The following is a 57,302-nucleotide window of genomic DNA, read 5'->3' as shown; positions in this document are numbered from 1 at the left end:
CAGGTCGACGTTGTCGCCCTCGACCTCCTTCAGCACCTCGCGGGCGCGGGTCTCCTTGCCTGCGGAGATGAGGTAGCGGGGCGACTCGGGGATCGCGAAGGAGAGCAGGCCGTACAGGACGGCCGGGATGACCATCACGCCGAGCATGATCTGCCAGGCCTCCAGGCCCAGCAGTGTGCCGCGTTGGTCGCCGCCCGCGGCGTTCAGGATGGCCCAGTTGACGAGCTGCGAGACGGCGATGCCGATGACGATCGCGGCCTGCTGGAAGGAGCCGAGGCGTCCGCGGTACGCGGCGGGGGCGACCTCCGCGATGTAGGCGGGGCCGATCACAGAGGCCATGCCGATGGCGAAGCCGCCGACGATGCGCCAGAAGGCCAGGTCCCACAGCGCGAAGGGCAGCGCGGAACCGACGGCGCTGACCGTGAAGAGCACGGCCGAGATCTGCATGCAGCGGATGCGGCCGATGCGGTCGGCTATCCGGCCCGCAGTGGCGGCACCGATCGCGCAGCCGATCAGGGCGACGGCGATGACCTGCGCCAGGGCCGCGGAGCCGATGTCGTAACGGCCCCGGATGGCTTCGACGGCACCGTTGATCACGGCGCTGTCGTAGCCGAAGAGGAAGCCGCCCATCGCGGCCGCCGCCGCGATGAAGATGACGTGCCCGAGGTGTTCGGGATGAGCCTCTCGGGCTCCTGACTTTGGTGCCTGCGCTGTGCTGGTCACGGGTACTCCTCGGGCCTCCGGCCTCGCTGCCGGGGTGAGGGCACGCCCCCACCTGAAGGTAAAAGCAACGTTTCCGAGAGTATGCCTTCAAGTTTCGAAGTCAACAGAGGGGTAGGTGTGAACAAAGTTAGAGGCAGGTAAGGAAATTGTGTTCAGTACTTGAATGGCATGGCCACGTTGTGGCCATGTGCCTCGCGTCGACGTCCGGGTCCCGTCGTCCCAGGGCTAACGAAGCCGCTGGCTGATGACCTTCGACACCCCGTCGCCCTGCATGGACACGCCGTACAGCGCGTCGGCGACCTCCATCGTGCGCTTCTGATGGGTGATCACGATCAGCTGCGAGGCCTCCTGCAGCTCCTGCATGATCCGGATGAGCCGCTGCAGGTTGGTGTCGTCGAGCGCCGCCTCGACCTCGTCCATCACGTAGAACGGGCTGGGCCGCGCCTTGAAGATCGACACGAGCATCGCCACGGCGGTGAGTGAGCGCTCGCCGCCGGACAGCAGGCTGAGGCGCTTGACCTTCTTACCCGGAGGCCTGGCCTCCACATCCACGCCCGTGGTGAGCATGTTGTCGGGATCGGTCAGGATCAGCCGACCGTCCCCGCCGGGGAACAGCCGGCTGAAGACTCCCTCGAACTCCCGGGCCGTGTCCCAGAACGCCTCGGTGAAGACCTGTTCGACGCGCTCGTCGACCTCTTTCACCACCTGTAGAAGATCCGCGCGCGTCTTCTTGAGGTCTTCCAGCTGCTCGCTGAGGAACTTGTGGCGTTCCTCCAACGCGGCGAACTCCTCCAGGGCCAGCGGGTTGACCTTGCCGAGCTGCTGGTAGGCCCGCTCGGCGGACTTGAGCCGCTTCTCCTGCTCGGCGCGGACGAACGGCCGGGGCTGGTTGCGCGGGTGCTCGGGGTCATCCGGCAGTTCCTCGCCCTCGGCGGCGAGCGAGGGCGGCACAAGCTGGTCAGGGCCGTAGTCGGCCACGAGACCCGCAGGTTCCACACCGAGCTCTTCCAGCGCCTTCGACTCCAACTGCTCGATCCGCAGCCGTTTCTCGGCGCCGAGCACCTCGCCGCGGTGTACCGAATCCGTGAGTTTGTCGAGTTCGGCCTTGAGGTCCCGCCCCGCGGTGCGGGCGGCGACGAGATCCTGTTCCCTCAGCGCCTTGGCGCTCTCGGCGGCGGTGCGCTCTTCATCGGCCCGGCCCACCGAGACCTCGACGTGCGCGAGAAGCTGCCGGGCGCCGGAGGCGACAGCCTCGGCGACGGCGGCCTCGTGCCTGAGTCTCGCCCTGCGCTGCTCGGCACGCGCGCGTGCCTCACGTTCGGCGCGCGCGGCCCGATCCAGGGAATCGGCCCGCCCGGCCAGCCCTTTGACGCGCTCCTCGTGCGTACGCGCCTGGAGCCGGGCCTCCATCTCGGTCTGCCGCGCGTTGGCGCCGTCCGCGGCGAGCCGGTCCCGTACGGAGGTGTCGGGCTCCTCCTCGCCGGGCATCTCCTCGGCCACGGCGAGCCGTTCGGCCAGCTCTTCGGCTTCCTGTACGGCCCTGTCGAGGGCCTCTTGCGCCCGCGCGGCCGCGGCGGTGCTGCGCTCGGCCTCCCCTGCCGCCCCGCGGGCCTGCCCGGCCAGCCGCCCCAACTGCTGGGCGACGGCCGATCTCTCCCGCTCTCCGGCCCGCCGCCGCTCCCCCAACTCCTCGACGAGCGCGGCCCGTTCCTTTCGCCGCTCGGCGGCGAGGTGCTGCGCCTCGGTCAACTCCTCGCATCGCACGGCGAGTTCTTCGAGCTCGTCGGCGGCCTCGTCGACGGACGCCTGCACTTCGAGCAGACTCGGCGCCCCTGCCGACCCACCGTGCGCGAAGTGCGCCCCGAGCAGGTCGCCTTCGGCGGTGACGGCGGTGAGATCGGGCCGCGCGTACACGAGGTCCTCGGCGTCCTCGAGGGTTCCCACGACGACGATGCCCCTCAGCAGGCGCCGTACGGCGGGCATGAGTTCAGCGGGCCCTCGGACGAACTCGGCGGCGTACGGAGGACCGCTGCGCTCCGGGGACACGTCTGTGGAGGCAATGTCGCCCGCGGCCCGCACCTCCTCCGGTGCCCCCGCCAGCAAGAGGGCCGCTCGTCCCGCGTCCTGCTTGCGGAGCAGGCGGATGGCGTCGGCGGCCGAGGACGGGGTCGTCACCGCGATGGCGTCCGCGGCCGCGCCGAAGGCGGCGGCCAGTGCGACCTCATGGCCCGGGGTGACCGACAGGAGCTCGGCGGCCGGGCCGAGCAGGCCGGTGAGACGTTCCTTCGCTCCCAGCAGGGCGCCCGTGCCGTCCTTGCGGCGCAGGCCGAGTGCCAGGGCCTCGTGGCGGGCCTGGGTCGCCGCGCGCTTGCGCTCCACGGAGGTGGCCGCCTCGCGGGCCGCCGCCAGGGCTGCTTCCGCCTCGGCCAGCGCCGACTTGGCCGCCTCGTGCCGCTCGGCCAGCTCCGCGTCGCCCTCGTCCAGGCCGTCGACCTCGGCCTTGAGCGCTTCGTACTCCTCCTGCGCCGCGACGGCCCGCTCCTGGGCCTCGTCCCGCGCGGAGGCGAGGCGGTCGATCTCGGCCTGGGCGGAGGCGGCACGCGAACGGGCCGCGTTGACCTGACCGTTCAGCCGGGCGAGGCCCTCGCGGCGGTCGGCGATGGCGCGGGCCACGTCCTTCAGGCGCCGTTCCTCCACCGCCAGTTCGCGCTCGAGGTCGGCCCGGTGAGCGACGGTGTCCTCCAGCGCCCGCTCGGCCGCCTCCAGGGCCGCTTCGAGCTCGGCCTCCTGCTCACGGATCCGCGCGGCCTCGCGCTCCATGTCCTCGGGATCACGTCCGCGCCGCTCCTCGGGCGGTGCGGAGGTCGCGCTCTTGACCCGGGCGTCGGCCAGCGAGATCGTGCCGCGCACCCGCTCGGCCAGCTGGGACAGCTCGTACCAGGTCTGCTGCGCCCGCTGGAGCCGCGGCGTGAGGCGCCGCACCTCGTCCTCGAGCAGCGCCTCCCGCTGGAGCGCCTTCTTCAGCTCGGCCTCGGCCGTTTCCTTGCGTTCCTTGAGCGCGGCCTCGTCGGCGACTTCGGCCTGGAGCGCCTGGCGGAGTCGTACGAGATCGTCGGCGAGCAGGCGCAGCCGGGCGTCCCGGAGGTCGGCCTGGATCACCGCTGCCCGGCGCGCGACCGCCGCCTGCCGACCGAGCGGCTTCAGCTGACGTCTCAGCTCGTCCGTCAGGTCCTGCACGCGTGCGAGGTTCGCCTGCATCGCGTCCAGCTTCCGCAGCGCCTTCTCCTTGCGCTTGCGGTGTTTGAGGACGCCCGCGGCCTCCTCGATGAAGGCGCGGCGGCCCATCGGGTCGGCGTGCAGGACGGAGTCGAGCTGGCCCTGGCCGACGATGACGTGCATCTCGCGGCCGATGCCGGAGTCGGAGAGCAGTTCCTGGATGTCCAGCAGGCGGCAGGTGTCGCCGTTGAGCTGGTACTCGCTGCCGCCGTTGCGGAACATGATCCGCGTGATGGTGACCTCGGCGTACTCGATGGGCAGGGCGCCGTCGGAGTTGTCGATGGTCAGGGACACCTCGGCGCGGCCGAGCGGCGGGCGCCCGGTGGTGCCGGCGAAGATGACGTCCTCCATCTTGCCGCCGCGCAGCGACTTGGCGCCCTGTTCGCCCATGACCCAGCTCAGCGCGTCCACGACATTGGACTTGCCCGAACCATTGGGGCCCACGACACAGGTGATCCCCGGCTCGAACCGCAGAGTGGTCGCCGAGGCGAACGATTTGAACCCACGGAGGGTCAGGGCCTTGAGGTGCACGCCGCTGGACTCTACCGTCCGGGTCTGTCTCACTCCATGAACGAACGGTTTCACCCATGAACGTGCAGGGCACACCAGACGTTAAAGAGAGTGAAAGAGTGCGCGGGACAGAGTACGCCGGGGGCCAGGGAAGACGCGGGGGCAAAAAAGAAGGGACGCCGAAGCGTCCCTTGCAACACTGAATGAAGCGGCTGACACGGACAGCCTGATCACTGGCGGCGTCGTTGCCGTGCGGTGGTCAGGTGAGCGCAGGCTCCGCCTGGGGTACGTCGATGCTCTCCAGAAGGTGATCGTGAGAAGCGGCAGCCGTCAGCTCGTCGTTCTCGGCCTGGATCCGTACGAGCTCGGATTCCAGGTCCTGGACGCGCTGCTGGAGCCGTCGCATCTCGGCGAGGAGTCGCGGGTCGGAGCCGCCGACGTAACCGAGAAGCGCCTTTGCCATGATGGATGGTCCTCCACACTGAGTGACCGACCGAAGCGGTGTGGGTCGTGAGGGAATCGCACCCGTAGTGCTTGGCACTGTTCAGTTGTTGCTGCCGTTCTTACATGCCAAACAGCTAAGGTGCGCGGGGCTTTCAGCGTCTCACCAAAAAGTTTGACGGTCAACACGATCACGCCCCGTATTGGCGGGCAACCCTGGGCGCGCGGCCTGAAAACGGGCGGCGCTGCCTCTCCTTCGGGGCCCTGAGGGCGTAGAGATCATCCTTACCTCGCGAGCCTGCCACGGCAAGCGGTTCTTGGCAACAACCAGGCGGTTTCTGCCCGGGGCAGGTGCCCGGAGCCTGCCCCGCGCCCCCGGCCTGCGGTGTTGTGGGCGCCGACCGGCAGTGGATCTCAGCGGATGGCGAAGCCGTCGTAACCGCCCCGGGGCGTGTCCCAAATCTCAGTGACTCCGTCGACGCGGCCGGGTGTGTCGTCCCCGCGCAGCCAGTCGAGCAGTCCCTCGCATCCGGCCCGCGGGCCCTCCGCGACCACCTGGACCCGTCCGTCCGGCAAATTGAGAGCAAAGCCACTCAGGCCGCCGATCTCCAGCGCCTTGGCACGCGTGAACCAGCGGAAACCCACACCTTGGACGCTTCCGCGTACCCACGCCACGAGCCGCACATCCTCGTTCATGGCTGCACGCTAACCGGCCATTTGCTCTGTGAGCACTTCCTCCTCTTGCGTCATGCGGTACCGTCCCGACGCAATGCACCTCACTCATTCGAGTGAGGACGTTGACTGCAAGGATGAGGAAGGCCAGGAGATGGGACGCCACCGACGCTCCGCCGCCGGCCGCGCCGCCACAGGCCGCGCCACCGGCGTCACGCAAACGTACGGAACATACACCGGCCGCTACTCAACGGCCGACGCGGGTGATTACGCGACCGAGGCCATCTCGGGCGCCGGCCAGGACCGCTACGAGGCGAACGGCCGCTACGCGCAGAGCAATGGTCTCTACGCGCCGAGCCACGACTACGCGCACAGCGACGCCTACCTCTTCTCGACGGGCGACACCGCCCCGGGAAGTGCCGCCTACCTCTACTCGACGGGCGACGTCGACGCGTACGCCACGACCTCCTTCGCGCCCACCGGTGACCCCCGGGGCGGTCGCTCGCACCGCCGCCGCAAGAAGGCCGCGGTGCCCGTGCGCGGCGGTCTGCTCGGTGTCTCCGCGGCGGTCGCGATGGGCGCCGTCGCGGTCGCGTCCGGGCTGCTGCCCGGCGGCGGTGACAAGGACGTGGTCGGCGGCAACAACGCGGGCAAGGTACAGACCTCGGACTTCCCGACCGGTCTTGAGACCCAGGGCGGCACGGACGGCTCCGCGGACGACCGCGACGACTCGGGCGCGAGCCGTGACACTGACCGCTCGCCCTCGCCGACGCCGACGCCGACGAAGCCGGCCGAAGAGCCCACGAAGAAGCCCACCACGAAGCCGACGACGAAGGCTCCGGAGCAGTCGAAGCCCAAGCCGACTCCGCCGCCTCCGGTCACGAAGGTGCCCAAGCCCACTCCGCCCAAGGCGGTGTCCCCACAGTCCGCGGCCGAGGCCGAGGTGCTCTCGCTGGTGAACCAGGAGCGGGAGAAGGCGGGCTGCAGCCCGGTGACGGCGTCCAGTTCGCTGGCCGCGCTGGCTCAGGACTTCAGCAAGGCCATGGCCGTCGGGGACTTCTTCGATCACACCGACCCGAACGGGGCCACCCCCTGGGACCGGGCGAAGGGGCTCGGCATCGGGAACCTCGGCGGGGAGAACATCGCCCGCGGACAGGCCGACGCCGCGGCGGTCATGGAGGCCTGGATGAACAGCCCCGGCCACCGCGCGAACATCCTGAACTGCGACTTCAAGACCCTGGGAGTCGGCGCCCACTTCGACACGGGCGGCCCCTGGTGGACGCAGGACTTCGGGTACTAGGTAGGCGGTTACTTTTCGTTAGCGCCATCTGCGGGTCGGCGCTGCACCGGAGTACGCTGAAGGTATGGACCTCACGGAGACACCCGACCTTCCGTATGACGTGTTCTCCAAGGCGTGTCCCTCTCGGGGCACCCTGGAGCACGTCACGGGGCGCTGGGGCGGACTCACGCTCGCCGCGCTGTTCGAGGGCTCGCTCCGCTTCAACGAGCTGCGCCGGCGCGTCGACGGCGTGAGCGAGAAGATGCTGTCGCAGACGCTGCACGCGCTGGAGCGCGACGGACTGGTGCACCGCGAGGCGCAGCCCACGAACCCGCCGCGCGTGGACTACGAACTGACACCGCTGGGCCACGAGGTCGCCGAGCGGCTGCTGGCCCTCGTCCACTTCGTTGAAGGCCGTATGGACGACGTCATGGCGGCACGCGAGCGCTACGACGCGACGCGCGGCGGTCGCTGACAGCGCGGGCAGAAATAGCTGGACCGGTTCATCCAGGGCCGCCGTCGGATCACCGTGCCGCAGCGCCGGCACGGCTCGCCCTCCCGCCCGTACGCGTCGAGGGACCGGTCGAAGTAGCCGGACTCGCCGTTCACGTTGACGTACAGGCTGTCGAAGCTGGTGCCTCCGGCGGTCAGGGCCTCGTACAGCACGTCCCGTACATGGCCGAGGAGTTCGGCGGTGCGCGGGCGCGTGAAACCGGTGGTCGGGCGCTCGTAGTGCAGCCGCGCGCGCCACAGCGCCTCGTCCGCGTAGATGTTGCCCACGCCGCTGATCAGCGACTGGTCGAGCAGGGCCCGCTTGATGGTCGTACGCCGTCGCCTCAGCGCTTCGTGGAACGCGGCGTCGTCGAACTGCGGGTCCAGCGGGTCGCGGGCGATGTGCGCGATGACGTCGGGCAGTCCGTCGGGTGTGGTCGTGTGCAACGAGAGCCCGCCGAAGGTCCGTTGGTCGACGAAGCGGAGTTCGGTGTTCAGGGTGTCGGCGAAGCGGACGCGGATGCGCAGATGCTTCTCGTCGGGCGCGCTCTCCGGCTGGACGAGGAGCTGGCCGCTCATGCCGAGGTGTGCGAGGACGGCGGTCGGCTGGTCGGCGAGCGGCAGCCACAGGTACTTGCCGCGGCGCTGGGGAAGCCCGATGCGGTGCCCCTTGAGCCGGGCCCCGAAGTCCTCGCCGCCCGCGATGTGCCGGCGCACCGCGCGCGGATGCAGCACCTGTACGTCGATGACGATCCGCCCGCTGACCCAGCGCTCAAGGCCGCGCCGCACGACCTCGACCTCAGGAAGTTCGGGCACGGGTTCTCCTCCGGAAGGGAAAGGTGGTTGCGCTGGAAAGGTGGTTCGAAAGCCGCGGGCCGTTCGTGGCTGATCGCGCAGTTCCCCGCGCCCCTGCGGGGCCGCGGTACTGCACCGGACCCGGGCGGGCCGGACGGGGATGGCGAACATGATCGCCCGCCCCTTTGCCGGGACGGGCGATCGGTGACGGCTGTGGGCCGTGGGTCAGGCGGGAGCGGTGTCGGAGTTCGCGGTCGAGGGGATGTCGACGTCCCTCTCGGCGTCCGCGGCGGCCTTCGTCGCGTTCAGCCGCTCGTCCGCGGCGGAGCGGATCTCCCGCCACGCGGATTCCGCCGCCTGCTGCTCCGCTTCCTTCTTGCTGCGGCCGGTGCCGGTGCCGTACGAGACGCCTCCGACGCGGGCGGCAGCAGTAAAGGTCTTCTCGTGGTCCGGGCCGGTCTCCGAGACCAGGTACTCGGGCACGCCGAGCCCCTCGGTCGCCGTGAGCTCCTGGAGACTGGTCTTCCAGTCCAGGCCGGCACCCAGGTTCGAGGACTTCTCGATCAGCGGATCGAACAGGCGGTGCACCAGCTCCGCCGCCGAGTCGAGCCCCTGGTCGAGATAGACCGCGCCGATCACCGCTTCGAGGGTGTCGGCAAGGATGGACGCCTTGTCCCGGCCGCCCGTGCCCTCTTCGCCCCGGCCGAGCCGGATGAAGGAACCCAGGTCGAGCCCGCGGCTCACCTCCGCCAGCGCACGCGAGTTGACCACCGCGGCCCGAAGCTTGGCCAGCTGGCCTTCGGGCAGGTCGGGGTGGGTGCGGTACAGCGTGTCCGTGACCACGAGGCCGAGGACGGAGTCCCCGAGGAACTCCAGGCGCTCGTTGGTCGGCAGACCGCCGTTCTCGTACGCGTACGAACGGTGGGTCAGCGCACGCACCAGAAGGGCGGACTCGAGCTTGTACCCGAGCCGCCCTTCCAGAAGCGTGTGGGACGAGGCTGTTGTGTCCGCCTTTTTCTTGGCGTTCGAATCCGCCTTGGCGTCAGACATAGAGCCTCTCACCAGCCGCTCAGACCTCGAGGACCTGGCGCTTGTTATAGGTGCCGCAAGCGGGGCACGCGATGTGCTGCAGCTTGGGCTCGTGGCAGCGCTCGCACGCAACCAGGGTGGGGACCGCAGCCTTCCACTGCGACCGGCGGTGGCGCGTGTTGCTGCGCGACATCTTCCGCTTCGGAACAGCCACGGCTACTTCTCCTGCTTCTCGTCGGCGCGTGCTTCGGCGCCGCTGGTCTCGTCCTTCTCGCCGTCTTCGAGTGAACCGGCGAGTCCCTGCAGTGCCGCCCAACGGATGTCGACGGCGTCATGGTGGTGGCCCGGTTCGTCCGAGAGACGCACTCCGCACTCGGAGCACAGTCCCTCGCAGTCTTCCTGGCACACCGGCTGCATCGGCAGTGCGAGCACCACCGCGTCACGCAGCACAGGCTCGAGGTCGAACAAGCCGTCCTCGATGAAGAGCCTGTCCTCGTCTTCCTCGGCGTCGTCGGCCGGTTCCCCCTTGGGGCGGCCCCGGTCGTCGGCGTCAGGGTACGAGAACATCTCCTGGAAGTCCGCTTCGAGCTCCAGCTGAAGCGGCTCCAGACACCTTACGCACTCCCCCTCGGCCCGTGCACGGGCGGTGCCTGTGACAAGCACACCTTCCATGACCGACTCGAGTCGGAGTTCGAGCTCCACCGGCGCGCCTTCCGGCACTCCGATCACTCCCTGGATACCGAGGTCCTTGGGAGCGTCGACCGTACGGGTCAGGCGCTGCAGCGCACCAGGACGTCGCCCCAGCTCGTGTGTGTCGAACACGAGAGGGTTGCGGTGGTCGAGGCGGGCGTTCAGGGCCATTCCTGCTTTCGATCTTGTAGCTCAGAGGTACGCCGCCGCGGTTCGAGAAAGGTCACCCATCTCTTGCGCTGAGGGCAGCGTGGATCGCGGACGAACGCGCGACCGAAGAGCCAGGATACTGGACCTTCCGCTCTCGGCCCAATCCGGTGCGCACCCGGCGGTCCCGGACGCCGGCGTACGCCCCTCGGCGCCCCCGGTCAGCGTCCGCCGCGCTCCTGTTCGTACTGGCGCAGCTGCTCGGCGCTGATCATGCTCGTGTCGAAGAGGCTGGTCTCGTCGAGGGTGTGCGCCTGCGGCTGGGGCTGTTGCTGCTGTTGCTGGTAGGCCTGCTGCCCCTGGTTGGGGTCGTATCCCGTCTGCTCGCCGTTCGGGTCGTAGCCCTGCTGCGGGTAGGCGGCGTACGGATCGGCCTGCTGCTGGTACGCGTACTGCTGCTGGTCCTGGCCGTATGGCTGCTGATAGCCGTACGCGTCGGTCTGTTGCTGATACGCGTACTGCTGGTCTTGGTGGCCGTACGGCTGCTGGGCGGGAACGGCGGGGGTCGGCCCGGCGGGCCCCCCGTGGGTGTCCGCAGGGGCCGCGAGGCCGTCGAGGTACTCGGCGTCGCTGGTGTGCTGTACGGGCGTCCCGTCGTCCGTGAGCGCGCCCAGATCGTCGGAGGCGATGCGGCCGTGGAGCTTCTGGCGGCCGCGGCCGACCGCGTCCAGGGTCTTGGCGAGGACGGCCTCGAAGGCTCCGAGCTTGACGTCGACGTATTCGTCCGCGTTGCGGCGCAGGGTCTCGGGGTCGTGGCTGCGCTCGGGGGCGTCCTCGTCCTCGTACCCCTGCTCGTCGAGGCCTGGCCCGGTGCCCAGGAGCTTCTCGCGGCCGCGGCCGACGGAGCCGAGGGTCTTGGTGAGGACGACCTCGAAGTTGGCGAGCTTGGAGTCGACGTAGTCGTCGGCCTCCGCGCGGATCTCCTCGGCCTCCTTGCGGGCCTCGGCGAGGATGCGGTCGGCCTCGTTCTGGGAGCGGCGGGCGACCTCGGTGTCGGAGATCAGCGAGCCACGCTCGGCGTGCGCGGACTCGATGATCCGCTGGGCCTCCTCGCGGGCCTGCTCGACCAGCTGCTCACGGCCGCCGATGAGTTCCTGGGCCTGGGCGAGGGAGCCGGGCAGGGCTTGGCGCACCTCTTCGAGCAGGGAGAGCAGCTCGGCGCGGTTGACCACGCACGAGGCCGACATGGGCATCGAACGGGCGCTGCCGACCGCTGCGACGATCTCATCGAGCTTCTTCTGCACGTCCACCGTGTGCTCGCCACTCTCTACAGCTGTGATGGAGACGGACGGGTCGACTGTACGGCCACTCCCGCACCATCCGACACCGGATGACGCACTGTCAGCCACCCGTGGGCGTCTCAGTCCTTCTTGAGGCGTTCGCCGAGGGCTTCGAGGACCACCGGAGGCACCAGGTGGGAGACGTCGCCGCCCCAGGCCGCGACCTCCTTGACGAGCGAGGAGGACAGGAAGCTGTAGGTGGGGTTGGTGGGGACGAAGAGGGTTTCGACTCCGGAGAGGCCGTTGTTCATCTGGGCCATCTGCAGCTCGTAGTCGAAGTCGCTGACCGCGCGGAGTCCCTTGACGATGGCGGGGATGTCGCGCTGCTTGCAGAAGTCGACGAGGAGGCCGTGGAAGGACTCCACCTCGACGTTCCCGAACTCCGCGGTGACCTGGCGGATCAGGTCGATCCGCTCGTCGATCTCGAAGAGGCCCTTTTTGGACTGGTTGATCATCACCGCGACGTGCACGACGTCGTATAGCTTGGAGGCTCGGGCGATGATGTCGAGGTGTCCGTTGGTGATCGGGTCGAATGACCCGGGACAGACGGCGCGGCGCAACTGAGGTCCCTCGCTCTCCGGTCCGGTCATCGTGCGTCTTCGCACGTAGAGGCGGCGCGACCGTACCAAAACGTTCCCTCGCCGTAGCGACGGGAGCGCAGTGCCTCAAAACCGCCGGGCCACCGGAATTCGCCGCCTCTAGTACTGCGCTCCACGGTGACGAGAGCTTCGCCCATGAGCCAGCCCCCCGCACGGAGTGTGAGCAGGATCTCGCGAAGATCGTCGTCCGGGACGTCGTACGGCGGATCGAGGAAGACCAGGTCGTACGGGGCTGTCGGCGCCCCTGCGCGGATGATCTGCCCGGCTTTGCCTGATCTGACCTCGGCGCCGGGCAGCCCGAGCGACTTCACGTTCTCCCGGATGATGCGCGCCGCGCGGGCGTCGGCCTCCACGAGCAGGGTGTGCCCGGCGCCGCGTGACAGGGCCTCCAGGCCCACGGCGCCCGAGCCGGCGTAAAGATCGAGAACGCGCTCGCCGTCCAGGGGGCCGCCCAGCAGGGACTGCCAGGTGGAGAAGAGGCCCTCGCGCGCGCGGTCGGAGGTAGGGCGGGTACCGGTGCCCGGCGGGACGGCCAGGCGGCGTCCGCCGGCCCGGCCGGCGATCACGCGGGTCATCTCTGTCCTTGTCGTGGAACGAGCGGCTGTGACCGTTCCAGTCTCTCAGTCCCCGTCCCGCGGGCGCTCGTCGTGGGGCCTTTTCCGGCAGGACGTCCGGGGAACGGCTCACCCCTTGTCCAGATACTGCTCGCGCTCCTCGTCGAGCAGGGCGTCCAGGGCCGTACGCAGGGCGGGCAGGCGCGTGAGTTCGGGGTCGGCGGCGACGACCGCGGCCGCCTCCTCGCGGGCCTCGGCGATGATGTCCTCGTCGTCTATGACGGTGAGCATGCGCAGCGAGGAACGCACGCCGGACTGGGCCTGGCCGAGGACGTCGCCCTCGCGACGCTGTTCGAGGTCGATACGGGACAGCTCGAAGCCGTCGAGCGTGGCGGCCACGGCACCCAGCCGGGCGCGGGCCGCGCTCGCCTCCGGCATCTCGGTGACCAGGAGGCAGAGTCCGGCGGCCGAGCCCCGGCCGACCCGGCCGCGCAGCTGGTGCAGCTGCGAGACGCCGAACCGGTCCGCGTCCATGATCACCATCGCCGTGGCGTTCGGCACGTTGACCCCCACCTCGATCACCGTCGTGGCGACCAGGACGTCCGTCTCGCCCGCGGCGAAGCGGCGCATCACGGCATCTTTGTCGTCCGGCTGCATACGGCCGTGCAGCGCCTCCACCTTGAGGCCCTGGAGCGGGCCCTTGGCGAGCTGGTCGGCGACGTCCAGGACGGCGAGGGGCGGACGCTTCTCGGCCTCGTCCTCGGGGGACTTCTTCTTGGCGGAGTTGTCCTCCTCGTCCCCGATGCGGGGGCAGACCACATACGCCTGATGGCCGCCCGCGACCTCCTCGCGCACGCGCTCCCACGCGCGCGACAGGAAGTGCGGCTTGTCGGCGGCCGGGACGACATGGCTGGCGATGGGTGAACGCCCGGCGGGGAGCTGGTCCAGGACGGAGGTCTCCAGGTCGCCGAAGACGGTCATCGCGACCGTACGCGGGATGGGTGTGGCCGTCATGACGAGCAGATGCGGCGGCTGCTTGCCCTTGCTGCGGAGCGCGTCGCGCTGCTCCACTCCGAAGCGGTGCTGCTCGTCGACCACGACCAGGCCGAGGTCGTGGAACTGCACCTTGTCCTCGATCAGCGCGTGCGTCCCGATCACGATCCCCGCCTCGCCCGTGACGAGATCGAGAAGCGCCTGTCTGCGGGCGGCCGCGCCCATGGACCCGGTCAGCAGCACCACCTTGGTGGCCTGCTCGGCCCCGCCCAGCATGCCTCCCTCGGCCAGCTCCCCCATCATCTCCGTGATCGACCTGTGGTGCTGCTGGGCGAGCACTTCGGTGGGCGCCAGCATGGCCGCCTGCCCTCCCGCGTCGACGACGGCGAGCATGGCGCGCAGCGCGACCATCGTCTTCCCGCTGCCCACCTCTCCCTGGAGCAGCCGGTGCATCGGGTGCTCGGTGGCGAGGTCGTCGAAGATCTCCTTGGAGACCTTTTGCTGGCCTTCAGTGAGGGTGAAGGGGAGCTTGGCGTCGAAGGCGGTGAGAAGGCCGTCAGGCGTGGGTTTGCGGGGGACGGCCGGGAGTTGGCCGTCCGCGTGGCGACGGCGGGCCAGGGCTACCTGGAGGACGAAGGCCTCGTCCCACTTGAGGCGGGCGCGGGCGTCGGCGATGTCCGCCTTCGTGTGCGGGCGGTGGATCTTCAGGAGCGCTTCCGGAAGGGAGACCAGGCCCCGGTCCTCCCGCAGCGCCGGCGGCAGCGGATCGACGGCCTCCTGGGCGCTGGGGAGCACCGTCTGGAGCGATTTGCCGATCTTCCAGGACTCCAGCTTGGCGGTGGCCGGGTAGATCGGGATGAGGGATCCGGCCCACTTGTCGACGGCCTCGTCACCGTCGCCGCGCAGCAACTCGTAGGCCGGATGGGCGAGTTGAAGCCGATGGTTGAAGACAGAGACCTTGCCCGCGAACATGGCGCGCGTGCCCGGCAGGAGCTCCTTGTGCGGTTTGTGGGCGCCGTTGCCGAAGAAGACCAGCTTGAGGCGGCCGCTGCCGTCCGTGATGGTCACTTCGAGGCGCTGGCCCTTTCCGCGGGGCGCCTTGGGCGACGAGAAGGTGAGCAGGCGGGCGTCGGCGACCTGGGCGACCACCGTCACGTGCTCGTCCATGGGCAGGTCGGCGAGGTGGGTGAGCTGCCCGCGCTCCTCGTACCTGCGCGGATAGTGGTGCAGCAGGTCGCCGACGGTGTGCAGGCCTAGGTGCTCGGCCATCACCTTCGCGGTGGCGGGGCCGAGCACTTTCTTCAGTGGTTCATCTAGCGCGGGCACGAGATCCATTGCACACCACGCCACTGACAATGCCGTATACGTCCCGGAATTTCGCTGGTCAGGCGGGTCTGTTCGGGCCTAGGATGGCGCGCTCCGGCCTTGTTCGCGGTCACCCGCTCGCGGGACCGCCCGACCCCGCGCCGTCGCCCGTCCCCCCACCGGCGCAGCGACGATGGACTCTCAGATCTCCCAGTCATCTCAGGCATCTCAGTCACCCCATACGTTTCAGGTCGACCTGCGCGGCTTGGTGGACCTGCTCTCCCACCATCTCTACTCCAGTCCCAAGGTCTACCTGCGCGAGTTGCTGCAGAACGCCGTGGACGCGATCACGGCCCGGCGCGCCGAGCAGCCGGACGCGCCCGCTCGGGTGCGGCTGTCCTTCGAGAACGACACGGCCGGCGCCCTGCGGGTGGAGGACTCCGGGATCGGGCTTACCGAGGCGGACGTGCACAACCTCCTCGCGACGATCGGCCGCAGCTCCAAGCGGGACGAGGGCCTGGAGTCGGCGCGCTCCGACTTCCTCGGCCAGTTCGGGATCGGGCTGCTGGCCTGTTTCGTGGTCGCCGAGCGCATCCGCGTCGTCAGTCGCAGCGCCCGTACGCCCGACGCACCGCCCGTCGAGTGGACGGCGACGGACGACGGCTCGTACACGGTGCGTACGCTGCCTCAGGAGGCCCGCGTAGAACCCGGCACCACCGTGCACCTGGTGGCCCGCCCGGGCGCCGCCGACTGGCTGTCCCCGGAGCGCGTGCTGTCGCTGGCCCGGGACTTCGGTTCGCTGCTGCCGTACGACGTACGCGTGGGCGACGAGACGGTCACGGATCTTCCGGCGCCCTGGGACCGCCCGTACCCGTCTCCCGCCACCCGAAGGGTGGCCCTGGCGCGGCACTGCCACGAGCTGTTCGGCTTCACACCGCTGGACTCGATCGAGCTGGACGTCCCGCTCGCCGGGATCCGCGGTGTGGCGTACGTGCTGCCGTCCGCGGTCAGTCCGGCCCAGCGCGCCGGGCATCGCGTGCACCTGAAGGGCATGCTGCTCACCGAGCGGGCCGAACAGCTGCTGCCCGACTGGGCGTTCTTCGTGCGCTGCGTCCTCGACACGGACAGCCTGCGGCCCACCGCGTCGCGCGAGTCGCTGTACGAGGACGAGACCCTGGCGGCCGTACGGGAGGCGCTGGGCGAGCGGATCCGGTCCTGGCTGACCGGACTCGCCGCGGGCGACCCGGAGCGGCTGGCGGCCTTCCTGGCGGTGCACCACTTGGGCGTGAAGTCCCTTGCCCGGCACGACAGCGAGATGCTGCGCACGATGCTGCCGTGGCTGCCCTTCGAGACGACCGACGGGCGGCTGTCCCTGGAGGAGTTCGCGCAGCGGCACCCGGTGGTGCACTTCACGCGGACCGTGGAGGAGTACCGCCAGGTCGCCCCGATCGCGTCCGCGCAGGGCGTCGGGGTGATCAACGGCGGTTACACGTACGACAGTGAGCTCGTCGAGGCGCTGCCTTCCGTGCGGCCCGGCACCGTTGTCGCGGAGCTGGACGCCGACACCGTCACCGCTCATCTGGATTCCGTCGACCCGGCCGAGGAACTGGCGCTCTCGGGTTTCCTGGCGGCCGCCCGCGCCAGGCTCGACCCCCTGGGCTGCGACGTGGTGCTGCGCGCCTTCCACCCGCTGTCCGTGCCCGCGCTGCACCTGGACGACCGGTCGACGCGTCATGAGCAGGCGCGCGCGGACGCCGAGGGGCAGGCCGACGATCTGTGGGCGGGCATTCTCGGCTCGCTGCGCGGCAGTGCCCCACGCGCGCGGCTGGTGCTCAACCACCTCAACCCGCTGATCCGGAGGATCAGTTCACTCGACGACCGGGAGTTGATCGGGACGGCCACGGAGTCCCTCTACGGGCAGGCCCTGCTGATGGCTCAGCGGCCGCTGCGACCCGCCGATTCGGCACTCCTCAACCGGGCGTTCATCGGCCTCCTGGAGTGGGCGACCCACAGCAACTCGCCGGAGGAGGGCGGCCGATGAACCCGACCATGGGCTTCGAGGCGCTGCGCCGGGCGATGTCGGAGAACTATGAGCAGCCGGAGGGCCCCGCCCGCAACGCGCGCGCGGAGCAGCTGCTCGTCGAGGCCGAGAAGCTGAACATCCCGCTCGCCGTGATCGAAGCGCTCGGACACCAGCTGAAGGTCTACAACTACAGCTCCGAGAAGGACAAGATGTTCGTCCCCTTCGCGCGTCTGCTGCGCATGTGGGACGAACGGCCCGAGGACTTCGACGAGTACGAGGTCCACTCGCTGCACTGGGTCTTCAAGTGGATGTCGTCCGGCATGCTCGACCAGCCGCACGTTCCGCTCGCCTCCATCGAGAAGTGGCTCGGCGAGATGGAGCACCGCTACCGCCTCGCCGGTCACTCCGAACGGGCCGTGCGCAGCGCGGAGTTCAGCGTGGCCGCGCATGTCGGGGACCTGGCGCGTGCCGAGCGGGCGTACGCCGCGTGGCTGGCCGCCGACCGGGACAGCATGGCCGACTGCCACGCCTGTGAGCTGCACGGCCAGGGCTGGTGGCGGGCGCTGCAGGAGGAGGACACGCAGGCGCTGGAGCTGTGGCGGCCGGTCCTGGAGGGCGAGTACACGTGCGCCCACGAGCCGCACACCGCGCTGGCGTCGTCCCTGCTCCCGCTGCTGCGTCTCGGCCGCCTCAACGAGGCGCGCGCCCACCACCTGCGGGGCTTCCGTCTGGTGCGGCCCATGGAGAGCATGCGGGGCGCGTACGCCGACCATGTGGAGTTCTGCGCGCTGACCGGCAACGAAGCGCGCGGCCTGGAGCTGCTCGCGGAGCGCCCGGCGTACTTCACGGACTCCGGGGAGCCGCGCAGCAAGCTCGACTTCATGGCCGTGGTGGCCCTCCTGATGGACCGCATGACCGAGCTCGGCCGCGGCGACCAGCCGGTCCCCGGCCCGGCCGGCCGTACGTGGACCGCACGCGAACTCGCCGCCCACGCGCGCGGGGAGGCGCTATCACTGGCCGCCCGTTTCGACGAGCGCAACGGCACGGCATACGTCAGCACCCGCGCCCGGGAGCGCATGGACCGACGGCCGCTGGTGGACCGGCTGCCCCTGGGCGTACGGGCACGGACCATGACGGCGCCCGTGACATCCGCGCCTGCCCCGACCGCCGCCGCTGATACTGCTGCCGCGGGCGCACCCGCCGAGTCGGAACTGTCCGCGCTGCTCGCCGAGGCCCGTCGGCTCTCGGAGGCGCTGCACCCGGAGTCCGTCGCGGCGTGGGCCGCGGTCGCCGAGGCGGTCGGGGACGAGGAGCTGCCTCACCGCGACCGCGCGGAGATGACCGACCACGAGGCGATGGGCCTCGGTCCCGAGGGCGTGGAACTGTTCGCCCGCGCCGCCGAGCTGTACACCGAGGCGGGCGACCCGGGCGAGGCCATGGCGGCACGCGCGCGTGGAGCGTACGTACTGGCCCTCACCGGCCGGACCAACGAGGCACTGGCCGCGGTCTCGGAGCCGTACGAACGGGTGCTCGCCCTCCACGCGGAAGGCGGGACCGGGGTCCAGCAGGTGGCTTCCGTGCTGGTGGGGCGGGCGCGGATCCTGTTGCAGCGGGTGCACGAGGCGGCGGAGACGAACGAGGTCGGCCCCTCCGGAGGCGCCGACCCCTCAGGAGGCGCGGGCCTCTCAGGAAGCGAGGCGTTCACCGCCGCAGAGAGCGCTGTGCGGGAGCTGCTGGCGCTCGCCGAGCCGCACACCGGAGACGACCTCCTGGTCGCCTCACGCGCCGCGGAGGCACAGGCCATGCTCGGGGAGCTCGCGGCGCACGCCGGGGACGTGGAGACGGCGGCGGAGCAGCTCACGCGGGCCTCGGAGGCGTTCGTGGCGGCGGGGCTGCCGTGGTTCGCGGTGGAGTACGAGGCCCGGCTCACCGGCATGGCACGCCACCTGGGTGACGCCGAGGCGGCGGAGCGGGCGGCCCGGGCGGCGCTGGAGCACGGCGGGCCGTACCTGGAGGCGATGGGCCACGCCCAGCTGCACCTCCAGCTGGCCGAAGTCCTCGGAGCCACCGGCCGGTTCGGGCCCGCCGCGGAGCACGCCCTGGAAGCGGCGCACTGGGCCGACGAGGGCGGCGAGGGCGCCACGCTCGGCGCCTGGGCGCGGCATCAGCTCGGCGGCTTCCTGGTACGCCAGGGGCGGTGGGCGGAGGCCGCCGAGGTACTGGAGTCGGCGCTGCCCGAACTGGCCGCGGAGACCCACGGCGAGGGTGCGGTCGTGCAGACCCGGTGGTGGCTCGGCGACTGTCTCACCGAGCTCGGCGAGCACCGCGGGGCCGCCGAACACTGGCTCAAGGCCGCCGAGATCGCCCGGCACTGGCCCGAGCAGCGCGACCACGCGATGCTCGCGCACCTCGCCGCCGAAGCCCTCGAGAACGCCGGCCTGCCCGCCCAGGCGAAGGCGGCCTACGAGCGGGCCGGTGACCTGTGGCGGTCCCTCGGCAACGTCCACGGGCTGGTCCGCTCCCTGCGGGCGCGTGCGTGGCTCGCGGGGCGCGAGGAGGGTGCCGGGCCGGATGCGGCGCGCGAGTTGATGCGGGCGGCGGTCCGGGAGTGCGAGGCAGCCGTGGCGGAGGACGACGGCGCGCGGGAGCAGCTCGTCGCCGAACTCGCCCACACGCACCGGCAGTTCGGCGACCTGATCGCACGGTCCGTGGCCGACGACGCCGACGACGAGTCGATTCGCGCCGTGCTCGAGGAGTCCCTCACCCACATCACGCGGGCCGCCACGGGCTTCGCCTCCCTCGGCGACACCGGCCTCCACAGCCGCACCGGCGCCGAACTCGCGGCCGGCTGGCTGGAGGCCGACCTGGAACGCCCCGAAGCGGCGGCGGCACGCGCACGCGTGGTTCTCACGGCGTACCCGGAAGCCGACCACGCCGACGCTCCCGACGAGACGGCGGAGTCCCGGCGGGCGGAGGCGGAGCGGCTGCTGCGGGTCACGGGAGCGTGAGCGCTCCGCTGGGGGCGCGGTTCGAAGCTGCGGGTTCGTCGTGGCTGGTCGCGCAGTTCCCCGCGCCCCTTACGGGGCGCTGGTCGCTCCCCCAATCACAGCGGAGCCGCATATCGACACAGCCCCGCGCCCCTTACGGGGCCTCGGCTCAGGGTCTACTCCACGCCGATCAGCAGCAGCGCGCCCTGTCGCCCACCCCGGTACACCACCGTGTCGACCGCCAGGTAGGACTCGCGTACCCGGGCTTCGAGGTGGGCGGCGATCGTGTCGGGAGCGTCGTCGCCCAGGACCAGGGTCACCATTTCGCCGCCCGCCGCGAGCATGCGGTCGAGGACGGTTTCTGCGGTGGCCGTGATGTCGGAGCCGATCACCGCGACGTCGCCCTCGATGAGGCCGAGGACGTCGCCGGCCTGGCAGATGCCGGCCATGGTCCACGACTCGCGTTCCGCGACGGCGAGTTCGGCGTAGCGGGTCGCGCCGGCCGCCGAGGTCATCGAGACGACATCCTCGTCGAAGCGCCGTTCCGGCTCGTGGACGGCGAGCGCCGCGATGCCCTGCACCGCGGATCGCGTGGGGATCAGCGCGACCCGGACGCCGTCCGCGCGGACCTGCTCGGCCGCCGCGGCCGCGGTGTGGCGCAGCTCGGCGTCGTTCGGCAACAGCACCACCTCGCGCGCGTGTGCCCGCCGTATCGCCTCGACGAGTTCCCCGCTCGCGGGCGGCTCCTCCGGGCGGGCGAGAACGGTGGTCGCCCCGGCGTCGGCGTACAGCCCGGCCAGCCCCTCTCCCGGGACCACGGCGACGACCGCACGCTGTGCCCGCTCACGGACCGGCCGCCCGGCGGCACCCGCCGTGTGCGCGTCACCGGCCCCGAAGTGCGTGATCCGGATTCGGTACGGCCGCCCGGCCTCGACGCCCGCCTCCACGGCTGCGCCCGCGTCGTCGACGTGCACATGGACGTTCCACAGCCCGTCCCCGCCGACCACGACGAGCGAGTCGCCCAGCCCGTCGAGCCGGTCACGCAGCCGGTCCACGGCCGCGTCCTCCGCCTCCAGGAGGTAGATCACCTCGAACGCGGGCCCGACCCCCTCCAGGGCCACGGATCCGTCCGCGCACTCCCCCACGTCTCCGAGCGGCTCCACGGAGCCAGAAGGGGCCTCCCCGGAAGGCCCCTCCCCGGAAGTGGCCTCCACGCGCGCGTGCCCCATGAGAACCGGCACCGCCCCCGTGGCGGCAGGTGCCTCCCCCGTGAACGTCTCCACCAGCGCCGCCAGCACGGCCACGAGCCCCCGTCCGCCCGCGTCCACCACCCCGGCCCGCTTCAGGGCCGTCAGCTGCCCCGGAGTCGCCGCGAGGGCCGCCCGTGCCCCCTCGTACGCCGCCCGCGCGACCGTGCCGCAGTCGCCCTCGGCCCCGGAAGCCGCGTCGGCAGCCGCCGAGGCGACTGTGAGGACCGTGCCCTCCACGGGGTGCGCGACGGCGTGCCGTGCCGAGTCGGCCGCCTGCCGGAGGGCGAGCCGCAGGCCCTGACCGTCGGTGTGGGCGGTCGCACCGCCGGCGGCGAGCACCTGGGCCATGCCCCTCAGGAGCTGCGCGAGGATCGTCCCGGAGTTGCCCCGGGCCCCGATGAGCGCGCCGTGCGCCATCGCGCGCATCGCGTCGGCGAGCGCCGGCCGCTCGGCCGCCCCTTCACTGGAGACACCGGAGGAGCCCGAGCCCCCGGAGGCACCGCCGGAGACGGCGCCATGCGCCGCGAAGACCGCCTCGACCGCCCCTGCCGCCGACTCCACGGTCAGATACAGATTGGTACCGGTGTCCCCGTCCGCGACCGGATAGACGTTGATCGCGTCGATCTCCTCGCGCGCGCGGCCGAGGGCTTCGAGCGCGAGTCCGCACCAGGCGCGCACCGCGAGAGCGTCCAGTGCCCGCCCGTCTCCCACCGCCGCCCTCAACCGAGGCCCTTCGGGCCGCCCCTCCCTCTCTGGCACCTGCGGCACCTGCGCCTCCTTGAGCAGCCGAACGTGGGACGCAGCGTAGACCCGGGTCAGGTCTCCGTCGGAAGAGGACCGGGACAGGCCCCTGGGCCGACCATGGTAGTTTCGTTCTACGGACGCAGTCGTTGTATGCTGCTCCGGTTGCCCGATCCCGATCGGGCCTTCCCCCTGGCACCGCCACTCAGATCCTGGATTCCTAGATCTTGATCTCGGCATGCCGGGATCAACCGTAAGAGCATCTGAAGTCTTTGGAGTGACCCGTGGCTGCCAACTGCGACGTCTGCGGCAAGGGGCCGGGCTTCGGCAACAACATCTCGCACTCGCACCGCCGTACGTCCCGTCGCTGGAACCCGAACATCCAGCGCGTCCGTACCGTGGTGGGCGGGACGCCGAAGCGCGTGAACGCTTGCACCTCGTGCATCAAGGCCGGCAAGGTCTCGCGCTGACGCTCTGCTAGCGCGCGGCCACTGCTGGTTCGCTGTACAGAGCCGGTCCACCGAAGGGTGGGCCGGCTTTTTGCCGTTCCCGTGGATCAGGGACGTACCCGGATGGATCAGGAACGTACCCGGAACCGCCACCCATGATCCACCGGCCCGATCCCGCCCCCCAGCGCGAACCCCCCGGCGATCGCCCCGGTGACGTACTCCTTGGCCGCCGCGACCGCTTCCGGGACGCCCTCCCCCTTCGCCAGCCCCGAGGCGATCGCGGACGCGAGGGTGCAGCCCGTGCCATGCGTGTGCCGGGTGTCGAGGCGGGGCGCGCGCAGCCAGTGCTCGTCGGAGCCGTCCGTCAGCAGGTCGATGGCATCGCCGCTCAGGTGGCCGCCCTTGATCAGCGCCCACTTCGGGCCGTACGACAGCACAGCCGCAGCCGCTCGCCGCATCTCGCCCTCCGACTCGACCCGTACGCCCGTGAGCTGGGCGACCTCGTCGAGGTTCGGGGTGGCCACGGTGGCGACGGGCAGCAGCTTCGTGCGTACGGAATCCAGGGCGGACGCGGCCAGCAGTGAGTCCCCGTGCTTGGAGACGCCGACCGGGTCGACGACGGCGGGCGCGTCCGTGCCCGCGATCAACTCGGCGACGGCCTCGACGAGTTCGGCCGAGGCCAGCATGCCGGTCTTGACCGCCTGAACCCCGATGTCGTCGACGACGCTGCGGTACTGGGCGCGTACGGCCTCCACCGGCAGTTCCCAAGCGCCTTGTACGCCAAGGGAGTTCTGGGCCGTGACGGCGGTGAGCACGCTCATGCCGTGCACGCCGAGCGCGAGCATCGTCTTCAGGTCGGCCTGGATCCCCGCCCCGCCGCCGGAGTCGGAACCGGCGACGGTCAGCACACGCGGCGGAGCACCCCTGACACCCACGCCACTCACGCCACCCACAGCACTCATGACTCGATGTCCCCGAAGTGGTCCCAGCCGCCCTTGCTGGTCCACGGCGCCCCGTCGACGGTGACCTGCGGCAGCGCCGAGGGGTTGAGGACCTCGCCGATCACCTTCCAGCGGGCGGGCAGCTTCACGTCCGGCGGGAAGGTCGCCACGATCGCGTGGTCCTCGCCGCCGGTGAGCACCCACTGGAGCGGGTCGACACCGACGGCCTGGCCGATGTCGTTCATCTGCGAGGGGATGTCGACGGCGCCGGAGCGGATGTCTATGCGGACCTTGCTGGCCTCCGCGATGTGCCCGAGATCGGCGATGAGCCCGTCGCTGACGTCCGTCATCGAGGTCGCGCCGAGTCCGGCGGCCGCGGGACCCGCGTGGTACGGCGGTTCGGGGCGCCGATGGGCCTCGACGAACGCGCGCGGCGAGCGGAAGCCGCGGGAGAGCACCGCGTGCCCGGCCGCGGACCAGCCCAGCCAGCCCGTCACGGCGACGACGTCGCCGGGCTGGGCTCCCCCGCGGATCACCGGCTCGTGGTTGCGCAGATCGCCTAGTGCGGTGATCGAGACGGTGATCGTGTCGCCGCGTACGACATCGCCGCCGACCACGGCCGCGCCCGCGACCTGGCACTCGTCGCGCAGGCCGTCCATGAGCTCGGAGGGCCAGGTGGCCGGAAGTTCGGCCGGGACGACCAGGCCGAGCAGCAGCGCGGTCGGTACGGCGCCCATGGCGGCGATGTCCGCGAGGTTCTGCGCCGCCGCCTTGCGCCCGACGTCGTACGCCGTGGACCAGTCGCGGCGGAAGTGCCGCCCCTCCAGGAGGATGTCGGTGCTCGCCACGACCCTGCGGTCGGGCGCGGCCACCACGGCGGCGTCGTCCCCCGGCCCGACGCGTACCGCCGGGGTGGTGGTGAGCCGCGAGGTGAGCTCCTTGATGAGCCCGAACTCTCCCAACTCGCCCACGGTTCCCTTCATTGTCGTACGTCTCCTTCTGTTACTGCCGCTGCCAGATCCAACCCTGCCGCCGCCCGGTCGCGAGCCGTCACTGACCTGGGTACGGTCGAGTCGACCGTCAACTTGTGCCGTTCACGCACCTCGGCGCGCAAGTCGCAGGCCCCCCGGGTCTCCCCGCGGTGAGCGGCGACGCGATACCGTGGCGTTCCTTTTCCCCACATGATCCTCGTGGCCGCCCTGGAGGTTCCGTGGTACAGGCGTACATCCTGATCCAGACGGAGGTCGGCAAAGCGTCGACCGTCGCTGAGACGATCAGCAAGATTTCGGGGGTGATCCAGGCCGAGGACGTGACCGGACCGTACGACGTGATCGTGCGGGCCCAAGCCGACACCGTGGACGATCTCGGTCGCATGGTGGTCGCGAAAGTCCAGCAAGTGGACGGCATCACGCGTACCCTGACCTGCCCGGTGGTGCACCTGTAGCCCCCGTCTACCCTTTGCCGGTGAGCTTCTTGCGTCCCCGGCTGTTCGGTCTTCCCGCCCTCATCCTGCTGATCTCCGCCACAGGCTGCTCCTCAGCAGACGACAGCGCCTCGGCCGTGGTTCCCAGCCCGGACGCGAAGGTCACCAAGCTGTGCCAGAACCTGGACGAACGGCTGCCGCCGAAGGTGGACGGCCTCGACCGGGAGGATCCCGAGCCCCGGTCCACGCTGACCGCGGGCTGGGGAAGCCCGGCGATCATACTGCGCTGCGGCGTCGAACGGCCGCCGAAGATGACCGACCCGAAGGTCGCCGAGGGCCGTGACCCCGACGCGGTCGCCGGCGGTGTGAACGGCGTCGACTGGCTGATGGAGGAGGGGAACGACGGGGCGTACCGCTTCACCAGCGCATCGCGCGTCGCGTACGTCGAGGTGACCGTACGCAAAGGGCAGGACACGTCCGTCGTCCTCATCGACCTGGCCGCGGCCATCAAGAAGGCGATCCCCGAAGGGATCGCCGACTAGCCGCACTCTACGAAGGGACGCGCCCGCGAAGGGTCAGCGGAGCCCCGTGGAACGCCGCAGCGCCGCCTGCACCAAGCGGTCCACCAGTTCCGGGTAGCTGACGCCGCTCTCCTGCCACATGCGCGGGTACATGGAGATCGGTGTGAAGCCCGGCATCGTGTTGATCTCGTTGATCACGAACTCGCCGTCCTCGGTGAGGAAGAAGTCCGCTCGTACGAGACCCTCGCACGACGCCGCGTCGAAGGCCGCGACGGCCAGCCGCTGCACCTCGGCGGTCTGCTCGTCGGTGAGCGGTGCGGGCACGATCCCGGGGGCGGCGTCGATGTACTTCGCCTCGAAGTCGTAGAAGTCGTGGGACTGCGCCGGCGGGATCTCGGCCGGCACCGAGGCACACGGTCCGTCCTCGAACTCCAGGACCCCGCACTCGATCTCGCGGCCGCGCAGCAGCGCCTCCACGATGATCTTCGGGTCGTGGTGCTGGGCCGCCGCGATCGCCTCGTCGAGGCCGCCCAGGTCGTCGACCTTGGTGATGCCGATCGACGAACCCGCGCGCGCGGGCTTCACGAAAAGCGGCCAGCCGTGCTCGCCCGCGAAGTCGACGATGCGCCGCCGGGCACCCGTCTCGTCGAGCTCCCACTCACGCGGACGGATCACCATGTACGGGCCGACGGGCAGCCCGAAGGAGGTGAACACCCGCTTCATGTACTCCTTGTCCTGGCCGACGGCCGAGGCGAGCACGCCCGAGCCGACGTACGGGACACCGGACAGCTCCAGGAGACCCTGGAGGGTGCCGTCCTCGCCGTACGGGCCGTGCAGCACCGGGAAGACTACGTCCACCTCACCGAGCGCCTTGGGGACCGAACCGGGCTCGCTGTAGACGACTTCGCGGTTGGACGGGTCGACGGGGAGGATCACCCCGCCCTCGCCGGACTCGGCGAGCTGCTCCACGCTCGGCTGGCGCCGGTCGACGATGGCCATCCGTTCCGGCTCGTCCGCCGTGAGCGCCCAGCGGCCGTCCTGAGTGATGCCGATCGGCAGGACGTCGTACTGCGTCCGGTCGATGGCGCGCAGGACGGCGCCGGCGGTAACGATGGAGATCCCGTGTTCGGAACTGCGGCCGCCGAACACGACGGCTACACGCGGTTTACGAGGCGTCTGCCCAGGGCTCTGGGGGAGGTTCTCGGTGCTCATATCGCGTTGAGAGTACCCGTTGGTACGGCGGTGAGTCAGCGCCCCACGGCGGCCGTTGTCCGGTGTCGTACGAGCCGTTGCTCAGCGTCGTACGAGCGGTCGCGCAGCGTTGAGGGTCAGCGCCGTTCTCAGCGCCGTTCCGGCTTCGCGCTGCGCGCCATCAGTTCCTTCAGGGCGACGACCGGCGGCTTGCCCTCATGGACGATTCCGACGACCGTCTCCGTGATGGGCATGTCGACGCCGTGGCGGCGGGCCAGATCCAGCACGGACTCACAGGACTTGACGCCCTCGGCGGTCTGCTTGGTGACCGCGATGGTCTCCTGAAGGGTCATGCCCTTGCCGAGGTTGGTGCCGAAGGTGTGGTTGCGGGAGAGCGGCGAGGAACAGGTCGCCACAAGGTCGCCCAGGCCCGCGAGCCCGGAGAACGTCAGCGGGTCGGCGCCCATGGCGAGCCCGAGCCGGGTCGTCTCCGCCAACCCGCGTGTGATGAGCGAGCCCTTGGCGTTGTCGCCGAGCCCCATGCCGTCCGCGATGCCCACTGCGAGCCCGATCACGTTCTTGACGGCGCCGCCGAGTTCGCAGCCGACCACGTCGGTGTTGGTGTACGGCCGGAAGTACGGCGTGTGGCAGGCGGCCTGGAGGCGCTGGGCCACCGCCTCGTCGCTGCACGCGACCACGGCGGCGGCCGGCATGCGGGCGGCGATCTCCCGTGCGAGGTTGGGTCCGGTGACCACCGCTATGCGCTCCGCGCCGACCTTGGCGACGTCCCCGACGACCTCGCTCATCCGCATCGCGGAGCCGAGTTCGATGCCCTTCATGAGGGAGACGAGGACGGTGCCGGGAGCGAGCAGCGGAGTCCATTCGGCGAGGTTTCCGCGCAGCGTCTGCGAAGGGACGGCGAGCACCGTGAAGTCGGCGTTGCGCGCCGCCTGTGCGGCGTCCGTGGTGGCGCGCAGATTCTCGGGGAGTTCGATGCCCGGCAGGTAGTCGGGGTTCGTACGCGTGGAGTTGACCGCTTCGGCGAGTTCGGCCCGCCGCCCCCACAGCGTCACGTCGCATCCGGCGTCGGCGAGCACCATGCCGAAGGCCGTGCCCCACGATCCGGTCCCGAAGACGGCCGCCTTGACGGGCTTGCCGGATGTCGTCACTTGCCGTGCCCCTCTTCCTGTTCTGCCTTTTCGTGTGCCCGCGCCCTGCGCCGCTGCTCGATGCGCACCTGCTTGGGGTCGTACGGCGTCTCGGGCGCCTTCTCGCCGCGGATCACCTCCAGCTGAACGGTGATCGCAGCCATGATGACCTCGGTCGCCTCCTTGAGGACGTCCGGGGTCATCTCCTTGTCATAGAAGCGCGACAGGTCCACCGGCGGGCCCGCGAGCACGTGATGTGTCTTGCGGGGAAGGATGTTGGGTTTCTTGGCGTACGGCGGCAGCAGCAGGTTGGCACCCCACTGAGCGACCGGAATCACCGGGCACTTGGTCTGCAGCGCGACGCGTGCGGCACCGGTCTTGCCGGTCATCGGCCACTGACCGGGATCGCGCGTAATGGTGCCCTCGGGATAGAAGGCGACGCACTCCCCGCGCTCCACGGCGTCGATAGCCGCCCGGAAGGCGCTCAGCGCGTCGGTGCTCTCGCGGTACACGGGAATCTGTCCCGTGCCGCGCATCGCGGCCCCGACGAATCCTTTCCTGAAAAGAGCGGCCTTTGCCAGGAATCGCGGAACGCGTCCGGTGTTGTACTGATAGTGCGCGTACGCGAAAGGATCAACGTGAGAATTGTGGTTCACCGCGGTAATAAATCCGCCCTCGGCCGGAATGTTCTCCATTCCACGCCAGTCCCGCTTGACCAGAACCACCAGCGGCGGTTTGCAGAGGACCGCTGCGAAGCGGTACCAGAAGCCGATTCTGCGGCGGGGCACGCGGACACCTTCCTCTAGGGCCTGGGGGGCCGCACAAGTGTCGCCCCAGGCCGCCGGTCTGTCGAGAACACCGTACGCCCCGGCCACTGACCAGCCCCGGTGCTCGGGTCACAATGGGCGCGACGAGAGAGGGACGGAACACCGGTGCAGTGGACCTTGGTCATACCCCTGAAAGCCCTGGCGCGGGCGAAGAGCAGGCTCTCGGACACCGCCGCCGACGGACTGCGGCCCGGGCTCGCCCTCGCCTTCGCGCAGGACACCGTGGCGGCCGCTCTCGCCTGCGCCGCGGTGCGCGATGTGGCAGTCGTCACGGACGACGTGCTGGCCGGCCGCGAGTTGGCCGCGCTGGGCGCCCGGATCGTCCCGGACGAGCCGGCGGGCGGCCTGAACACCGCCCTGACACACGCGGCGTCGTTCGTACGCACCAGAAGCCCCGAAAGTCCTTTGGCGGCCCTGAATGCCGATCTCCCCGCACTGCGCTCCCTGGAATTGGCCCGCGTCCTCGACGCGGCCGCCGAATTCCCCCGCGCTTTTCTCCCGGATGCCGCCGGAACGGGCACGACTCTGCTGACCGCGGCAGCGGACCGTGAATTGCTCCCGGCGTTCGGCCCGGATTCCCGCGCCCGCCACCGCGCCTCGGGAGCCGCGGAACTCGTCCTGCCCGCGGTGGATTCCGTACGCCAGGACGTGGACACCGGCGACGACCTACGAGCGGCACTCGCACTCGGTGTGGGTTCACACACGGCAGCGGCGGTAGAACGCCTGAGGGCCGCATGAGCGCCCCGTCAGAGGGCGCGGGACTGTGACAACCTGCGGCCGCATGAGCGCCCCATCAGGGGCGCGGGGAACTGCGCGACCAGCCCACGCGGACCCGCACCGTGTCCACCGACCTGCACCTCACGCACCCAGCTCCAAGCGGAGCGCCTACGCTGGCCCTCATGCAGGCGACCGCGTACACGTACGACCCCGAGACCCATAGCGGGCAGGTGCTGCTCGACGACGGCACTCCGGTGCCCTTCGACGGCCCGGCGTTCGACGCGGGCGGGCTCAGGCTGCTGCGCCCTGGGCAGCGGGTGCGGATCGAGACGGAGGGCGAGGGCGAAGCGCGCCGTATCACCCTGGTGACGCTGCAGACCCTCTGAGCGGACCGTCTGAAGGCCTGTGGCCCAGTAGTTCCGGACACGCCGCGGGCCGGGCTCTCTCCGCTGAGGAGCCCGGCCCGGCGCGTGAGTGTCCCAGCGCCCTCTCTACCGGCGGGCGGTGGTCTTCTTGGCGGTGGTCTTGCGCCCTGTCGACTTCTTCGCGGGCGCCTTCTTGGCGGCCCCCTTCTGGGCGGTGGTCTTCTTGGCCGCGGTCTTCTTGCCGGCCGCCGAGGTCTTCTTGGCGGTCGTCTTCTTGGCCGGGGCCTGCTTCGCCGCCGTCTTCTTGGCGGTGGTCTTCTTGGCCGCGGTCTTCTTGGCGGGCGTCGCCGCCTTCTTGGCCGTGGCCCTCTTGGCCGCGGCCTTCTTGACCGTGGCGGCGGCGCCGCCGGTCAGGCTGCCCTTGGGCGCCTTCTTGACCGCGACATCGTGCTTCGGGAGCTTCTTCGAGCCGCTCACCAGGTCCTTGAAACCCTGGCCCGCGCGGAACCGCGGCACGGAGGTCTTCTTGACCCGAACACGCTCCCCGGTCTGGGGGTTACGGGCGTAACGGGCCGGACGATCAACCTTCTCGAAGGAACCGAAACCGGTGACAGAGACCCGTTCCCCTGCGACAACCGCACGGACCACGGCGTCCAGTACGGCATCGACCGCGTCGGCGGCCTGCTGACGCCCGCCAACCTTGTCCGCAATCGCTTCTACGAGCTGCGCCTTGTTCACGTCTTCCCCTTCGGAGACATTGCCAGAACGAAAGTGTTCAAGCCTTTTCGCACGTTAGGCAGATATATACCGCAAATCAAACACGAAACGGGCTAATCACCCTAGTGCCGCAACGAACTCGGACTGTCGCGGAGTTCCTCAGAGGCCCTCTTCGGGGAATCGCCCCTCGTCGAGGTCCGCGGTGAACCGCTCCAGACGCCTAGTCGCATCGGCGAGATCGTGCTTGGCCACGGCCGTAATGACCAGCAGCTTCCGGGTCAGCGCCATCCGTACGCCCTCCGGGACTTGCAGTGCGCGCACCCTTGCGTGCGCTTCCTTGAGTTGGGACGCGACTGCCGTATAGAGCTCGAGTTGGCCGTCGTGTTCCATGCACAGATTGTGCCATCTGGGGCGAGTTGTCGCCTGCGCAGGGGGTAACTGCTGCCTCGCAGGCGCTTCCCGCACACCTCCGCACAAGCCTGTGCCAAGGCTCGATTACCCCAACAAACCCCCTTGAAACAAGGGGAGTTGAAGCCAATCACGAAACCCCTCTGACCTCGTCCGAAGGCAGACACAGCAGTACCCCCAACCGTCCACGATTGGGGGTACTGAGGCCTGTTGAGGTGGCTGGAATCAGCCTTGCGGTCTGCGGGCCGTTCAGGCTTGGAGGGTCCGCGGCTTGTAGGCGGGCCGCTTGGACTCGTACGCGGCGATGTCCGGCTCGTTCTGCAGCGTGATGCTGATGTCGTCGAGCCCGTTCAGCAGCCGCCAGCGTGCGTTCTCGTCCAGTTCGAAGGAGGCGGTGATGCCCTCCGCACGCACCTCACGCGCCTCAAGGTCAACAGTTACCTCAGCCTGTGGGTCTTTCTCCGTGAGTTCCCACAGCGCGTCCACGATCTTCTGCTCCAGAACGACCGTGAGCAGACCGTTCTTCAGCGAGTTGCCGCGGAAGATGTCCGCGAAACGCGACGAGATGACCGCCTTGAAGCCGTAGTTCTGCAGCGCCCACACGGCGTGCTCGCGCGAGGAGCCCGTACCGAAGTCGGGACCCGCGACGAGGACGGTGGCGCCCTGCCGCTCGGGCTGGTTGAGGATGAACGACGCGTCCTTGCGCCAGGCCTCGAACAGCCCGTCCTCGAAGCCGTCCCTGGTGACCTTCTTGAGCCAGTGGGCGGGGATGATCTGGTCGGTGTCGACGTTGCTGCGGCGCAGCGGGACGGCCCGTCCCGTGTGCGTGGTGAATGCTTCCATGGCCATGGTTCTCAGACTCCAGCGGGCGTACGGGCGGCAGACTGGTCGTTCAGGTCGGCGGGGGACGCCAGATGGCCGAGCACGGCGGTGGCGGCGGCGACCTGCGGCGAGACCAGGTGCGTACGGCCGCCCTTGCCCTGCCTGCCTTCGAAGTTGCGGTTGGAGGTGGACGCGGAGCGCTCACCGGGGGCCAGCTGGTCGGGGTTCATGCCCAGACACATCGAGCAGCCCGCGTGCCGCCATTCGGCGCCGGCCTCCTTGAAGACGAGGTCCAGGCCCTCCTCGACGGCCTGCAGTCCCACGCGCGCGGAGCCGGGGACGACCAGCATCCGTACGCCGTCGGCGACTTTGTGGCCCTCGACGATCGCGGCGGCCGCACGCAGGTCCTCGATACGGCCGTTGGTGCAGGAGCCTACGAAGACGGTGTCGACCTTGATGTCGCGCAGCGGCTGCCCGGCGGTCAACCCCATGTATTCCAGGGCCTTTTCGGCGGCATACCGCTCCGAAGCGTCCTCGTACGAAGCAGGATCGGGGACGGACGCCGAAAGCGGCGAGCCCTGACCGGGGTTGGTGCCCCAGGTGACGAACGGCGCGAGGGAGGCGCCGTCGATGACGACCTCGGCGTCGAATTCCGCGTCCTCGTCCGACTTCAGGGTCTTCCAGTACGCGACGGCGGCGTCCCAGTCCTCGCCCTCGGGGGCGTGGGCGCGGCCCTTGATGTATTCGAAGGTGGTCTCGTCGGGGGCGATCATGCCCGCGCGGGCACCGGCCTCGATCGACATGTTGCAGATGGTCATCCGGGCCTCCATCGAGAGCTTCTCGATGGCGGAGCCGCGGTACTCCAGGATGTAGCCCTGGCCGCCACCCGTACCGATCTTGGCGATGATCGCCAGGATCAGGTCCTTGGCCGTGACGTCCTCGGGCAGTTCACCGTCGACCGTGATGGCCATGGTCTTCGGGCGGGCCAGCGGCAGCGTCTGGGTGGCCAGCACATGCTCGACCTGGGAGGTGCCGATGCCGAACGCCAGCGCGCCGAAGGCGCCGTGCGTGGAGGTGTGTGAGTCGCCGCAGACCACGGTCATGCCGGGCTGCGTCAGACCCAGCTGCGGTCCGACGACGTGGACGACGCCCTGCTCGACGTCGCCGAGCGGGTGCAGGCGTACACCGAAGTCGGCGCAGTTCTTGCGCAGCGTCTCCAGCTGGGCGCGCGAAACCGGGTCGGCGATGGGCTTGTCGATGTCGAGGGTCGGGGTGTTGTGATCCTCGGTCGCGATGGTGAGGTCGAGGCGGCGCACGGGGCGCCCCGCCTGGCGAAGGCCGTCGAAGGCCTGCGGGCTGGTCACCTCGTGCAGCAGGTGCAGATCGATGAAGAGAAGGTCGGGCTCGCCCTCAGCGCGCCGGACGACATGGTCGTCCCAGACCTTCTCCGCGAGTGTCCTACCCATCGCTTTCCCTCCGGCCGGCCTGTGTGGCGCCGGCCCAACTAGAGACTTCGGGATGGCCGCGTCCGTCACCCCCGCACCGGACGTCTGCCGCCGGGCCCGCTGGTCTACGGGCCGTTGTACGTACAGGGTGGCGCGTTCCACGGAAAATTGAACTTGCGTTTCACAGAGTGAGACGCGAGTATCGTTGCATGGACAACAGTAGCGGCGTCGGCGTTCTGGACAAGGCAGCCCTTGTCCTGAGCGCCCTGGAGTCCGGTCCGGCCACCCTCGCGGGCCTGGTCGCGGCGACCGGACTGGCACGACCCACGGCACATCGTCTCGCCGTGGCACTTGAGCACCACCGGATGGTGGCGCGGGACATGCAGGGCCGTTTCATTCTCGGTCCGCGCCTGGCCGAGCTGGCCGCGGCGGCCGGCGAGGACCGCCTGCTGGCGACGGCGGGCCCGGTGCTCACCCACCTCCGTGACATCACGGGCGAGAGCGCGCAGCTCTACCGCCGCCAGGGCGACATGCGTATCTGCGTCGCCGCGGCGGAGCGCCTGTCGGGCCTCAGGGACACGGTCCCGGTCGGCTCGACGCTCACCATGAAGGCGGGCTCCTCGGCCCAGATCCTGATGGCCTGGGAGGAGCCGGAGCGCCTGCACCGCGGCCTCCAGGGCGCCCGCTTCACGGCGACGGCGCTGTCGGGCGTACGGCGCAGGGGCTGGGCCCAGTCGATCGGCGAGCGTGAGCCGGGCGTCGCGTCCGTCTCGGCGCCGGTGCGCGGGCCCTCGAACCGGGTGGTGGCCGCCGTCTCGGTCTCCGGGCCGATCGAGCGCCTCACCCGCCACCCGGGCCGGATGCACGCCCAGGCGGTCATCGACGCGGCAGCCCGCCTCTCGGAGGCGCTGCGCCGCACCGGCTGATACCCCGAGTCGATCCGACCGGTCGCTTCAACGCCGCAGCGACCGGCTGGAGTTGAGGTTGTCCTGCCGTTCAACTCAACACGAAGAAGCCCTCCCCAGCTGGGGAGGGCTTCTTCGTCACGTACCCCCGACCGGATTCGAACCGGCGCTACCGCCTTGAGAGGGCGGCGTGCTAGGCCGCTACACAACGGGGGCGAGGATCTTGCAAGCGCTTAATTTACACCGCCGCAGATCCGAGCTGGTCTACCAGGACTCGAACCTAGACTAACTGAACCAGAATCAGTCGTGCTGCCAATTACACCATAGACCAATGATGGTTTAGACCAGTTTGTACCCCCGACCGGATTCGAACCGGCGCTACCGCCTTGAGAGGGCGGCGTGCTAGGCCGCTACACAACGGGGGCCCTAGCGATCCTCACCCGGCGATAGCCGGATGTTTGTCACCGTGAGAACCAGTGGGTACGACCCGGACTGTCTCCCTGGGAAGGATCCGTACCCCCGACCGGATTCGAACCGGCGCTACTGCCTTGAGAGGGCAGCGTGCTAGGCCGCTACACAACGGGGGCTTTGCAGATGAGCTCTGCGAGCTGGCCTACCAGGACTCGAACCTAGACTAACTGAACCAGAATCAGTCGTGCTGCCAATTACACCATAGGCCATGGAAACGCAACCCCCGGTGGGGATCTTGTTTTAGCTTGCGCCTCCGGCTCCCGGCCTGTCGGCCCGCTCCGGTGGCGCAGGAAGAACATTACCCGAAGGTGGACGGCGCTCCAAAACGGGTATCGGCCCGGAGGATCCCCGGAAGTTCGGCCAGCGAGGCGATTCGGCGCAGGCCGGCGGGCTGATCAAGTACGTCGTTCCCGCGCGTGTCGGCGGCGTCAGTGACGGCGTTCACGCCCACGCGGTCGATCCAGACCGAGAAGAGCCCCGCGTCGGCCGCGCCCTGTCCGTCGATCTCCGGGTGGTCGCCGACGTACGCGACCTGGTGCGGGGACAGCTCCAGGGCCTCGCAGGCCGCATGGAAGGCCTGGGCGTCCGGCTTGGAGACGCCGAGTTCGGCGGCGCACAGGACGGACTCGAAGCGGTCGCGTACGCCGAGGATGCGGAGCTTGCGGTCCTGGACGTGGAGGCTGGAGTTCGACAGCACAGCGTGCCGGTGGCTGGCGGCGAGGGTGTCGAGGGCGGGCAGCACGTCCGGGAAGAGCTCCCAGGCGGCCTCGTAGTGGTCCATGTACCGCAGGAACCAGGCGTCGGCCTCGGCGTCGGTCAGCTCCTCCCCCAGGAAGACCCGCACCCGGTCACGCCGCTGCCCCTCGAAGGAGGCCTCCCCCGCCGCGAACCTGGCCCACTGCCGGTCGGTGACCTCCCGCCAGCGCCCGAGGGCCTGCTCCACGGACGCGTACCCGTCGAGCAGGCCCTCGGCCGCGAGATGCCCGCGCATTCCGGCCCGGTCGGCCGTGGTGTAGTCGAAGATCGTGTCGTCGATGTCCCAGACCACGGCGCTGATCGTCATGACACGACAGTACCGCCGACACCGCTCCCGGCTGGGGGTTCGGGGGTTATCCCCCGATGAATGCAGTGTCGATGTCCCAGACCACGGCGCTGATGCTCATGGTCCGACGGTAACCCGGGGCTGGGGACGGCGTCCCTCGCTTTCTGCGGAGCAGGGCCGAAAGCGGGGTCGGGTCGCTGACCCGCCCTGATCGACGAGTACGACGTCTGATCGCAGCCACGCACGGAGGGGCGGCACCCACGCCGGGTGCCGCCCCTCCGTGTGTGCTACGCGGTCAGCTTCGCCAGGGCCGCGTCGATGCGGGACAGCGTCTTCTCCTTGCCCAGGACTTCCAGGGACTCGAAGAGGGGGAGGCCGACCGTGCGGCCGGTGACGGCGACGCGGACGGGGGCCTGGGCCTTGCCGAGCTTGAGGCCGTGCTCCTCGCCCGCCGCGAGGACGGCGGCCTTCAGCGCCTCCGGACTCGTCCAGTCCGCGGATTCCAACTTCGCGCGGGCCGTGCGCAGGAGCGCGTCCGAGCCCTCCTTCATCGCCTTGTTCCAGGAGGCCTCGTCCTCGACGGGCTCCTTCAGGAACAGGAAGTCGACGTTCTGCGTGATGTCGGACAGGACCGTGAGGCGGGTCTGGGCGTGCGGGGCGATCGCCTCCCACTTGGCCTGGTCGAAGTCCTCGGGCGCCCAGGACGCGTGCGGGGCCTTCAGCCACGGGCCGCAGGCCTCGACGAACGCCTTCACGTCCAGCCGCCGGATGTGGTCGGCGTTGATCGCCTCGCACTTCTTCAGGTCGAAGCGGGCCGGGTTCGGGACGACGTCCTTGATGTCGAAGGCCGCGACCATCTCGTCGATCGAGAAGACATCCTGGTCCGCGGAGAGCGACCAGCCGAGCAGGGAGAGGTAGTTGAGCAGGCCCTCCGGGAGGAAGCCACGCTCCCTGTAGAGGTTCAGCGACGACTGCGGGTCGCGCTTGGAGAGCTTCTTGTTGCCCTCGCCCATGACGTACGGCAGGTGCCCGAAGGCGGGCACGGACTTGGCGATGCCCAGCTCGGTCAGTGCCTTGTAGAGGGCGATCTGGCGCGGGGTCGACGACAGCAGGTCCTCGCCGCGCAGGACGTGGGTGATCTCCATGAGGGCGTCGTCGACGGGGTTCACGAGCGTGTACAGGGGTGCCCCGTTGGCTCGTACGATCCCGTAGTCCGGCACGTTCTCCGGCGTGAACGTCAGCTCGCCGCGGACCAGGTCCGTGAAGGTGATCGGCTCGTCGGGCATGCGGAAGCGGACGATGGGCTCGCGGTCCTCGGTCCTGTACACCGCGAGCTGCTCGTCGGTGAGCGCGCGGCAGTGACCGTCGTAGCCGGAGGGCTTGCCGGCCGCGCGGGCGGCCTCGCGGCGGGCGTCCAGTTCGGACGTCGAGCAGTAGCAGTAGTACGCGTGGCCGCCGTCCAGGAGCTTGCGCGCGACGTCCTGGTAGATGTCCATGCGCTGCGACTGGCGGTACGGCGCGTGCGGGCCGCCGATCTCCGGGCCTTCGTCCCAGTCGAAGCCGAGCCAGCGCATCGAGTCCAGCAGCTGCTCGTACGACTCCTCGGAGTCGCGGGCCGCGTCGGTGTCCTCGATGCGGAAGACCAGGGTGCCGCCGTGGTGGCGGGCGAACGCCCAGTTGAACAGGGCGGTGCGGACCAGGCCCACATGGGGGTTGCCGGTCGGCGAGGGACAGAAACGTACGCGGACGTTCGCGTTAGCCACGCTTGATCACCTTGTTGGTGAGAGTGCCGATGCCTTCGATGGTGACGGCGACCTCGTCGCCGACGTTGAGTGGGCCGACCCCTTCCGGGGTGCCCGTGAGGATCACGTCGCCGGGGAGCAGCGTCATGGCCTCCGTGATGTTCACGATCAGATCCTCGATGGAGTGGATCATGTCGCTCGTACGCCCCAGTTGGCGCTGCCCGCCGTTGACCGTGCACTGGATGGTCAGGTCGGACGGATCGACGTCCGTCTCCACCCAGGGGCCGAGCGGGCACGAGGAGTCGAAGCCCTTGGCCCTCGCCCACTGCTTCTCGCGCTTCTGGACGTCGCGCGCGGTGACGTCGTTGGCGCAGGTGTAGCCGAGGATGACGTCCTTGACGCGCTCGCGCGGGACCTCGCGGCACATACGGCCGATGACCACGGCCAGCTCGGCCTCGTGGTGCAGTTCCTGCGAGAAGGAGGGGTACGCGATCTCGTCGCCGGGGCCGATCACCGAGGTGGACGGCTTGAAGAAGGCGAACGGGGCGTCGGGCACCTCGTTGCCGAGTTCCTTCGCGTGCTCCGCGTAGTTGCGGCCGAAGGCCACGACCTTGTTCGGGAGCACCGGCGGCAGCAGCCGGACCTTGCTCAGCGGGACCTTCGTACCGGAGAGGTCGAAGTCGGCGAATGGGATGCCCTTGATGATGTCGAGGACGAGCCCGTCGGTCGATCCAGGAGGGCTCTCGCCCTCGACCGCGCCGAACGCGACGTTGCCGTCGATGGAGAACCTGGCGATGCGCACGGGATCTTGCGCCCCTCTACTGAGCCGGCCGGAGTATGACGCTCCAGGCTAACGCGGCAAGGGGACGCGACCTCGCGCAATTGCGTCCGGTGGATCGGGTGGATCGGTGAGGGCTCGTCCTCGATTCGGAGTCCTACTGCGCAGTGGTGGCCGCGACCGGGATGTCCTCCAGGACCGTGCGCCGGGGGTTGGCGGTCTGGGCGGGGAGCTCGACGGTGTGCTCCTGGTGTTCCCGCTGCTCCGGCGTCCGCAGCTCGTCGGCGTCCTCGAGGTGCGCCAGCGTGGTGCGTCGCGGATTGGCTATGTTGCGGAACATCATCGTCGTCTTCATGTGCGGTGTCTGACCCCGTCGGTACGGGCGCCGCGCACGGCCAACGGCCTTCGCGCGAGCGCGTGTTGTCGGATTTGCTGTGCCTGTAAAGCCTTAGGCTAAACATCCGATTCCCCGGGAAAGTTGTGAAGACCCCATGATCACCGTGTGAGTTTCCTCACGAACCACCCGTCAAAACGGTCAATTCAGGCCGACAGCCGACCCCGACGAAACGGGCATTCCGCCACTGAAGACATCATTCCGCTCCTGATCATGGCGACTGGGACACGTCTCGCGCACGAGCGAAGCGGCATGATATGCCCGTTACGTACAGGATCACTTTCTACGTCTCGTAACCCGCCCCTCACGAGGGGTCACGTTGGTCACAGCATGGCCATGGCCCTTGTTGGAGATCCGGCACTGTGCTGGAATTCCACGAACCGTCGCCGGATCGAACCGGCGCACAGGGGGCGCGAAGCAGCGCCGCATGGCGGCGGGAATGGGGGAGACAGCGCCGGTCACGACGACCGACAAAAGGCGCATTGCGCCGGGTACGACGCCGACACCGTCCCGCCGTCACGCGGAGGGGCGCCTGGTCCAGAGGTTGCGACGCTAGTGCAGGGACGTTTCAAGAGGGATGGCAGCGCTTCGGCGGAGCCGGGGCCGCAGGGCGGGACCGACCGCGGCTCCTCGCCCCAGCACGCCCAGAACCCGGGACCGGCACTGACCGGCGACAGCGGTCAGCGCGCCTCGCGCCTCGGCGCGGCAGGCACATCGGGGGGAGCCCCGTCCGGAACGCCCGCGCCCCCGGCAGCCAAGCCGAAGGGCCCCAGCGGCCCCGGCTCACGAATAGCCCTGCGGAACTGGCGCATCTCGACCCGTCTGGTCTCGCTGCTCGCGCTGCCCGTGGTCGCCGCGACCTCGCTCGGCGCGCTGCGCATCAGCGACTCCATGGACGACATCCAGCAGCTCGACAACATGAAGCTGCTGACCGACATGACCGAGCAGGCGACCGAGCTCGCCGCGGCGCTCCAGGAGGAGCGCGACAAGTCGGCCGGACCGCTGGCGCACGGCGCGAACCCGAACGACGCCACCATCAAGGGCGTACGCGACAAGACGGACCGCGCGCGAACCGCCTTCATGGAGGGCTCGCGCGAGATCGACGACGCGAGCAACGACGAGAACCTCGACGGCGTCCGCGACAACGTCGTCTCCATCGCCTCCGAGCTGGCCAAGCTCAAGCCCATCCGCAACGACGCCTACGCGGATCCCGAGAACTCCGCCCAGACGGTCGAGGCGTACCACCGGCTCATCGACCAGCTGCTCGGCCTCTCGCAGGACATGGCGCAGGCGACCAGCAACCCGGAGATGATCCAGCGCACCCGCGCCCTGGCGGCCTTCTCCTCCGCCAAGGAGTACGCGTCGATCCAGCGCGCCGTCATCGCCGCGGCCCTGCCCGCGAACGACAAGACGTTCGGCAATCTCTCGGAGAACGACCGTCAGTACGCGGCCTCGGCGCTGGACAGCCAGGAGTCCGAACTCACCAGCTTCGCCAGCATCTACGACGGCAACGCGCCGGCCCTGACGAAGCCGATCGACGACGGCAGCCCGACCATCGAGGCCGCCGACAACTACGCACGGCGCGTGCTCGCCCGTGAGAACGCGCTGGAGGACCGCGAGAAGCGCTCGTACCTGGACTGGATCGACTCCGACTCCGCCAAGATCCAGGAAATGGCCAAGATCGAGCTCACGCTGCTCAACCAGATGGAGCAGAAGGCGCGTGAGCTGCGCAATGAGTCCGAGCGGGAAGCGATCATCTCCGGTGCGCTGATCCTGCTCGTCCTCGGTGTCTCGCTGGTCGGCGCCTTCGTGGTCGCCCGGTCCATGATCCGCTCGCTGCGCCGCCTCCAGGACACCGCGACCAAGGTCGCCCAGGACCGGTTGCCCGAGCTGGTCAAGCAGCTGTCCGAGTCGGACCCGCAGGACGTCGACACCTCCGTCCAGTCGGTCGGTGTGCACTCCAAGGACGAGATCGGCCAGGTGGCCGCGGCCTTCGACGACGTGCACCGCGAGGCCGTACGACTGGCCGCCGAGCAGGCCCTGCTGCGGGGCAACGTCAACGCGATGTTCACCAACCTCTCGCGCCGCTCCCAGGGCCTCATCCAGCGTCAGCTGTCGCTGATCTCCGAGCTGGAGTCCCGCGAGGCCGACCCGGACCAGCTGTCCTCGCTGTTCAAGCTCGACCACCTCGCGACCCGCATGCGCCGTAACGGCGAGAACCTCCTCGTTCTCGCCGGTGAAGAGCCCGGCCGCCGCTGGACCCGCCCGGTCCCGCTGGTCGACGTGCTCCGCGCCGCCGCCTCCGAGGTGGAGCAGTACGAGCGCATCGAGCTGTCCTCGGTCCCGGCCACCGAGGTCGCGGGCCGGGTCGTCAACGACCTCGTGCACCTGCTCGCCGAGCTGCTGGAGAACGCCACCTCGTTCTCCTCGCCGCAGACCAAGGTCAAGGTCACCGGTCACGCGCTGCCCGACGGCCGCGTACTGATCGAGATCCACGACACCGGTATCGGCCTCTCCCCCGAGGACCTCGCGGCGATCAACGAGCGGCTCGCATCGCCGCCCACCGTGGACGTCTCGGTCTCGCGCCGCATGGGTCTGTTCGTGGTCGGCCGGCTTTCGCAGCGGCACGGCATCCGCATCCAGCTGCGTCCGTCGGACTCCGGTGGTACGACCGCGCTGGTCATGCTGCCCGTCGATGTCGCCCAGGGCGGCAAGAAGGTACCGGGCAAGCCGGGCCAGGGCGCGGGTGTCGGCGGTCCTGCCGCCGCGCAGGCCGCGGCCGGTGTCGCGGCGGCCCGTCGTGGCGGTGCCGGCAGTGGTCCCGCGCTCGGCGCGGGTGCCGGTGGCGGCGCGGCCCCCGGTGGCCCCGGACGCCTGAACTCCGGGCCGCAGCGCGGTCAGGTCGGTGCCGGCTCGGCTCCGCGGCCCGCGCTGACCGGGAGCGACTCGGGCGGTCGTCCGAGTGGGCCGGGCGGAGCACGCGGACCTCAGCCGCCGCAGCCGCCGCAGCCCCCGCAGGGCAGGCCGACTCCGGCAGGTGCCGCGCCGGGTGCGCCGCAGGGCCTGCAGGCCGCGGGCACGGGTGCGCCGCAGGGCTTCGACGGTTTCAACGACAGCGGCCGTCAGGACTTCGGCGGCCCCCGTGGTGCCGTACCGCCGCCTCGGCGCCCCGAGAACAACTCCGAGCAGGGCCGTGGCCCCCGCCAGCCGCAGCTGCCGCCGCCCGGTGGTCCGCGTGCCGAGCTGCCCGGGGGCAACCCGCAGCCGCGCGTGCCCACCTGGAGCGACGACAACGCGCAGCCGCCGGTGCCGCGCGACTCCCTGGACGCCCCGCGCGGCCACGAGGAGTCGGACGCCACCTCGCACATGCCGCGCGTCGACGGCCGCCAGGGTCCGGGCTCGACCGCTGAGATCCCGCGGATCGACGACCGCCAGGGTGCCGGCGCCACGGGCGAGTTCGCCCGGCCGGACGTCGACGCCCCGCGTCCCGGCGGACCGTCCGACTTCGACATGCCGCGTCCCGGCTCGGGAGCCCAGCAGGGCTCCGGGCAGTTCGTGCGCCCGGACGTGTTCGGTCCGCCGAATCCTTCCGCCAGGCAGAACCCGTCTCCGAACGGGCGGTTCCCGGCATCCGGCTACAACGGTTCCTCCGCGGACCGTGACGGCCGGGACAGCCGCGACGGCCGCCAGGACACCGGTCAGTTCCCCGCTCCCGGCCGGAGCGAGCGCCAGGACGCGTCCAGCACGGGCGAGTTCCCGGTGCCGGGCCGCGGCGAGGGCCAGGGCGGTGGCGACACCGGCCAGTCCGAGCGCCCCGGAGCGGGCGGGACCAACGGCAGCCAGCGCCCCCAGCGTCCGCAGCCGCGTCGTCGTCCCTCGCTTCCCCCGCAGCCCCGGCACGAGCCCGAGGGCCTGCCGCCGGCGACGGGTCCGGGCGACGGACGTACACCGCTGTACGACACTCTGGAGACCAACTGGTTCAACCAGGCTCAGGGCAACGGCGCCCGGAGCGAGCCGGCGTCTTCCACGTCCTCCATGGACACCCCACCGCAGCAGCCCTCCCAGGCTCCCGCGGCCCCACAGCGCCCGGCGTCGGCACCGGCTCCCGCCGTCACGTCGTCCTGGCGCGCCACTCCCAACGACGAACTCGGCCGCCAGGCCGAGCGGGTACGCCAGCCCACCGCGGGTGGCGTCACCGTCTCCGGCCTGCCGCGCCGGGTGCCCCGCGCGAACCTCGTCGCGGGCACGGCTCAGCAGCAACAGCACCAAAGCGGTCCGCAGGTCTCGCGTGCGCCCGATGACGTACGCGGCCGGCTGACCAACCTTCGTAGGGGCATTCAGCAGGGTCGTCAGGCCGGTACCGGCCAGACGGGCAGCTTCCCCAGCCCCACTCACCAGCAGGAGCGTTAGTTGAGCCAGATGAGCCAGGCGGCACAGAACCTCAACTGGTTGATCACCAACTTCGTTGACAACACCCCAGGGGTGTCCCACACCGTCGTCGTCTCCGCCGACGGTCTCCTTCTGGCGATGTCCGAAGGGTTTCCGCGCGACCGCGCCGACCAGCTCGCGGCCGTCGCCTCCGGACTGACCTCACTCACCGCCGGCGCCTCCCGGATCTTCGAGGGCGGCACGGTGGCCCAGACCGTGGTCGAGATGGAGCGCGGCTTCCTCTTCCTGATGTCCATTTCCGACGGTTCGTCGCTCGCGGTCCTCTCCCACCCGGACTGTGACATCGGCCTCGTCGGATACGAGATGGCCCTGCTCGTCGACCGTGCGGGGGCCGTGCTCACGCCCGACCTGCGTGCCGAACTGCAGGGCAGCCTGCTGCACTAGATCCCCCCGCAAGGCAAGACCCACCGTCAGGCCGCCGCTCCCCCACCGGCCCAGATCGACGGCACGAATGACCGACTTGCTGTCCCGCCCGGAGGATTCATGACCCCGCCCACCGCCTCTCACGATCCGTACGCAGAGCCGTACGGGGACGAGGGCGACCAGCCGCTGGTACGTCCGTACGCGATGACCGGCGGCCGGACCCGGCCGCGCTACCAGCTCGCCATCGAGGCACTGATCAGCACCACGGCCGACCCGGCGCAGCTGATGGGGCTGCTCCCCGAGCACCAGCGGATCTGCCACCTCTGCCGTGAGGTCAAGTCGGTGGCGGAGGTGTCGGCGCTTCTGTCCATGCCACTCGGTGTGGCACGGATTCTCGTCGCGGACCTCGCGGAGGCCGGTCTCGTCGCCATTCACCAGCCGGGTGGCGACGAGAGCAACGGCGGCGCGCCGGACGTGACACTGCTCGAAAGGGTGCTCAGTGGACTTCGCAAGCTCTGACGGAGGGCGGGCGACCACCTCCGCGAAGATCGTGGTGGCGGGTGGCTTCGGCGTGGGCAAGACCACGTTCGTCGGGGCCGTCTCCGAGATCAACCCGCTGCGCACCGAGGCCGTCATGACGTCCGCGTCCGCGGGCATCGACGACCTGACCCACACCGGGGACAAGACCACCACGACGGTGGCCATGGACTTCGGCCGTATCACCCTGGACCAGGACCTGATCCTGTACCTCTTCGGTACGCCGGGTCAGGACCGGTTCTGGTTCATGTGGGACGACCTGGTACGCGGCGCCATCGGCGCCGTGGTCCTGGTGGACACCCGGCGTCTCGCCGACTGCTTCCCGGCGGTCGACTACTTCGAGAACAGCGGACTGCCCTTCGTGATCGCCCTCAACGGCTTCGACGGGCACCAGCCGTACACCCCCGACGAGGTCCGGGAGGCCTTGCAGATCGGTCCCGACTCCCCGATCATCACGACGGACGCCCGACACCGGGCGGATGCCAAGAGTGCGCTGATCACGCTGGTCGAGCATGCACTCATGGCACGTCTGCGATAGCACCCAAGTCGGCCATGCTGTACGGCAGTTGTCGTAGAAACCCTGGAGCCGGCTGTGTCCTTTGACACGGTCGGCCAAGGTGTTCATAACGTTTCGACAGAGAAATTCAGTGGTACCGACACGCGTCGCGGTCGCATGGTGCCGCTGTGCTCACAAAGGCCCCGCCTTTTGGCGGGGCTCGCTCTTTATGACCGTTTTATCTGGGGCTTACAGAGCCCGGAATCTGCGGTTCCGAGTGTTTGGAGGAGCACAGCCTGACGTGCTGGAATGCCAGAACTGCCCGGTAGTAAGGGCCGAAAGACACACGCGGCACAACGTAGGTGCCGGCGCCGAGAGGTTGTTGGTCGAGTGAGGCGAAGCAAGAACGGTCCCGAGCCGTCGGCACGGGGCAACTTCACCCCGCCGCCGCGCGGAGCGGCACCCGCACCCGTGCCCCGGTCGGAGCCGACGGCCCCACCGCCGTCGAGCGGTAGTCGGCTGTCTCCGCGTAACTGGCGCGTACCGACCAGACTGAATGCCATCCTGCTCATACCCGTGCTGGTCGGCCTGGTCATGGGCGGCTTCCAGGTGAAGGGCTCGATCGACACCTGGAACGAAGCGCAGGACGCCGAGAAGATCGCGCAGATCGTGGCCTCCGCCTCGGAGTACGCCGCGGCCATGCTCAACGAGCGCGACCTCTCCGCCGAGCCGCTGTTGAAGGACAACCCGAGCGACGCGGACAAGAAGCTCATCGACCAGGTCCGCGCCACCACCGACGAGAAGGCCGACGCCTTCCACGAGTCCGTCAAGGGCATGCCGACCGGTTACGGCCTGGAGCGCCGGCTGCGGCTCGTGGAGGAGGCGGAGCCGAAGCTGGCGGGGCTGCGCAAGGCCGCGTACACCACCGCCATGGACCCGGTGAAGACCGAAGAGGGCTACGTCACCGTCGAGCACTACCTGCTGGAGTTCTCCAACGAGCTCGGCCTGGGCACCGGCAACATCACCAGCTACGGCCGCACCGTGTACGCCGCCGCGCTGGCCAAGGGCGCCGCCTCGCTGCAGCGCTCGATCGGTATGCACCTGCTCGTCAAGCCCAGCGAGGACGAGGCCGTCTACAACCGGCAGCGCGTCGCGTTCACCTCCTACGCCTACCTGGAGAACATCGCGGTCCAGGAGTACATCTCCGGCGGCACGGAGCAGGACGCCACCAAGCTCCGGAATGTCATGGGGCAGAAGACCAAGGAGGGCGAGCAGCGGATCGCCGAGGCCAAGCGCAAGGCCGAGGCCGCGGACCAGAAGTTCGTGGCCCCGCCCGCCATGGACCAGATGGTCCAGGGCATCGCCGCCAGGCAGCCCGACCAGCTGGCCACGCAGGGCATCACCCCGGCGACCTGGATGGCCGCGTCCACCGCCAAGTTCGACGGCTACGACGAGGTGGAGTCCGACCTCATCGACACGGCCCTCGCCGACGCGGACAACATCGCCTCCGACGCCCAGCGTGACGCCATCATCAACGGCGCCATCGTCATCGTCGCTCTGCTCGCCGCGTTCATCATCGCGTCCCTCATGGCCCGCCAGATGAGCCGCTCGATGCGCCAGCTGCGCAACGCCGCCTTCGGTGTCGCCGAGCAGCGCCTGCCGATGCTGGTCGACCAGCTCTCCCGTACCGACCCCGGCCGGGTCGACACCCGGGTCGCGCCCATTCCGATCACCTCCACGGACGAGATCGGCGAGGTCGCGCGCGCCTTCGACCAGGTCCACCGCGAGGCCGTACGACTGGCCGCCGAGCAGGCTCTGCTGCGGGGCAACATCAACGCGATCTTCACCAACCTGTCGCGCCGCAACCAGTCGCTGATCGAGGGCCAGCTGACCCTGATCACCGACCTGGAGAACAACGAGGCCGACCCGGACCAGCTGGAGAACCTCTTCCGTCTGGACCACCTCGCGACCCGTATGCGCCGCAACGGCGAGAACCTCCTGGTCCTCGCCGGCGAGGAGCCCGGCCGCCGCTGGGACCAGCCGGTCCCGCTGGTCGACGTGCTGCGCGCCGCCTCCTCCGAGGTGGAGCAGTACGAGCGCATCGAGCTGTCCGGCGTCCCGGAGGCCGAGATCCACGGCCGCGCCGTGACCGACCTCGTGCACCTGCTCGCCGAGCTCCTGGAGAACGCCACCACGTTCTCCTCCCCGCAGACCAAGGTCCGCGTCACCGCCACCCGGCTGCCCGACGGCCGCATCATGGTCGAGATCCACGACAAGGGCATCGGCCTCACCGCCGAGGACTTCGCGGACATCAACCACAAGCTGGCCAACCCGCCGACCGTGGACGTCGCGATCTCGCAGCGCATGGGCCTGTTCGTGGTCGGCCGGCTGTCCGACCGGCACGGCATCCGCGTCCAGCTGCGCCCCTCGGGCGAGCAGGCCGGTACGACGTCCCTCGTCATGCTCCCCGACGCGATCACCCACGGTGGCGGCGGCGAGCAGCAGTCGCAGCGCGACGACTTCACGGTCTCGCAGATCATCCCGGAGCAGCAGTCCTTCCAGGGCGAGGACTTCCAGGGTCCGCCGCTGCGCACGGCCGCCGAGCTGGGCTTCGACGACAGCCGCTACGCCGACGTCCCGGACGACATACGCGAGCTGGACCCCGTCGGCCGCTCGCTGATGCGTGAGGAGCGCCGCGCGGCCCTGGAGGCCCAGTCACAGCAGGGCCAGCCGGAGCTCGAGGCGGCGCCCTTCCGCGACGACTTCGACCGGCAGCAGTCCGGCTACGACGACGGCCAGTCCGGCTACGGCGGCGAGCGCCCCGCCTATGACGAGGGTCGGCCCGCGTACGACGGCGCACCGGGCGCGTACACCGATCAGCCCTCGTACGACCAGCAGATGCCGTACGCGGAGCAGCAGCCGTCGACGTACGACGAGACGTACTTCCCGTCGACCGGCGGCTACCCGGAGCCCTCCTATGCGGAGCCGGTCCAGGAGGAGCAGCCGACCACCCACGGATCCCCGCAGGAAAGGTTCTCGCCGTTCGAAGACCAGTCCTACCAGGACGACTGGCCGCAGCAGGACGAGTACCGGAACGGATATCAGTCCGAGTACGCTCCGGAAACGGAATCCGCGCAGGCCGCTGACGTGGCCGAGCAGGACCGCGTAGGCTTCGATCGTCCGGGACCGGCCCCCTCCGCCGCCCACGAGCTGACCGACGCCGGGCTTCCGCGCCGCGGATCCACCGCGAGCGGCACCAACGGCCGACAGCACGTGAGCCAGGATGCGCCGGCCCCCGCGGACAGCAGTGGCAGCAACGGCAGCGGCAGCAACGGCACCGGTGACTGGCAGACGGCCAACGACCAGCGGTGGCAGCGCGCCGAACAGCTGAAGAAGCCCAAGGCGGGCGGGGTCACCTCCTCCGGCCTGCCACGGCGGGTACCCAAGGCCAACCTGGTCGAGGGCACCGCTGAATCGACCCAACAGGGCGGCCCTCAGGTCTCCCGCGCCCCCGAGGACGTCCGGGGCAGGCTGAGCAACCTGCGCCGGGGTGTCCAGCGGGGACGTAACGCAGGCAGTGAAACGAACGGCCAGGGCTTCAGCCCTGATAGCACCTACAACCAGGAGCGTTAGTGTGAGCCCGATGAGCCAGGCGGCGCAGAACCTGAACTGGTTGATCACCAACTTCGTGGACAACACCCCCGGGGTGTCTCACACGGTGGTGGTCTCCGCCGACGGACTCCTTCTGGCGATGTCCGAAGGCTTTCCGCGCGACCGCGCCGACCAGCTGGCGGCCGTCGCGTCGGGTCTTACCTCACTGACCGCGGGCGCGTCCCGCATCTTCGAGGGCGGCAGTGTGAACCAGACAGTTGTGGAGATGGAGCGAGGATTCCTCTTCATCATGTCCATTTCCGATGGTTCGTCGCTCGCCGTCCTGGCACATCCGGAAGCGGACATCGGGCTCATCGGGTACGAGATGGCCCTTCTGGTGGACCGTGCCGGTACGGTTCTGACGCCTGATCTGCGTGCTGAGCTCCAGGGGAGCCTTCTCAACTAGCAGACAAGCGATACTTTTTGGCGTCCCGTGGCCGTAAGGTTTCGGACACGGCTATCCAGCGTGATGGGTGCCCGGCACAGTCGGAGGAGGAGAAAGTGGCAACACCCCCAGGCGGTTCGTCTTCGGGCAACTGGTCTTACGGTCCTGGCCAGGGCCAGGACCAGGGTGACGGTTCGCAGAACCCGAACCGGTACAACTTCCCCTCCGCGCCGAGCCACCGGCAGCGCCAGCCGTACGCGCCCCAGGGTCCCGGTCCTTCGCCGTACGACCAGCCGCCGGCGCCGCGCATCCAGCCCGTGCAGCCGCAGCGCCGCTCCCCTGAGCCCTCGCCCGCCGGCGGGGCATCGAACCCCTTGGTGCGTCCGTACGCCATGACGGGCGGCCGCACCAGGCCGCGGTACCAGCTCGCCATCGAGGCGCTGGTGCACACCACCGCGCAGCCGCACCAGATGCAGGGCCAGCTGCCCGAGCATCAGCGGATCTGCAACCTCTGCCGGGAGATCAAGTCGGTGGCCGAAATCTCGGCTCTGCTGACGATCCCTCTCGGCGTGGCCAGGATCCTCGTCGCCGACTTGGCGGAGGCGGGCCTGGTCGCCATCCATCAGCCCGGCGGCGACGAGAACGCCGGCGGCCAGCCAGACGTGACACTGCTCGAAAGGGTGCTCAGTGGACTTCGCAAGCTCTAGCGGCGGTCCTTCCCGCTCCACCACCTCGGCGAAGATCGTGGTGGCGGGTGGCTTCGGCGTGGGCAAGACCACGTTCGTCGGGGCCGTCTCGGAGATCAACCCGCTGCGTACCGAGGCCGTCATGACGTCCGCGTCCGCGGGTATCGACGATCTCACCCACACCGGAGACAAGACGACGACCACCGTCGCCATGGACTTCGGCCGCATCACCCTGGACCAGGACCTGATCCTGTACCTCTTCGGTACGCCCGGCCAGGACCGCTTCTGGTTCATGTGGGACGACCTGGTACGCGGCGCCATCGGCGCGATCGTCCTGGTGGACACCCGCCGTCTCGCCGACTGCTTCCCCGCGGTCGACTACTTCGAGAACAGCGGCCTCCCCTTCGTCATCGCGCTGAACGGCTTCGACGGCCAGCAGCCGTACAACCCGGACGAGGTGCGCGAGGCCCTCCAGATCGGCCCCGACACGCCGATCATCACGACGGACGCCCGGCACCGCGCCGACGCGAAGTCGGCGCTGATCACGCTCGTGGAGCACGCGCTGATGGCACGCCTTCGCTAGTCGTTCGCCCGCAGAAATCTTCCGCAGAAATCTGCAGAAACCTTGAGAAGGGGCCCTCTCCATCACAGGAGAGGGCCCCTTTGCCGTTGTCCCCTGCCACAATGAGCGCGTTTCCGTTCAGCGAGGGGGCTTGGATGAGCGCGGAAGCGGCCGCATTACGGCTGGGGACGACCGTGGCGAACACGGCCGCCCAGATGTGGCTGGGAGGCAAGCGGCGGGAGCAGGAGCGCCGGCTGCCGATGGACGAGCTCGTACGGGTGCGGGTGCCCGGCCTGCGGCTCCAGCGCAGCGTCCGCCGGCAGTTCGAGGAGATGGCCGACGCGGTCGCGGCCCGGATGGAGCCGTTCCTGGCGCATGAGTTCCGGGGGATGGACGAGAGCGGCCGGGAAGCGGCGGTCAACGGGGTGTGCGACACGTTCGCCGCGGCCGACCTGTCGGACGAGGCGGTCCTGGCGGCTGACGCCAGTCCCGCGGAACTGATCCGCCGGATCACCGGGACGGTGCGGGCGCCGGTCGGCCTGAACGAGGCGGAGGAGCGGTTCTACCGGCTGCTCTTCACCGAGTGCTGTCAGTACTACGTCAGCATCGTGCGGAGCCTGCCGGTGTTCGAGGAGCGTGCGCTGGCCGAACTGCTGGAACGCACCACCTCCCTGGGCACCGACGTGGCCCGTGTCCTGGAACGACTGCCCGACCGTTCACTGTTCGCGCCGGACGGCACCGACCAGGACATGGACTTCCGCCGTCTGTACATGGACCTGGTCAGCAACGACCTCGACGAGGTGGAGCTGTTCCGCCGCACGTCCGACCGCGCGGCGGCGCAGGTCCGGCTGTCGGTCGCGTACGTCAGCCTGCGGGCCACCGGAGACGCCGGAACCCGCCGCCGCGCCGCCGGCCGCTCCCTGCCCCTCCTGCGGCCCGACATGAGCGACTGGGAGGAGCCCGGCACGGAGAGCTCCGGGATGCGGGTCGAGGCCGCGCTCGGCGGGGCGTCGAGGGTGCTGCTGCGGGGCGAGGCGGGCTCGGGCAAGACGACGTTGCTGCGCTGGCTGGCGATCACGGCGGCGCGCGGCGCCTTCACCGCCGAGCTGGCCGACTGGAACGGCCTCACGCCGGTCTTCGTCAAGCTGCGGGAGTACAGCGGCCGTCCGCTGCCGAAGAAGCCCGAGGAGCTGCTGGACGGGGTCGCCGGAACCATCACCGGGATCATGCCCAAGGGGTGGGTGGAGCGCCAGCTCCGCGACGGCACGGTCCTGCTGCTGGTCGACGGCGTGGACGAGCTGCTCGGCGGGGAGCGCCGGTCGGTGCGGGAGTGGCTGCGCAAGCTGCTGGGGACGTACAGCGGTATACGGGTGGTGGTCACCTCGCGTCCGACCGCGGCCGGAGTGGACTGGCTGCGCAGGGAGGACTTCACGGCCCTCCACATGGACCGCATGACTCCACCGGACCTGGCGGCCTTCGTACGGCGATGGCATCAGGCGGTACGGGAACTGGGCGACGAACTCCCCTGCGCCGTGGACGAACTCCCCCGTTACGAGCAGTCCCTGCTGAACAGTCTCAAGGACCGGCCGCACCTCCCGTCCCTGGCCGGCACCCCGCTGCTCGCGGCCATGCTCTGCGCCATGCACCTGAACCGGGGCAGCCAACTCCCGCGCGACCGGATGGAGTTGTACAAGAACGCCCTGGACACGCTCGTCCACGACCGTGACACGGAGCGCAGCGTTCCGAGTGCGGTCGACAGCAAGCTCAGCCTCGGCGACAAGCTGGTCATACTCCGGGATCTGGCCTGGCGCCTGTCGGACAACAACCGCAGCGAGATCAGCGTGGACCAGGCCGCCGTCCACGTCGGCAGGAAGCTCGCGGCGATGCGGCATCTGGACGTCCAGGACGGCCACGGGGTCCTCGATCAGTTGCTGGAGCGCTCCGGGATACTCCGCGATCCCGTCCAGGGGCGCCTGGACTTCGTACACCGGACGTTCCAGGAGTACCTGGCCGCCGAGGAGGCCACGGAGGAGGACCGCATCGGCAACCTGGTCGGGCGGGCCCACCTCGACCTGTGGCGCGAGACGATCATCATGGCCGCCGGACACGCCAACACCCGCCAGCGGGAGGAGCTCCTGGGCGGCATCCTCGACCGCGCGGAGCGAGAACCCCGGCACGCACGGGCCTTGCGGCTGCTGGCGGCCGCCTGCCAGGAGACGATGCCTTCGGCCTCGGCAGAACTGGCGGGCCGCCTGGACGAGGCGGTGTCGGCGCTGCTCCCGGCCCGCAGAAAGACGGACCCGCCCGCGCTGGCGGCGGTGGGGACGAGTCTGCTGCGGAGACTGCCGCGCTCGCTGGGCGAGCTGACGGAGAAGGCCGCGGCTCAGACGGTACGGACGGTGGCGATGATCGGGGGTGAGGAGGCGTTGTCGCTCATGGCGGGGTACGCGGAGGACGAACGCGACGGCGTCATCGACGAACTCATCGGGGCCTGGAGGTACTTCGATGCGGACGCCTATGCCGATCAGGTCCTGGCGCCGCTGCCGCTGACGGGGCACACCGTCGAACTTACACACTCCGGCCAGTGGCACGCGGCGACTCGGTTGAGGTCCATCACCGACCTGTGGATCGGTTATCCGTTCCCAGATCTCGCTGCCGTGGCCCAGCTCTCGCCCCTGACGGAACTATCGATCCCCCAGCTCCGCGGCGCCGGTGACCTGTCGGTGATGGCAGCTCACCCAGGGTTGCGGGAGCTCGCGGTGCTGGGGCCAAGAGAGCTGATCAACCTAGAAACGGTGGGGAACCTGGGGAGTCTCGCCCACCTGTTCCTTGGACTCCGCGGTACGCCGACCCTCGACGGTCTGCGTCTTAGGCCAGCCGCGTCGGAGCTGAGCTTCTACGATGTGAGCGAGAGCACGGATTTGGGTGTTTTGAGCAGCTGCTGCGAGCCTTGGTTCCTCTACCTGGCGGGCCTGAACACCTGCATGCCACGCAGCATCAACGCCATCTCCGCGATGCGCGGGCTCAGGCACCTCTCCATCAAACGCTTCGACTTGTGCGCCTGGCTGAAGGCGAATGAGTCCCTTCCTCCTGCGTTGCGGACCCTCAACATCACAAACTGCGTCTTGCCCGACGGATCCGACGCCTACCGCCATCTCGGCGGTTCCCTGAAATCGGTACGGATCTCCTCGTGCCACACCCCAGACGGTCAGCCCATCACCACGCTGGATCTCCCCGACGTAGACGTCACCATCACATGACACCTCCAACACAACAGCCCCGCCCTCCCAAAGGAGTGCGGGGCCGAGCGTGGATCAAGCGAACCGTCAGCGCCAGCTGTGCGGTGCCCGGAAGCCGGGCTCCCGCTCCAGGCGGCGCCAGCCGGCCTTCGTGCGGCCACGGTGGGTCGCAGGCGCGGGCGCGGCCGCGGCGCGGGCCAGGAGGATCGCCGTGATGGCGGCGACTTCCTCGGGCTCGGCGTGGCCCTTCTCGACGCGAATGTCAGGGGTGCTCATAGACGTAAGTCTCCGTGAGTGAGGTTTCCGCGGGGGGACCGCAGCGTTACTGCGGCGGGTTTCCGTGCTTGCGGGACGGCAGATCCGCGTGCTTCGTGCGGAGCATGGCCAGTGAGCGGATCAGGATCTCGCGGGTCTCGGCGGGGTCGATCACGTCGTCCACCAGGCCGCGCTCGGCCGCGTAGTACGGGTGCATCAGCTCGGCCTTGTACTCCTTGACCATGCGGGCACGCATAGCCTCGGGGTCCTCGGCCTCGGCGATCTGGCGGCGGAAGATGACGTTGGCGGCGCCCTCGGCTCCCATCACCGCGATCTCGTTCGTGGGCCACGCGTAGGTGAGGTCCGCCCCGATGGACTGGCTGTCCATGACGATGTAGGCACCTCCGTACGCCTTCCGAAGGATCAGCGAGATCCGCGGCACGGTGGCGTTGCAGTACGCGTACAGCAGCTTCGCGCCGTGGCGGATGATCCCACCGTGCTCCTGGTCGACGCCGGGCAGAAAGCCGGGTACGTCCAAAAGGGTGACGATCGGGATGTTGAACGCGTCGCACATCTGCACGAACCGCGCGGCTTTCTCGGAGGCCTCGATGTCCAGGACACCGGCCAGGGACTGCGGCTGGTTGGCGACGATGCCCACCACCTGGCCGTCAAGGCGGGCCAGGGCGCAGATGATGTTGCGGGCCCAGCGCTCGTGGATCTCCAGGTAGTCGCCGTCGTCGACGAGTTCCTCGATGACCTTGGTCATGTCGTACGGCCGGTTGCCGTCCGCGGGGACCAGGTCCAGGAGGACGTCGCCACGACGGTCCGCGGGGTCCTCGGAGGCCGTGTGGGGCGGGTTCTCGCGGTTGTTCTGCGGGAGCATCGACAGGAGGTAGCGGACCTCCGCCAGGCAGGTCTCCTCGTCGTCGTACGCGAAGTGCGCGACGCCGGAGGTCTCGGCGTGCACGTCCGCGCCGCCGAGGCCGTTCTGGGTGATCTCCTCGCCGGTGACCGCCTTGACCACGTCCGGTCCTGTGATGAACATCTGCGAGGTCTCGCGGACCATGAACACGAAGTCCGTCAGCGCGGGGCTGTAGGCGGCGCCGCCCGCGCACGGGCCGAGCATGACGCTGATCTGCGGGATGACGCCGGACGCGCGGGTGTTGCGCTGGAAGATGCCGCCGTAACCGGCCAGCGCGCTGACGCCCTCCTGGATGCGGGCGCCCGCCCCGTCGTTCAGCGACACCAGCGGCGCCCCGGCCGCGATGGCCATGTCCATGATCTTGTGGATCTTCGTGGCGTGGGCCTCGCCCAGGGCGCCGCCGAAGATCCGGAAGTCGTGGGCGTACACGAAGACCGTGCGGCCCTCCACCGTGCCCCAGCCGGTGATCACACCGTCGGTGTACGGCTTCTTGGCCTCCAGGCCGAAGCCGGTGGCCCGGTGCCGGCGCAGCTGCTCGACCTCGTTGAACGAGCCCTCGTCCAGCAGGAGCTCGATGCGCTCCCGGGAGGTCAGCTTGCCCTTGGCGTGCTGCGCCGCGGTCGCCTTCTCGCTGGGGCCGGCGAGCGCCTGCGCGCGGATCTCGTGCAGCTCGGCCACACGTCCGTGCGCGTCGGTGGGTTCTCCGGCCGAGGATCCGGCATCGTCCAAAACGGTCATGTAGTGACCTTACGAAGTCCACCAACGAAAGCGGGCCGTCGACTCCTCACAGTCTCCGGAGCGTTTTCCTGGTACCCCTGAACAGAACCTCGCGAGCATGCAGGTCAACCACCAGCTCAGGGGCGGTGTGCGTTGTCGAGGTTCCACAAAGCCGCCCAGTGTGGCGTGCTGCACACCTCGCTCAAGGTCACCACATCCTCCGGCTGGGCCTCGTGGACCTTCTGGACGTCGTCCAGGACGCCCGTGAGGTACGAGAAGGCGAGGCGGCTGGCTGTCGGGGCCCGGCAGCCGGCCGCCCTCGGCGACACGCGCCGCCACCGGTTCGATCTCCCGGCGCGGGCGCGATCAGCCCCAGACGCCCGCAGATACGGACGGTCCGCTGTTTCCGCACCCACAGCGGAGCGCTACCGCACCTCGCACCGGAAGGTGGCTCCCGCCGTCCCAGGCCTCACCCGCACCCTCAACTCCCGGCCAGTCGCAAGGACTTCCACCCCCGCATCGGCCCGCACAACCTCCCGTACCGGCCGATCCCACACCACCTCCACCGGCTCACCCGCACGCTCGGGCCCGCTCACACACAGCAGCGCGTCCCCACGCCCATGACGCCCACGACGCCGTACGAGAACACTCGCCGGCGCCGAGACCGACAGCGGCCCCACGCTCCCGGCCCGCCAGAAGTTGGCCGCGGTCAGGCCCAGGGAGCTCACATGGACTGCCTGGCACCGGACGTCGTTGGCGAGAACCGACAGCCGGTCGTGGAGGGCGGCGACGATGTCCATCAGGAGGCGGGGGCTGCCGATCTGCCACTCCCACCAGTTGCCATAGCGGGTGGTGGAGGAGTTGTAGACGGTGGCGGAGAGGTGATCGATGCCCTTGATGACGTCGGCGAGGAGTGAGTCGTCGCCGGTCGAACCGGTGCCCTCCTGGACGTACGCCCGCGTCATCGTCCACAGCCTGCGGTGGCGGTCGGGGCCATGGTCTGTCTGAAGCCCCGGGCCAGATCGCCGGTCTCGGCGAGGCGGGCGGCGTAGGGCTCGGCGGTCGGGTCGTAGCCGGTGCCGAGTGCGATCTCCAGCCAGCGGCGGCGGAGGGTCGCGTACTCGTCCTCGTCCTTGTCGTCCGCGGCATGTGCGGCATAGGCAGCACATGAGGAGGCTGCGAGCGCGGCGCCGGCCGCGAGAGTCGCCGCCAGCAGAAACGTGCGACGGGTGGGGGTCACTGGCCGATGGTCCCCCAAGGCAACGGTGCGTAATCGACCCAACACACCCACGCTTCTGTTGAATTTTAAACGGAATAGTTCTACGGTCGATGTCATTGAAGATTAAACGGCTTCGGCGCAGCGCCGGAGCTCGTCCCCCAAGGAGTCAGTCATGGGTCTTTTCGGCCGCAAGGACACCGCCGCCACCGCCACAGCCACCGTCACGGCTCCCGCCGCCGTGAATCCCGACCTGGCCGCCCTCACCGGCGACTACACCATCGACCCGTCCCACTCGACGATCGGCTTCGTCGCCCGGCACGCCATGGTCACCAACGTCAAGGGCGCCTTCCTCGACTTCACAGGCACCCTGCACCTGGACGGCACCGACCCGTCCAGCTCGACCGCGTCCATCGACGTCACGATGGAGAGCATCGACACGGGCAACGCCGACCGCAACGGCCACCTCAAGAGCTCCGACTTCTTCAAGACGGACGAGTTCCCGACGATGACGTTCCGCTCCACCAAGGCGGAGGCGCTCGGCGGCGACGACTACCGGATCACCGGTGACCTGTCGATCCTCGGCACCACCAAGCCCCTCTCCATCGACCTGGAGTTCAACGGCTCCGCGAAGGACCCGTTCGGCAATGAGCGCGTCGGCTTCGAGGGCAAGGCGGAGATCCTGCGCTCGGAGTGGGGCCTTACGTACAACGCGGCGCTGGAGACCGGCGGAGTCCTCATCTCCGACAAGATCAAGCTGAACTTCGACATCTCGGCGATCAAGAACGCGGGCTGAGGCTGGGCTGCGGCGTTGAGGCCCCTGCGCTGGTCTCGCTCCACGTTCCGCTGCATTCCGCCACGCTGCACCACGCGTAACTACTGCGCCCATTTCGTGTGCGAACTGTGCAACAGCCGTACCCAGTACGGCTGTTGACGCACGATGAGCTGCGCCCCTGGCGCCCCGCCGGGGAGTCCAGTTCCAGGAGACGCAGTGAGCACGAAGACGGGACCCCAGCGCTACCCCGGCGCGAGCCGGACGCACTGGTACCAGGACGACTACGGCGGCGACGCGATAGAGGTCAACACCGTCGTCCTGCACACCACCGAGGGCCGCACCCTGCCGGGCTACGGCGGCGGAGCCTCGGCCCCGAACCTCACGGCGGTGCCGGACCTCGCCGCCGAGCAACTGAAGTGGTACCAGCACTTCGACATCGAGACCTCGTCCCGCGCCCTGGTCAACGAGTCGGGCGGTGTCGAGACCAACGCGCTCAACGTCTGCCAGATCGAACTCGTCGGCACCTGCGACCCGAAGACCCATGCCGAGTGGGCGGAGGCAGGACAGTCGCACATCTACTGGCCGAAGGCGCCCGACTGGGCCCTGCGCGGAGTCGCCCGCTTCCTGACATGGATGCACAACGAGCACGACGTACCCCTGTCAGGACCGAAGGCGTGGCCCGCCTACCCGAAGTCGTACGGGAACGGTGAGGGACAGCGTATGAGCGACGCGGAATGGAACGACTTCAACGGGGTCTGCGGGCACATGCATGTCCCCGAGAATCTCCACGGGGATCCTGGAGCGATCGACTTCTCCCAGCTCATCAAGTACGCGAAGGAGGCGGCGGACTAGGCGTCGGAGGCCTGGTCGGCCTCGACCCCGGCCCTGTCTCTTATA

Annotated in this window: 50 protein-coding genes, 5 tRNA genes and 1 pseudogene (1 of these 56 running past the window's edge); 21 read left to right on the top strand and 35 right to left on the bottom strand. The window is 69.8% G+C overall.

Annotated elements, in window-relative coordinates; translation table 11 throughout:
* The 4 genes from G5C60_RS13685 to G5C60_RS13665 all read right to left on the bottom strand — a co-directional run.
* On the bottom strand, window positions 1-723 hold the 5' portion of the coding sequence (locus G5C60_RS13685) for a sugar porter family MFS transporter (RefSeq protein WP_165258596.1). It extends 696 nt beyond the left edge of the window; the window shows 723 of its 1,419 coding nt (coding positions 1-723); it begins with the start codon at window positions 721-723; its stop codon lies off the left edge, out of view.
* Window positions 724-948: 225 nt separating this feature from the next.
* On the bottom strand, window positions 949-4,530 hold the full coding sequence (gene smc / locus G5C60_RS13680; RefSeq protein WP_165258594.1) for a chromosome segregation protein SMC: 3,582 nt from the start codon (window positions 4,528-4,530) through the stop codon (window positions 949-951).
* A 238-nt stretch (window positions 4,531-4,768) separates the two neighbouring features.
* Window positions 4,769-4,972, bottom strand: a complete 204-nt coding sequence (locus G5C60_RS13670; RefSeq protein WP_165258592.1) for a hypothetical protein — start codon at window positions 4,970-4,972, stop codon at window positions 4,769-4,771.
* Between the two features lie 392 nt (window positions 4,973-5,364).
* The gene (locus G5C60_RS13665) at window positions 5,365-5,646 is read right to left on the bottom strand and encodes an acylphosphatase (protein ID WP_165258590.1); all 282 of its coding nucleotides are present in this window, start codon (window positions 5,644-5,646) and stop codon (window positions 5,365-5,367) included.
* 130 nt (window positions 5,647-5,776) lie between these two features.
* Here G5C60_RS13665 and G5C60_RS13660 point away from each other — a divergent pair, with 130 nt between their 5' ends.
* Window positions 5,777-6,922, top strand: coding sequence for a CAP domain-containing protein (locus tag G5C60_RS13660; protein WP_165258588.1), 1,146 nt, complete (start codon window positions 5,777-5,779; stop codon window positions 6,920-6,922).
* A 64-nt stretch (window positions 6,923-6,986) separates the two neighbouring features.
* The gene (locus G5C60_RS13655; RefSeq protein ID WP_165258586.1) at window positions 6,987-7,376 is read left to right on the top strand and encodes a winged helix-turn-helix transcriptional regulator; all 390 of its coding nucleotides are present in this window, start codon (window positions 6,987-6,989) and stop codon (window positions 7,374-7,376) included.
* On the opposite strand, the gene mutM is transcribed toward G5C60_RS13655, so the two are convergent.
* From mutM to recG, 8 genes are all read right to left on the bottom strand, one after another.
* Window positions 7,349-8,209 (bottom strand): bifunctional DNA-formamidopyrimidine glycosylase/DNA-(apurinic or apyrimidinic site) lyase, encoded by an 861-nt coding sequence (mutM, locus tag G5C60_RS13650; RefSeq protein ID WP_165258584.1) that lies wholly within the window; start codon window positions 8,207-8,209, stop codon window positions 7,349-7,351. The two genes, G5C60_RS13655 and mutM, sit on opposite strands and share 28 nt — an antisense overlap.
* A 204-nt stretch (window positions 8,210-8,413) precedes the next feature.
* Window positions 8,414-9,238, bottom strand: coding sequence for a ribonuclease III (rnc, locus tag G5C60_RS13645; protein WP_165258582.1), 825 nt, complete (start codon window positions 9,236-9,238; stop codon window positions 8,414-8,416).
* A gap of 19 nt (window positions 9,239-9,257) precedes the next feature.
* Window positions 9,258-9,431, bottom strand: coding sequence for a 50S ribosomal protein L32 (gene rpmF / locus G5C60_RS13640; protein ID WP_006139588.1), 174 nt, complete (start codon window positions 9,429-9,431; stop codon window positions 9,258-9,260).
* A 2-nt stretch (window positions 9,432-9,433) separates the two neighbouring features.
* On the bottom strand, window positions 9,434-10,078 hold the full coding sequence (locus G5C60_RS13635) for a YceD family protein (protein ID WP_165258580.1): 645 nt from the start codon (window positions 10,076-10,078) through the stop codon (window positions 9,434-9,436).
* Between the two features lie 197 nt (window positions 10,079-10,275).
* On the bottom strand, window positions 10,276-11,364 hold the full coding sequence (locus tag G5C60_RS13630; protein WP_165258578.1) for an ATP synthase subunit B family protein: 1,089 nt from the start codon (window positions 11,362-11,364) through the stop codon (window positions 10,276-10,278).
* Window positions 11,365-11,474: 110 nt separating this feature from the next.
* Complete coding sequence (coaD, locus tag G5C60_RS13625; protein WP_206439482.1) at window positions 11,475-11,954, bottom strand: pantetheine-phosphate adenylyltransferase; 480 nt, start codon at window positions 11,952-11,954, stop codon at window positions 11,475-11,477.
* A 26-nt stretch (window positions 11,955-11,980) separates the two neighbouring features.
* Window positions 11,981-12,568 carry a 16S rRNA (guanine(966)-N(2))-methyltransferase RsmD gene (gene rsmD / locus G5C60_RS13620; RefSeq protein ID WP_165258574.1) on the bottom strand — a complete coding sequence of 196 codons (588 nt, stop codon included), beginning with the start codon at window positions 12,566-12,568 and terminating at the stop codon, window positions 11,981-11,983.
* 108 nt (window positions 12,569-12,676) lie between these two features.
* Window positions 12,677-14,875, bottom strand: a complete 2,199-nt coding sequence (gene recG / locus G5C60_RS13615; RefSeq protein WP_165258572.1) for an ATP-dependent DNA helicase RecG — start codon at window positions 14,873-14,875, stop codon at window positions 12,677-12,679.
* Between the two features lie 163 nt (window positions 14,876-15,038).
* Between recG and G5C60_RS13610 the strand changes: the two genes are divergently transcribed.
* On the top strand, window positions 15,039-16,886 hold the full coding sequence (locus G5C60_RS13610; RefSeq protein WP_165258570.1) for an HSP90 family protein: 1,848 nt from the start codon (window positions 15,039-15,041) through the stop codon (window positions 16,884-16,886).
* On the top strand, window positions 16,883-19,876 hold the full coding sequence (locus G5C60_RS13605; RefSeq protein ID WP_241266767.1) for a tetratricopeptide repeat protein: 2,994 nt from the start codon (window positions 16,883-16,885) through the stop codon (window positions 19,874-19,876). Before G5C60_RS13610 ends, G5C60_RS13605 begins: the two co-directional genes overlap by 4 nt.
* A gap of 155 nt (window positions 19,877-20,031) precedes the next feature.
* Here the strand turns inward: G5C60_RS13605 and G5C60_RS13600 are convergent, their stop codons facing one another.
* On the bottom strand, window positions 20,032-21,864 hold the full coding sequence (locus G5C60_RS13600; protein ID WP_420907369.1) for a DAK2 domain-containing protein: 1,833 nt from the start codon (window positions 21,862-21,864) through the stop codon (window positions 20,032-20,034).
* A 266-nt stretch (window positions 21,865-22,130) separates the two neighbouring features.
* Between G5C60_RS13600 and rpmB the strand changes: the two genes are divergently transcribed.
* Complete coding sequence (rpmB, locus tag G5C60_RS13595) at window positions 22,131-22,316, top strand: 50S ribosomal protein L28 (RefSeq protein WP_003993230.1); 186 nt, start codon at window positions 22,131-22,133, stop codon at window positions 22,314-22,316.
* Between the two features lie 107 nt (window positions 22,317-22,423).
* On the opposite strand, the gene thiD is transcribed toward rpmB, so the two are convergent.
* Both thiD and G5C60_RS13585 read right to left on the bottom strand, forming a co-directional pair.
* On the bottom strand, window positions 22,424-23,257 hold the full coding sequence (gene thiD, locus G5C60_RS13590; protein ID WP_165258566.1) for a bifunctional hydroxymethylpyrimidine kinase/phosphomethylpyrimidine kinase: 834 nt from the start codon (window positions 23,255-23,257) through the stop codon (window positions 22,424-22,426).
* The gene (locus tag G5C60_RS13585) at window positions 23,254-24,219 is read right to left on the bottom strand and encodes a thiamine-phosphate kinase (protein WP_165258564.1); all 966 of its coding nucleotides are present in this window, start codon (window positions 24,217-24,219) and stop codon (window positions 23,254-23,256) included. The genes thiD and G5C60_RS13585 overlap by 4 nt, the downstream gene beginning before the upstream one ends.
* Before the next feature lie 227 nt (window positions 24,220-24,446).
* On the opposite strand from G5C60_RS13585, the gene G5C60_RS13580 reads away from it, so the two are divergent.
* Together G5C60_RS13580 and G5C60_RS13575 are read left to right on the top strand one after the other, a co-directional pair.
* Window positions 24,447-24,680, top strand: coding sequence for an Lrp/AsnC ligand binding domain-containing protein (locus G5C60_RS13580; RefSeq protein ID WP_165258562.1), 234 nt, complete (start codon window positions 24,447-24,449; stop codon window positions 24,678-24,680).
* Window positions 24,681-24,700: 20 nt separating this feature from the next.
* A complete protein-coding gene (locus tag G5C60_RS13575) occupies window positions 24,701-25,201 on the top strand; it encodes a DUF3515 family protein (RefSeq protein WP_165258560.1) in 501 nt (166 codons plus the stop codon).
* Between the two features lie 33 nt (window positions 25,202-25,234).
* Here the strand turns inward: G5C60_RS13575 and G5C60_RS13570 are convergent, their stop codons facing one another.
* The 3 genes from G5C60_RS13570 to G5C60_RS13560 form a co-directional block, all read right to left on the bottom strand.
* Window positions 25,235-26,392, bottom strand: a complete 1,158-nt coding sequence (locus tag G5C60_RS13570) for a D-alanine--D-alanine ligase family protein (RefSeq protein ID WP_165258558.1) — start codon at window positions 26,390-26,392, stop codon at window positions 25,235-25,237.
* 128 nt (window positions 26,393-26,520) lie between these two features.
* Complete coding sequence (locus tag G5C60_RS13565; RefSeq protein ID WP_165258556.1) at window positions 26,521-27,540, bottom strand: NAD(P)H-dependent glycerol-3-phosphate dehydrogenase; 1,020 nt, start codon at window positions 27,538-27,540, stop codon at window positions 26,521-26,523.
* The gene (locus G5C60_RS13560) at window positions 27,537-28,307 is read right to left on the bottom strand and encodes a 1-acyl-sn-glycerol-3-phosphate acyltransferase (RefSeq protein WP_165258554.1); all 771 of its coding nucleotides are present in this window, start codon (window positions 28,305-28,307) and stop codon (window positions 27,537-27,539) included. The genes G5C60_RS13565 and G5C60_RS13560 overlap by 4 nt, the downstream gene beginning before the upstream one ends.
* Before the next feature lie 144 nt (window positions 28,308-28,451).
* On the opposite strand from G5C60_RS13560, the gene cofC reads away from it, so the two are divergent.
* Entirely contained in the window at window positions 28,452-29,084 is a 633-nt protein-coding gene (gene cofC, locus G5C60_RS13555; RefSeq protein ID WP_165258552.1) for a 2-phospho-L-lactate guanylyltransferase, read from the top strand.
* A 161-nt stretch (window positions 29,085-29,245) separates the two neighbouring features.
* The gene (locus tag G5C60_RS13550) at window positions 29,246-29,449 is read left to right on the top strand and encodes a hypothetical protein (RefSeq protein WP_165258550.1); all 204 of its coding nucleotides are present in this window, start codon (window positions 29,246-29,248) and stop codon (window positions 29,447-29,449) included.
* A 105-nt stretch (window positions 29,450-29,554) separates the two neighbouring features.
* Here G5C60_RS13550 and G5C60_RS13545 read toward each other — a convergent pair whose 3' ends face one another.
* The 4 genes from G5C60_RS13545 to leuC form a co-directional block, all read right to left on the bottom strand.
* Complete coding sequence (locus G5C60_RS13545) at window positions 29,555-30,166, bottom strand: HU family DNA-binding protein (protein WP_165258548.1); 612 nt, start codon at window positions 30,164-30,166, stop codon at window positions 29,555-29,557.
* A 138-nt stretch (window positions 30,167-30,304) separates the two neighbouring features.
* Window positions 30,305-30,535, bottom strand: a complete 231-nt coding sequence (locus G5C60_RS13540; RefSeq protein ID WP_165258546.1) for an SCO5555 family protein — start codon at window positions 30,533-30,535, stop codon at window positions 30,305-30,307.
* Window positions 30,536-30,802: 267 nt separating this feature from the next.
* A complete protein-coding gene (gene leuD, locus G5C60_RS13535; protein WP_165258604.1) occupies window positions 30,803-31,396 on the bottom strand; it encodes a 3-isopropylmalate dehydratase small subunit in 594 nt (197 codons plus the stop codon).
* A gap of 11 nt (window positions 31,397-31,407) precedes the next feature.
* A complete protein-coding gene (gene leuC / locus G5C60_RS13530; RefSeq protein WP_165258544.1) occupies window positions 31,408-32,841 on the bottom strand; it encodes a 3-isopropylmalate dehydratase large subunit in 1,434 nt (477 codons plus the stop codon).
* A gap of 188 nt (window positions 32,842-33,029) precedes the next feature.
* Between leuC and ndgR the strand changes: the two genes are divergently transcribed.
* Window positions 33,030-33,746, top strand: a complete 717-nt coding sequence (gene ndgR, locus G5C60_RS13525) for an IclR family transcriptional regulator NdgR (RefSeq protein WP_007384919.1) — start codon at window positions 33,030-33,032, stop codon at window positions 33,744-33,746.
* A 122-nt stretch (window positions 33,747-33,868) separates the two neighbouring features.
* On the opposite strand, the gene G5C60_RS13520 is transcribed toward ndgR, so the two are convergent.
* The 9 genes from G5C60_RS13520 to G5C60_RS13480 all read right to left on the bottom strand — a co-directional run bounded on the left by G5C60_RS13520 (window position 33,869) and on the right by G5C60_RS13480 (window position 38,113).
* Window positions 33,869-33,941: transfer RNA gene (locus G5C60_RS13520), tRNA-Glu, on the bottom strand.
* Between the two features lie 43 nt (window positions 33,942-33,984).
* Window positions 33,985-34,056 (bottom strand) — tRNA-Gln (locus tag G5C60_RS13515).
* Window positions 34,057-34,077: 21 nt separating this feature from the next.
* Window positions 34,078-34,150: transfer RNA gene (locus G5C60_RS13510), tRNA-Glu, on the bottom strand.
* An 89-nt stretch (window positions 34,151-34,239) separates the two neighbouring features.
* A tRNA-Glu gene (locus G5C60_RS13505) sits at window positions 34,240-34,312 on the bottom strand.
* Window positions 34,313-34,333: 21 nt separating this feature from the next.
* Window positions 34,334-34,405 (bottom strand) — tRNA-Gln (locus G5C60_RS13500).
* Between the two features lie 89 nt (window positions 34,406-34,494).
* Window positions 34,495-35,259 carry an HAD family hydrolase gene (locus G5C60_RS13495; RefSeq protein WP_165258542.1) on the bottom strand — a complete coding sequence of 255 codons (765 nt, stop codon included), beginning with the start codon at window positions 35,257-35,259 and terminating at the stop codon, window positions 34,495-34,497.
* Between the two features lie 266 nt (window positions 35,260-35,525).
* Window positions 35,526-37,001 carry a glutamate--tRNA ligase gene (gene gltX / locus G5C60_RS13490; protein WP_165258540.1) on the bottom strand — a complete coding sequence of 492 codons (1,476 nt, stop codon included), beginning with the start codon at window positions 36,999-37,001 and terminating at the stop codon, window positions 35,526-35,528.
* Window positions 36,994-37,782, bottom strand: a complete 789-nt coding sequence (locus tag G5C60_RS13485; protein ID WP_165258538.1) for a fumarylacetoacetate hydrolase family protein — start codon at window positions 37,780-37,782, stop codon at window positions 36,994-36,996. The genes gltX and G5C60_RS13485 overlap by 8 nt, the downstream gene beginning before the upstream one ends.
* 133 nt (window positions 37,783-37,915) lie before the next feature.
* Complete coding sequence (locus G5C60_RS13480) at window positions 37,916-38,113, bottom strand: hypothetical protein (RefSeq protein ID WP_165258536.1); 198 nt, start codon at window positions 38,111-38,113, stop codon at window positions 37,916-37,918.
* Window positions 38,114-38,707: 594 nt separating this feature from the next.
* Here G5C60_RS13480 and G5C60_RS13475 point away from each other — a divergent pair.
* The 9 genes from G5C60_RS13475 to G5C60_RS13435 all read left to right on the top strand — a co-directional run bounded on the left by G5C60_RS13475 (window position 38,708) and on the right by G5C60_RS13435 (window position 52,541).
* A complete protein-coding gene (locus G5C60_RS13475; protein ID WP_165258534.1) occupies window positions 38,708-42,562 on the top strand; it encodes a nitrate- and nitrite sensing domain-containing protein in 3,855 nt (1,284 codons plus the stop codon).
* Window positions 42,563-42,571: 9 nt separating this feature from the next.
* Window positions 42,572-42,985 (top strand): roadblock/LC7 domain-containing protein, encoded by a 414-nt coding sequence (locus tag G5C60_RS13470; RefSeq protein WP_055520031.1) that lies wholly within the window; start codon window positions 42,572-42,574, stop codon window positions 42,983-42,985.
* Window positions 42,986-43,084: 99 nt separating this feature from the next.
* A complete protein-coding gene (locus tag G5C60_RS13465) occupies window positions 43,085-43,483 on the top strand; it encodes a DUF742 domain-containing protein (protein WP_165258532.1) in 399 nt (132 codons plus the stop codon).
* Complete coding sequence (locus G5C60_RS13460; RefSeq protein ID WP_033321071.1) at window positions 43,464-44,039, top strand: GTP-binding protein; 576 nt, start codon at window positions 43,464-43,466, stop codon at window positions 44,037-44,039. The genes G5C60_RS13465 and G5C60_RS13460 overlap by 20 nt, the downstream gene beginning before the upstream one ends.
* A 348-nt stretch (window positions 44,040-44,387) precedes the next feature.
* Complete coding sequence (locus G5C60_RS13455; protein ID WP_165258530.1) at window positions 44,388-47,630, top strand: nitrate- and nitrite sensing domain-containing protein; 3,243 nt, start codon at window positions 44,388-44,390, stop codon at window positions 47,628-47,630.
* Window positions 47,631-47,640: 10 nt separating this feature from the next.
* Window positions 47,641-48,054, top strand: a complete 414-nt coding sequence (locus G5C60_RS13450) for a roadblock/LC7 domain-containing protein (protein WP_004983065.1) — start codon at window positions 47,641-47,643, stop codon at window positions 48,052-48,054.
* A 95-nt stretch (window positions 48,055-48,149) separates the two neighbouring features.
* Complete coding sequence (locus G5C60_RS13445) at window positions 48,150-48,740, top strand: DUF742 domain-containing protein (protein ID WP_165258528.1); 591 nt, start codon at window positions 48,150-48,152, stop codon at window positions 48,738-48,740.
* Entirely contained in the window at window positions 48,721-49,302 is a 582-nt protein-coding gene (locus G5C60_RS13440) for a GTP-binding protein (protein ID WP_009314218.1), read from the top strand. The genes G5C60_RS13445 and G5C60_RS13440 overlap by 20 nt, the downstream gene beginning before the upstream one ends.
* 134 nt (window positions 49,303-49,436) lie before the next feature.
* Window positions 49,437-52,541 (top strand): NACHT N-terminal Helical domain 1-containing protein, encoded by a 3,105-nt coding sequence (locus G5C60_RS13435; protein WP_165258526.1) that lies wholly within the window; start codon window positions 49,437-49,439, stop codon window positions 52,539-52,541.
* Window positions 52,542-52,607: 66 nt separating this feature from the next.
* Here G5C60_RS13435 and G5C60_RS13430 read toward each other — a convergent pair whose 3' ends face one another.
* From G5C60_RS13430 to G5C60_RS51090, 4 genes and pseudogenes are all read right to left on the bottom strand, one after another.
* The gene (locus G5C60_RS13430) at window positions 52,608-52,796 is read right to left on the bottom strand and encodes an acyl-CoA carboxylase subunit epsilon (RefSeq protein WP_165258524.1); all 189 of its coding nucleotides are present in this window, start codon (window positions 52,794-52,796) and stop codon (window positions 52,608-52,610) included.
* A 46-nt stretch (window positions 52,797-52,842) separates the two neighbouring features.
* Entirely contained in the window at window positions 52,843-54,435 is a 1,593-nt protein-coding gene (locus tag G5C60_RS13425) for an acyl-CoA carboxylase subunit beta (RefSeq protein ID WP_165258522.1), read from the bottom strand.
* A gap of 116 nt (window positions 54,436-54,551) precedes the next feature.
* The gene (locus tag G5C60_RS13420) at window positions 54,552-54,743 is read right to left on the bottom strand and encodes a hypothetical protein (RefSeq protein WP_165258520.1); all 192 of its coding nucleotides are present in this window, start codon (window positions 54,741-54,743) and stop codon (window positions 54,552-54,554) included.
* Between the two features lie 261 nt (window positions 54,744-55,004).
* Window positions 55,005-55,654: pseudogene (locus G5C60_RS51090) on the bottom strand (polysaccharide lyase beta-sandwich domain-containing protein); the annotation flags it as partial.
* A gap of 151 nt (window positions 55,655-55,805) precedes the next feature.
* Between G5C60_RS51090 and G5C60_RS13410 the strand changes: the two are divergent.
* A complete protein-coding gene (locus tag G5C60_RS13410) occupies window positions 55,806-56,426 on the top strand; it encodes a YceI family protein (protein ID WP_165258518.1) in 621 nt (206 codons plus the stop codon).
* 195 nt (window positions 56,427-56,621) lie between these two features.
* The gene (locus tag G5C60_RS13405) at window positions 56,622-57,257 is read left to right on the top strand and encodes a hypothetical protein (RefSeq protein WP_165258516.1); all 636 of its coding nucleotides are present in this window, start codon (window positions 56,622-56,624) and stop codon (window positions 57,255-57,257) included.
* Window positions 57,258-57,302: the final 45 nt, after the last annotated feature.

It is taken from the genome of Streptomyces scabichelini, assembly GCF_011045015.1.
GTDB classification, from domain to species: domain Bacteria; phylum Actinomycetota; class Actinomycetes; order Streptomycetales; family Streptomycetaceae; genus Streptomyces; species Streptomyces scabichelini.
This window is presented reverse-complemented; position numbering and strand designations above follow the sequence as displayed.

Coding starts and splice junctions, on each gene's coding strand:
- G5C60_RS13670 (WP_165258592.1), bottom strand. CDS start 4,972: ATGGCAAAGGCGCTTCTCGGTTACGTCGGCGGCTCCGACCCGCGACTC.
- G5C60_RS13665 (WP_165258590.1), bottom strand. CDS start 5,646: ATGAACGAGGATGTGCGGCTCGTGGCGTGGGTACGCGGAAGCGTCCAA.
- G5C60_RS13660 (WP_165258588.1), top strand. CDS start 5,777: ATGGGACGCCACCGACGCTCCGCCGCCGGCCGCGCCGCCACAGGCCGC.
- G5C60_RS13655 (WP_165258586.1), top strand. CDS start 6,987: ATGGACCTCACGGAGACACCCGACCTTCCGTATGACGTGTTCTCCAAG.
- rnc (WP_165258582.1), bottom strand. CDS start 9,238: ATGTCTGACGCCAAGGCGGATTCGAACGCCAAGAAAAAGGCGGACACA.
- G5C60_RS13635 (WP_165258580.1), bottom strand. CDS start 10,078: ATGGCCCTGAACGCCCGCCTCGACCACCGCAACCCTCTCGTGTTCGAC.
- rsmD (WP_165258574.1), bottom strand. CDS start 12,568: ATGACCCGCGTGATCGCCGGCCGGGCCGGCGGACGCCGCCTGGCCGTC.
- recG (WP_165258572.1), bottom strand. CDS start 14,875: ATGGATCTCGTGCCCGCGCTAGATGAACCACTGAAGAAAGTGCTCGGC.
- G5C60_RS13610 (WP_165258570.1), top strand. CDS start 15,039: ATGGACTCTCAGATCTCCCAGTCATCTCAGGCATCTCAGTCACCCCAT.
- G5C60_RS13605 (WP_241266767.1), top strand. CDS start 16,883: ATGAACCCGACCATGGGCTTCGAGGCGCTGCGCCGGGCGATGTCGGAG.
- thiD (WP_165258566.1), bottom strand. CDS start 23,257: ATGAGTGCTGTGGGTGGCGTGAGTGGCGTGGGTGTCAGGGGTGCTCCG.
- G5C60_RS13585 (WP_165258564.1), bottom strand. CDS start 24,219: ATGAAGGGAACCGTGGGCGAGTTGGGAGAGTTCGGGCTCATCAAGGAG.
- G5C60_RS13570 (WP_165258558.1), bottom strand. CDS start 26,392: ATGAGCACCGAGAACCTCCCCCAGAGCCCTGGGCAGACGCCTCGTAAA.
- G5C60_RS13550 (WP_165258550.1), top strand. CDS start 29,246: ATGCAGGCGACCGCGTACACGTACGACCCCGAGACCCATAGCGGGCAG.
- G5C60_RS13540 (WP_165258546.1), bottom strand. CDS start 30,535: ATGGAACACGACGGCCAACTCGAGCTCTATACGGCAGTCGCGTCCCAA.
- leuD (WP_165258604.1), bottom strand. CDS start 31,396: ATGGAAGCATTCACCACGCACACGGGACGGGCCGTCCCGCTGCGCCGC.
- leuC (WP_165258544.1), bottom strand. CDS start 32,841: ATGGGTAGGACACTCGCGGAGAAGGTCTGGGACGACCATGTCGTCCGG.
- ndgR (WP_007384919.1), top strand. CDS start 33,030: ATGGACAACAGTAGCGGCGTCGGCGTTCTGGACAAGGCAGCCCTTGTC.
- G5C60_RS13495 (WP_165258542.1), bottom strand. CDS start 35,259: ATGACGATCAGCGCCGTGGTCTGGGACATCGACGACACGATCTTCGAC.
- G5C60_RS13480 (WP_165258536.1), bottom strand. CDS start 38,113: ATGAAGACGACGATGATGTTCCGCAACATAGCCAATCCGCGACGCACC.
- G5C60_RS13470 (WP_055520031.1), top strand. CDS start 42,572: ATGAGCCAGGCGGCACAGAACCTCAACTGGTTGATCACCAACTTCGTT.
- G5C60_RS13465 (WP_165258532.1), top strand. CDS start 43,085: ATGACCCCGCCCACCGCCTCTCACGATCCGTACGCAGAGCCGTACGGG.
- G5C60_RS13450 (WP_004983065.1), top strand. CDS start 47,641: ATGAGCCAGGCGGCGCAGAACCTGAACTGGTTGATCACCAACTTCGTG.
- G5C60_RS13435 (WP_165258526.1), top strand. CDS start 49,437: ATGAGCGCGGAAGCGGCCGCATTACGGCTGGGGACGACCGTGGCGAAC.
- G5C60_RS13430 (WP_165258524.1), bottom strand. CDS start 52,796: ATGAGCACCCCTGACATTCGCGTCGAGAAGGGCCACGCCGAGCCCGAG.
- G5C60_RS13425 (WP_165258522.1), bottom strand. CDS start 54,435: ATGACCGTTTTGGACGATGCCGGATCCTCGGCCGGAGAACCCACCGAC.
- G5C60_RS13410 (WP_165258518.1), top strand. CDS start 55,806: ATGGGTCTTTTCGGCCGCAAGGACACCGCCGCCACCGCCACAGCCACC.